The 55,346-nt window shown below is 66.5% G+C and carries 53 protein-coding genes (1 of these 53 only partly in view); 24 read left to right on the top strand and 29 right to left on the bottom strand.

Annotated elements, in window-relative coordinates:
• The first annotated feature begins 340 nt into the window (after positions 1-340).
• Both J7J50_RS19830 and J7J50_RS19825 read left to right on the top strand, forming a co-directional pair.
• Entirely contained in the window at positions 341-553 is a 213-nt protein-coding gene (locus J7J50_RS19830) for a hypothetical protein (RefSeq protein WP_215055591.1), read from the top strand.
• Positions 554-704: 151 nt separating this feature from the next.
• The gene (locus tag J7J50_RS19825; protein ID WP_215055590.1) at positions 705-1,964 is read left to right on the top strand and encodes a glycosyltransferase; all 1,260 of its coding nucleotides are present in this window, start codon (positions 705-707) and stop codon (positions 1,962-1,964) included.
• Between the two features lie 88 nt (positions 1,965-2,052).
• On the opposite strand, the gene J7J50_RS19820 is transcribed toward J7J50_RS19825, so the two are convergent.
• The gene (locus J7J50_RS19820) at positions 2,053-3,078 is read right to left on the bottom strand and encodes a VOC family protein (protein ID WP_215055589.1); all 1,026 of its coding nucleotides are present in this window, start codon (positions 3,076-3,078) and stop codon (positions 2,053-2,055) included.
• Between the two features lie 284 nt (positions 3,079-3,362).
• Here J7J50_RS19820 and J7J50_RS19815 point away from each other — a divergent pair, with 284 nt between their 5' ends.
• Positions 3,363-3,614 carry a hypothetical protein gene (locus J7J50_RS19815; RefSeq protein ID WP_215055588.1) on the top strand — a complete coding sequence of 84 codons (252 nt, stop codon included), beginning with the start codon at positions 3,363-3,365 and terminating at the stop codon, positions 3,612-3,614.
• A gap of 42 nt (positions 3,615-3,656) precedes the next feature.
• On the opposite strand, the gene J7J50_RS19810 is transcribed toward J7J50_RS19815, so the two are convergent.
• A complete protein-coding gene (locus J7J50_RS19810; protein WP_215055587.1) occupies positions 3,657-4,499 on the bottom strand; it encodes an MnmC family methyltransferase in 843 nt (280 codons plus the stop codon).
• Between the two features lie 449 nt (positions 4,500-4,948).
• Between J7J50_RS19810 and J7J50_RS19805 the strand changes: the two genes are divergently transcribed.
• From J7J50_RS19805 to J7J50_RS19795, 3 genes are all read left to right on the top strand, one after another.
• Positions 4,949-6,361: a serine protease gene (locus tag J7J50_RS19805; RefSeq protein ID WP_215055586.1), complete on the top strand. Its 1,413-nt coding sequence runs from the start codon at positions 4,949-4,951 to the stop codon at positions 6,359-6,361.
• Between the two features lie 250 nt (positions 6,362-6,611).
• Positions 6,612-8,672 carry a M13 family metallopeptidase gene (locus tag J7J50_RS19800; protein WP_215055585.1) on the top strand — a complete coding sequence of 687 codons (2,061 nt, stop codon included), beginning with the start codon at positions 6,612-6,614 and terminating at the stop codon, positions 8,670-8,672.
• A 534-nt stretch (positions 8,673-9,206) separates the two neighbouring features.
• Positions 9,207-10,127, top strand: a complete 921-nt coding sequence (locus J7J50_RS19795; RefSeq protein WP_215055584.1) for a M14 family metallocarboxypeptidase — start codon at positions 9,207-9,209, stop codon at positions 10,125-10,127.
• 63 nt (positions 10,128-10,190) lie between these two features.
• On the opposite strand, the gene J7J50_RS19790 is transcribed toward J7J50_RS19795, so the two are convergent.
• Positions 10,191-11,027 (bottom strand): amidohydrolase family protein, encoded by an 837-nt coding sequence (locus J7J50_RS19790; RefSeq protein WP_215055583.1) that lies wholly within the window; start codon positions 11,025-11,027, stop codon positions 10,191-10,193.
• A 467-nt stretch (positions 11,028-11,494) separates the two neighbouring features.
• Between J7J50_RS19790 and J7J50_RS19785 the strand changes: the two genes are divergently transcribed.
• Positions 11,495-12,079 (top strand): hypothetical protein, encoded by a 585-nt coding sequence (locus J7J50_RS19785; protein WP_215055582.1) that lies wholly within the window; start codon positions 11,495-11,497, stop codon positions 12,077-12,079.
• Between the two features lie 73 nt (positions 12,080-12,152).
• Here the strand turns inward: J7J50_RS19785 and J7J50_RS19780 are convergent, their stop codons facing one another.
• The 3 genes from J7J50_RS19780 to J7J50_RS19770 all read right to left on the bottom strand — a co-directional run bounded on the left by J7J50_RS19780 (position 12,153) and on the right by J7J50_RS19770 (position 15,022).
• Positions 12,153-12,509, bottom strand: coding sequence for a hypothetical protein (locus J7J50_RS19780; RefSeq protein ID WP_215055581.1), 357 nt, complete (start codon positions 12,507-12,509; stop codon positions 12,153-12,155).
• A 39-nt stretch (positions 12,510-12,548) separates the two neighbouring features.
• Entirely contained in the window at positions 12,549-14,207 is a 1,659-nt protein-coding gene (locus tag J7J50_RS19775) for a tyrosinase family protein (RefSeq protein WP_215055580.1), read from the bottom strand.
• 443 nt (positions 14,208-14,650) lie between these two features.
• On the bottom strand, positions 14,651-15,022 hold the full coding sequence (locus J7J50_RS19770) for a CVNH domain-containing protein (protein WP_215055579.1): 372 nt from the start codon (positions 15,020-15,022) through the stop codon (positions 14,651-14,653).
• A 439-nt stretch (positions 15,023-15,461) separates the two neighbouring features.
• Between J7J50_RS19770 and J7J50_RS19765 the strand changes: the two genes are divergently transcribed.
• Complete coding sequence (locus tag J7J50_RS19765; RefSeq protein WP_215055578.1) at positions 15,462-15,845, top strand: YciI family protein; 384 nt, start codon at positions 15,462-15,464, stop codon at positions 15,843-15,845.
• 19 nt (positions 15,846-15,864) lie between these two features.
• On the opposite strand, the gene J7J50_RS19760 is transcribed toward J7J50_RS19765, so the two are convergent.
• Complete coding sequence (locus tag J7J50_RS19760; protein WP_215062908.1) at positions 15,865-17,013, bottom strand: hypothetical protein; 1,149 nt, start codon at positions 17,011-17,013, stop codon at positions 15,865-15,867.
• Between the two features lie 859 nt (positions 17,014-17,872).
• Here J7J50_RS19760 and J7J50_RS19755 point away from each other — a divergent pair.
• Positions 17,873-18,151 (top strand): hypothetical protein, encoded by a 279-nt coding sequence (locus J7J50_RS19755; RefSeq protein ID WP_215055576.1) that lies wholly within the window; start codon positions 17,873-17,875, stop codon positions 18,149-18,151.
• A 370-nt stretch (positions 18,152-18,521) separates the two neighbouring features.
• On the opposite strand, the gene J7J50_RS19750 is transcribed toward J7J50_RS19755, so the two are convergent.
• From J7J50_RS19750 to J7J50_RS19730, 5 genes are all read right to left on the bottom strand, one after another.
• Complete coding sequence (locus J7J50_RS19750) at positions 18,522-19,001, bottom strand: hypothetical protein (protein WP_215055575.1); 480 nt, start codon at positions 18,999-19,001, stop codon at positions 18,522-18,524.
• Positions 19,002-19,106: 105 nt separating this feature from the next.
• Positions 19,107-19,742 carry a hypothetical protein gene (locus J7J50_RS19745; protein ID WP_215055574.1) on the bottom strand — a complete coding sequence of 212 codons (636 nt, stop codon included), beginning with the start codon at positions 19,740-19,742 and terminating at the stop codon, positions 19,107-19,109.
• Positions 19,743-19,783: 41 nt separating this feature from the next.
• Entirely contained in the window at positions 19,784-19,981 is a 198-nt protein-coding gene (locus J7J50_RS19740) for a LuxR C-terminal-related transcriptional regulator (RefSeq protein WP_251044494.1), read from the bottom strand.
• Positions 19,982-20,361: 380 nt separating this feature from the next.
• Entirely contained in the window at positions 20,362-21,474 is a 1,113-nt protein-coding gene (locus J7J50_RS19735; RefSeq protein ID WP_215055572.1) for an alpha/beta hydrolase, read from the bottom strand.
• 191 nt (positions 21,475-21,665) lie between these two features.
• The gene (locus J7J50_RS19730; RefSeq protein ID WP_215055571.1) at positions 21,666-22,187 is read right to left on the bottom strand and encodes a hypothetical protein; all 522 of its coding nucleotides are present in this window, start codon (positions 22,185-22,187) and stop codon (positions 21,666-21,668) included.
• 481 nt (positions 22,188-22,668) lie between these two features.
• On the opposite strand from J7J50_RS19730, the gene J7J50_RS19725 reads away from it, so the two are divergent.
• The 3 genes from J7J50_RS19725 to J7J50_RS19715 all read left to right on the top strand — a co-directional run bounded on the left by J7J50_RS19725 (position 22,669) and on the right by J7J50_RS19715 (position 26,542).
• Entirely contained in the window at positions 22,669-24,867 is a 2,199-nt protein-coding gene (locus tag J7J50_RS19725) for a right-handed parallel beta-helix repeat-containing protein (protein ID WP_215055570.1), read from the top strand.
• A gap of 291 nt (positions 24,868-25,158) precedes the next feature.
• Positions 25,159-26,133 (top strand): lipase family protein, encoded by a 975-nt coding sequence (locus J7J50_RS19720; protein WP_251044495.1) that lies wholly within the window; start codon positions 25,159-25,161, stop codon positions 26,131-26,133.
• A gap of 121 nt (positions 26,134-26,254) precedes the next feature.
• Positions 26,255-26,542: a DUF333 domain-containing protein gene (locus J7J50_RS19715; RefSeq protein WP_215055569.1), complete on the top strand. Its 288-nt coding sequence runs from the start codon at positions 26,255-26,257 to the stop codon at positions 26,540-26,542.
• A gap of 57 nt (positions 26,543-26,599) precedes the next feature.
• Here the strand turns inward: J7J50_RS19715 and J7J50_RS19710 are convergent, their stop codons facing one another.
• From J7J50_RS19710 to J7J50_RS19700, 3 genes are all read right to left on the bottom strand, one after another.
• Positions 26,600-27,454, bottom strand: a complete 855-nt coding sequence (locus tag J7J50_RS19710) for a plasmid replication/partition related protein (protein WP_215055568.1) — start codon at positions 27,452-27,454, stop codon at positions 26,600-26,602.
• A gap of 148 nt (positions 27,455-27,602) precedes the next feature.
• Positions 27,603-28,190: a DUF1579 family protein gene (locus J7J50_RS19705; RefSeq protein ID WP_215055567.1), complete on the bottom strand. Its 588-nt coding sequence runs from the start codon at positions 28,188-28,190 to the stop codon at positions 27,603-27,605.
• Positions 28,191-28,253: 63 nt separating this feature from the next.
• Complete coding sequence (locus J7J50_RS19700) at positions 28,254-28,844, bottom strand: hypothetical protein (protein WP_215055566.1); 591 nt, start codon at positions 28,842-28,844, stop codon at positions 28,254-28,256.
• Between the two features lie 203 nt (positions 28,845-29,047).
• Between J7J50_RS19700 and J7J50_RS19695 the strand changes: the two genes are divergently transcribed.
• Together J7J50_RS19695 and J7J50_RS19690 are read left to right on the top strand one after the other, a co-directional pair.
• Positions 29,048-29,980 (top strand): DUF1570 domain-containing protein, encoded by a 933-nt coding sequence (locus J7J50_RS19695; RefSeq protein ID WP_215055565.1) that lies wholly within the window; start codon positions 29,048-29,050, stop codon positions 29,978-29,980.
• A 100-nt stretch (positions 29,981-30,080) separates the two neighbouring features.
• Positions 30,081-30,950 carry a LysR family transcriptional regulator gene (locus J7J50_RS19690; RefSeq protein WP_215055564.1) on the top strand — a complete coding sequence of 290 codons (870 nt, stop codon included), beginning with the start codon at positions 30,081-30,083 and terminating at the stop codon, positions 30,948-30,950.
• Between the two features lie 90 nt (positions 30,951-31,040).
• On the opposite strand, the gene J7J50_RS19685 is transcribed toward J7J50_RS19690, so the two are convergent.
• The 4 genes from J7J50_RS19685 to J7J50_RS19670 form a co-directional block, all read right to left on the bottom strand.
• A complete protein-coding gene (locus J7J50_RS19685) occupies positions 31,041-31,385 on the bottom strand; it encodes a hypothetical protein (RefSeq protein WP_215055563.1) in 345 nt (114 codons plus the stop codon).
• 33 nt (positions 31,386-31,418) lie between these two features.
• Positions 31,419-34,940, bottom strand: coding sequence for a peptidoglycan-binding domain-containing protein (locus tag J7J50_RS25310; RefSeq protein WP_215062910.1), 3,522 nt, complete (start codon positions 34,938-34,940; stop codon positions 31,419-31,421).
• A 170-nt stretch (positions 34,941-35,110) separates the two neighbouring features.
• Positions 35,111-35,569: a hypothetical protein gene (locus J7J50_RS19675; RefSeq protein ID WP_215055561.1), complete on the bottom strand. Its 459-nt coding sequence runs from the start codon at positions 35,567-35,569 to the stop codon at positions 35,111-35,113.
• A 732-nt stretch (positions 35,570-36,301) separates the two neighbouring features.
• Positions 36,302-36,931 carry a TetR/AcrR family transcriptional regulator gene (locus tag J7J50_RS19670; protein ID WP_215055560.1) on the bottom strand — a complete coding sequence of 210 codons (630 nt, stop codon included), beginning with the start codon at positions 36,929-36,931 and terminating at the stop codon, positions 36,302-36,304.
• A 69-nt stretch (positions 36,932-37,000) separates the two neighbouring features.
• Between J7J50_RS19670 and J7J50_RS19665 the strand changes: the two genes are divergently transcribed.
• A complete protein-coding gene (locus J7J50_RS19665) occupies positions 37,001-37,426 on the top strand; it encodes a VOC family protein (RefSeq protein WP_215055559.1) in 426 nt (141 codons plus the stop codon).
• Between the two features lie 25 nt (positions 37,427-37,451).
• Here the strand turns inward: J7J50_RS19665 and J7J50_RS19660 are convergent, their stop codons facing one another.
• The 3 genes from J7J50_RS19660 to J7J50_RS19650 all read right to left on the bottom strand — a co-directional run bounded on the left by J7J50_RS19660 (position 37,452) and on the right by J7J50_RS19650 (position 39,166).
• Positions 37,452-37,691, bottom strand: coding sequence for a hypothetical protein (locus tag J7J50_RS19660; RefSeq protein ID WP_215055558.1), 240 nt, complete (start codon positions 37,689-37,691; stop codon positions 37,452-37,454).
• A 119-nt stretch (positions 37,692-37,810) separates the two neighbouring features.
• Positions 37,811-38,674, bottom strand: a complete 864-nt coding sequence (locus J7J50_RS19655) for a DUF1684 domain-containing protein (protein ID WP_215055557.1) — start codon at positions 38,672-38,674, stop codon at positions 37,811-37,813.
• A gap of 174 nt (positions 38,675-38,848) precedes the next feature.
• Positions 38,849-39,166 (bottom strand): cyclic-phosphate processing receiver domain-containing protein, encoded by a 318-nt coding sequence (locus J7J50_RS19650; RefSeq protein WP_215055556.1) that lies wholly within the window; start codon positions 39,164-39,166, stop codon positions 38,849-38,851.
• A 301-nt stretch (positions 39,167-39,467) separates the two neighbouring features.
• On the opposite strand from J7J50_RS19650, the gene J7J50_RS19645 reads away from it, so the two are divergent.
• From J7J50_RS19645 to J7J50_RS19635, 3 genes are all read left to right on the top strand, one after another.
• A complete protein-coding gene (locus J7J50_RS19645; protein ID WP_215055555.1) occupies positions 39,468-40,109 on the top strand; it encodes a hypothetical protein in 642 nt (213 codons plus the stop codon).
• Between the two features lie 141 nt (positions 40,110-40,250).
• A complete protein-coding gene (locus tag J7J50_RS19640; RefSeq protein ID WP_215055554.1) occupies positions 40,251-40,547 on the top strand; it encodes a PAAR domain-containing protein in 297 nt (98 codons plus the stop codon).
• 86 nt (positions 40,548-40,633) lie between these two features.
• Entirely contained in the window at positions 40,634-41,227 is a 594-nt protein-coding gene (locus tag J7J50_RS19635; protein ID WP_215055553.1) for an HAD family hydrolase, read from the top strand.
• A gap of 218 nt (positions 41,228-41,445) precedes the next feature.
• Here J7J50_RS19635 and J7J50_RS19630 read toward each other — a convergent pair whose 3' ends face one another.
• On the bottom strand, positions 41,446-42,798 hold the full coding sequence (locus tag J7J50_RS19630; RefSeq protein ID WP_215055552.1) for a S41 family peptidase: 1,353 nt from the start codon (positions 42,796-42,798) through the stop codon (positions 41,446-41,448).
• 105 nt (positions 42,799-42,903) lie between these two features.
• Positions 42,904-44,034, bottom strand: a complete 1,131-nt coding sequence (locus J7J50_RS19625) for a linear amide C-N hydrolase (protein WP_215055551.1) — start codon at positions 44,032-44,034, stop codon at positions 42,904-42,906.
• A 433-nt stretch (positions 44,035-44,467) separates the two neighbouring features.
• Between J7J50_RS19625 and J7J50_RS19620 the strand changes: the two genes are divergently transcribed.
• The 3 genes from J7J50_RS19620 to J7J50_RS19610 all read left to right on the top strand — a co-directional run bounded on the left by J7J50_RS19620 (position 44,468) and on the right by J7J50_RS19610 (position 47,135).
• Positions 44,468-44,878 carry a hypothetical protein gene (locus tag J7J50_RS19620; RefSeq protein ID WP_251044496.1) on the top strand — a complete coding sequence of 137 codons (411 nt, stop codon included), beginning with the start codon at positions 44,468-44,470 and terminating at the stop codon, positions 44,876-44,878.
• A 99-nt stretch (positions 44,879-44,977) separates the two neighbouring features.
• On the top strand, positions 44,978-46,471 hold the full coding sequence (locus J7J50_RS19615; protein ID WP_215055549.1) for a PhoPQ-activated protein PqaA family protein: 1,494 nt from the start codon (positions 44,978-44,980) through the stop codon (positions 46,469-46,471).
• An 82-nt stretch (positions 46,472-46,553) separates the two neighbouring features.
• Complete coding sequence (locus J7J50_RS19610; protein ID WP_215055548.1) at positions 46,554-47,135, top strand: hypothetical protein; 582 nt, start codon at positions 46,554-46,556, stop codon at positions 47,133-47,135.
• Positions 47,136-47,482: 347 nt separating this feature from the next.
• Here the strand turns inward: J7J50_RS19610 and J7J50_RS19605 are convergent, their stop codons facing one another.
• A complete protein-coding gene (locus tag J7J50_RS19605) occupies positions 47,483-48,433 on the bottom strand; it encodes a glycoside hydrolase family 19 protein (protein WP_215055547.1) in 951 nt (316 codons plus the stop codon).
• Positions 48,434-48,947: 514 nt separating this feature from the next.
• Between J7J50_RS19605 and J7J50_RS19600 the strand changes: the two genes are divergently transcribed.
• Both J7J50_RS19600 and J7J50_RS19595 read left to right on the top strand, forming a co-directional pair.
• The gene (locus tag J7J50_RS19600) at positions 48,948-49,604 is read left to right on the top strand and encodes a hypothetical protein (protein WP_215055546.1); all 657 of its coding nucleotides are present in this window, start codon (positions 48,948-48,950) and stop codon (positions 49,602-49,604) included.
• 149 nt (positions 49,605-49,753) lie between these two features.
• Positions 49,754-50,107 (top strand): RidA family protein, encoded by a 354-nt coding sequence (locus J7J50_RS19595; RefSeq protein ID WP_215055545.1) that lies wholly within the window; start codon positions 49,754-49,756, stop codon positions 50,105-50,107.
• Between the two features lie 44 nt (positions 50,108-50,151).
• On the opposite strand, the gene J7J50_RS19590 is transcribed toward J7J50_RS19595, so the two are convergent.
• Positions 50,152-50,352, bottom strand: a complete 201-nt coding sequence (locus J7J50_RS19590) for a hypothetical protein (RefSeq protein WP_215055544.1) — start codon at positions 50,350-50,352, stop codon at positions 50,152-50,154.
• A 210-nt stretch (positions 50,353-50,562) separates the two neighbouring features.
• On the opposite strand from J7J50_RS19590, the gene J7J50_RS19585 reads away from it, so the two are divergent.
• Complete coding sequence (locus tag J7J50_RS19585) at positions 50,563-52,641, top strand: S8 family serine peptidase (protein ID WP_215055543.1); 2,079 nt, start codon at positions 50,563-50,565, stop codon at positions 52,639-52,641.
• A gap of 305 nt (positions 52,642-52,946) precedes the next feature.
• Here J7J50_RS19585 and J7J50_RS19580 read toward each other — a convergent pair whose 3' ends face one another.
• The 3 genes from J7J50_RS19580 to J7J50_RS19570 form a co-directional block, all read right to left on the bottom strand.
• Positions 52,947-53,747: a type 1 glutamine amidotransferase gene (locus J7J50_RS19580; RefSeq protein ID WP_215055542.1), complete on the bottom strand. Its 801-nt coding sequence runs from the start codon at positions 53,745-53,747 to the stop codon at positions 52,947-52,949.
• A gap of 24 nt (positions 53,748-53,771) precedes the next feature.
• Positions 53,772-54,911 carry a carboxylate-amine ligase gene (locus J7J50_RS19575; protein WP_215055541.1) on the bottom strand — a complete coding sequence of 380 codons (1,140 nt, stop codon included), beginning with the start codon at positions 54,909-54,911 and terminating at the stop codon, positions 53,772-53,774.
• Between the two features lie 214 nt (positions 54,912-55,125).
• Positions 55,126-55,346, bottom strand: the final stretch of a protein-coding gene (locus J7J50_RS19570) for a hypothetical protein (RefSeq protein WP_215055540.1). It continues 586 nt past the right edge of the window; 221 of the gene's 807 nt are visible here — the last part of the coding sequence; its start codon lies beyond the right edge, outside the window; it ends in the stop codon at positions 55,126-55,128.

The raw sequence follows: 55,346 nt of genomic DNA, 5'->3' as shown, positions 1-55,346 counted from the left end.
AATGATTGGATGCGCGAATGTAGAAGCAGCCGTTGCCGATGCAGCAGATTGAAAGATCGCGCAGCGGTGCCCGCGCTCCGGCGAGTTGCGCACGATTTAGACAACATCCGCTTGTCTATTCGCGATCGCGCAAAAGCGAATAGAGCATCGTAGTAAGCAAGCCGGTTGGTTGAAAACCAATCCGCTGTTCGTATCGCCGCCTTCATGCACGACGCAATGTGTATGTTCGCTACCCGTGAAGAGCCGCCCACCCCGATTAGACCCGCTATTAACCGCCCAGCCCTCAGCGTGAATCATCGCCGGATCCAGCCGGAGCCGACGTCTTACGAGGACGACTCAGATGGGCAACGACACGAAGCAGACCGGGCCGAAGCGGGATCGACAAGGAAGCAGGGACGGGCCGCCGGGCGGTCAAGGGCATCAGCCGCTGCCGGGCGAGACTCCTTCGTCCGATGACGCGAAGGCCAAGCGCAAGCACGTTCAGAATGCGGACTTGCCGCCGGGGAAAGGGCATCAGCCGTTGCCGGGCGAGAACTCGCGGCCGGACGATTAAAGAGGCGATCGGGGGTGGGGCGATTGAATCGGCCGCGTTCGGCCCTGTTCCCACAATCAATTTATAGCGCGCCGGGGGGCTTGCGGCAAGGCCCTTGGCGTGCAACACAATCCGCGCCCTACGCCGAAACCGGCGGATAGGGAGCAGCGAAATGCGCATTTTGTTATCGACGTATGGGTCGCGCGGAGATGTCGAGCCGATGGCGGGTCTGGGCCTGCAGTTGCAGGCGCTCGGGGCGCAGGTGCGGGTGTGCGCGCCGCCGGATCAGGAGTTCGCGGACTTGCTGGAACGCGCCGGGGTGCCGCTGGCGCCGGCGTTCTCGTCGGTGCGCGAGTGGGTCGGCGAGGCGCTAAAGCGGCAGGCGGCGGAACCGCCCGGGCGCAAGGGCGAGACGATCGCCACGCACGCGGCCCGGATCGTCGCCGCGCAGTACGAAGCGATCTCCACCGCCGCGCAGGATTGCGATGCCATCGTCGCGGCCGGTCTGTTTCCGTCCACCGCCGCCGCGCGCTCGGTGGCCGAGCGCATGGGCATCGGCTATGTGTACGCCGCCTATTGCCCGCTGTTCCTGCCGTCCTCGCACCAGCGGCCTTACGAATACCCGGGCCATCCGCTGCCGGCGGACGTGAGCGACAACAAGCAGTTGTGGGAGTTCGACATCCAGGCCAAGAACGCTTTGTTCGGCGCCGGCGTCAACCATCTGCGCGCGTCGGTCGGCCTGCCGCCGGTGGACAACGTCCGCGATCACGTCCTGACCGATCGCCCGTGGCTGGCGTCGGACCCGACGCTATGTCCGTGGCCGCCGACGAGTTTGCGTGAGGTGGTGCAGACCGGCGCGTGGATATTGCCCGACGAACGTCCGCTGCCGGACGAACTGCTCGCGTTCCTCGATGCCGGCGCGCCGCCGGTGTATGTCGGCTTCGGCAGCATGCCGATGCAAGGATTGAAGGAGGCGGCGCGCGTGGTGATCGAAGCGATCCGCGCACAGGGCCACCGCGTATTGCTCTCGCAAGGCTGGGCCGAGTTGGCGTTGAACGACGATCGCGCGGATTGCTTCGTCGTCGGCGAGGTCAACCAGCAGGCTTTGTTCCGTCGCGTTGCCGTCGTCGTGCATCACGGCGGCGCCGGCACGACCACGACGGCCGCGCGCTCGGGTACGCCGCAGGTGGTGGTGCCGCAGATCGCCGATCAGCCGTACTGGGCCGGCCGCGTCGCCGACCTGAGCATCGGCGTCGCGCACGCCGGGCCGAATCCGGGCATGGAGTCGTTCTCGGCCGCACTCGATGCGGCGTTGAGCAGTGGAGTCCGCGCTCGGGCTAACGCAGTGGCGGGCATGATTCGCGGCGACGGCGCGGAAGTGGCGGCGAAGTTGTTGATCGATACGTTCGGGCAGGGGCAACGCCGCGGGTAACGGCAAGAGGCACCGCCCCAAATGCATTGAGGCGGTGCCGGCAATGTTCGGACTGAGTCGGCGGATGACGACGACTCAGTCCGCGCCGTCAATTGACGCCACCGCCGCAAGCCATCGCGGCCTTCGACGAAGCATGAAACTCGATCAGCAATCCCAGATCGCCCTGGGTCGGCGCCAGAAACGCTTCGCCGAGCGCGCCGCGGTAAGCGGTGAGCTGGGTTTCGTAGCCGCGTTCGATCTGTCGCTTCGCGATATCGAGATCGGCCACGCCGATGCTGAGCCCCAACAATTGTGGGCCGCCCTCGCGCAGGGCGTCGGCGGCGGTGCCCGGGCCGTCGGGTTGCAACGCCAGCAGGCGTTTGCCGTTCACCGGAACGCAATAGCCCTGGGCGGCGAGCTGCGGGATGCGGATGCGGGTCGCGCCGGCGAGACCGAGTCGCTCGAATTGTTTGCGATCGGCCTCGGCGTCGGCGGACAGCAGCCAGATCGAGGTCAGGGCTTGCGCGCCGTTGGGGTGCTGCGGCGCGATCTTGTGTTCGGACACGCGCGCGGGTGTGGTCTTGAGCGTGGCGTAGTCGATGAAGAACAGGTTGCTCGACAGCGGTGCGTGTTCGAAGGCGAACAGACGCCAGCGCGGCGGCGCCGTCGGGCCGTCGCCGTCCGGGTCGGTGAGCGCGGCGGTGAAGATCGGCGTGGGCGCGAAGGATTGTTGTTGCAGGAACGCATGCGCCTGTTCGAGCACGGTCGAACGCAGGCCGAAGGTGCGCGCGCCCGCTCCGCCGTGCAGCGAGGCTTGGTCGGCCTTCATGCCCGGGTCCATCGCGGCGTCGGCGCGGGTGATGCCGAACAACTCCATGTAGCTGCGATCGGCCATGCGCACATAGCGATTGGCGACGCCGTCGGTGTTGCGTCCGGGCCGGACCTGGAACCCGAGTTTGACCGCCATGACCGCGCTGATCTGGTCGATGTCGCGTCCCCACAGCAGGGCATGGTCGATGTCGTTGCTGTGTTCGGGCGGTGCGGCTGCGCTTGCGGCGGTTGGGGCGATGCCCAGGATCAGGGCGGACAGCAGGACGAACCCGCCGGCGATACGTTTGCTGCGCTGGAACCTCATTCCGACTCCTAGTGACCACGGTGCGATTGCCGCGCAGCATGCGAGGGCGGGCGGCGCGCAGGCGAGCACAAACGGCCGGCGGCGGACATGGATGGATGATTTTGCTTGGCGCGGCTGTGGCGGGCGGGGTATGGCTGGGCGAAATGGGACGCTTCAGTGAACGGGCCTGCGCGCTTCGTCGACGCCGATATCGCGAATCTCTTTACGGTCCGCTTACTCGTTTTTCACGGTCGCCTCCCTGGCGCATGCTCGAATGCCCCGGACTCACCGTCGGGAGCGCGAACATGAAGAGGCATTGCGTCGTCATCGCTTTAGCGTTGCTGTTGCCGGTATCAGGTTCGGCCTTGGCCGATGTCATCACCGTCAGCGGTCACGGCCAGAGTTACGACCCCGGCATCGCCCTGAGCGATGCCCGCGCCGACGCCGTCGGCAAATGCAGCGCGCAAGGCGGGACGCCGGTGGAAGAGATCTACAACCACATCACCCGCGCGAATCTGTGGCTGGCCGATTCGATCTGGAAATGCGAGGTGCCGTGATCCCGGGGATATGGGCCGACTCAGGCAGATCGCCTGGAACCTTCAGCGCCGGATCGCCAACACGCCGTCCAGCGCCAGCTGCGCCTTGAACCCGGCTTTTTCCAGGCGCTTGGCCACTTCGCGCGGCACATCGCGGCCGCTGGTGAGTTTGTTCGGGCTGCCGGTGTAGTGGAACATGCGTCCGCCGCGGCGCAGCACGCGCGCCAGCTGATCGTAGAACGCCTGCGAATACAGCTCGCCGGCGATGCCGAATCGCGGCGGGTCGTGGAGCAGGGCGTCCACCGAGTTGTCGGCGATCTGCGCGATCGCCTGCGACACGTCGGCGTGGGTCAGACGCAGGCGGCCGCCGCTGGCGTCGGCGTCGGGATCGGGCGACCACGGGTTGAGCGTGCGCAGCCACAGCACGTCTTCGTTCTTCTCGAACGAATGGATGCCGGTCGCGCCCGCTTCCAGACAGCACGCGGCGAAATACCCCAGCCCGCCGCAGGTATCGAGCACGAGCTTGCCGCGCGGCTCGATCAGCGCCACCTTGGCGCGCGCGTCCTCCAGCGGCGATGCCTTCATCGTCGGCAGCATCTTGATGCCGTCGATCTCGAAAGTGGGCGCGCCCCATTCGGTCGGCACCAGCTTGATCAGCGAACCTGAGAAGCGCGACACCGGCGCGAAGTCCTCGTCGTCCCAGTAATAGATCGTGCGGTCCTTGAGCGCGGGCGGATACGGATACTCGCGCTCGCGCCACAGCCAGGTATCGGCCTGCAGACGCGCTTCGCCGCTGGATCGGCCCAGATCCAGCGAGCCGGTCCACGCCGGCGCCCCGGTTTCGCGCGCGGCGCGCAAGGCTTCGGCCGAGGGCAGGGTGAGCAGGGGGCCTGAGTAATGCGGCATCGCGGATCGCGCCTGACGGAGGGAGGGAGAAGCTTAAGGGGCTGGAACGGATATCTCGACCGCAGGAGCGGTCGGTTCGGCGATGCGCAGTCACGCATCGCTGTGTCCCGTGAGCGAGACGCGTACTCGTATCTGCACATGCGACAGCCGGCATTTGTTGATTGCCGGTGAGATGAATGGATCATCGATGTGATTTTCGCCTACACGATATCGAATTCGCCTGCAATTGCGTTTGCAAGGCTTTGCTGTCCTTTGATTGACTTGTTTTGTGATTAATTTCACGATTGATGAAGCCGGAGTTTCACCAAGTCACCAGAACGGCACAAGTGAGGTAGGGCGATTCCGGAGACGATCCGTTTGCGTTCATGTCCCCGTGAAATCGCATGACTTGGTCGCGGCTTGGAGAAGGGGATATCCAACTCGCGATCGCACTCGAGGAATTGTTCGTTATGAAACATAAGAATCTGCTTTGCCTGGCGATGCTGGCCAGTGCGTCGGGGCTGGCGGGTACCGCCGCCGCCGGGGAAATGGGCTCCGCGCGGGTCACCGCCAAGCCGTTGGCGCGCGCGTTCGGCGCCGACGACTTCGCGACCACCAGCGATGCGGCCATCGCCCGCATTGTCGAGTTGGGCCGGCCGACCCATGAAATGCTGGACGCGCTGCGCGAGGGACGCGCGCTGCAAGGCAAACACGGGAAGCCGCTGAGCATCGGCATGGCCCGCACGGTCGAGCGCAGCCGCATCGATCTGAATTCGCTGGACTGGCAGACGCTTGCCAACGGCTCGCGCGGCGCCCGTTTCAGCCTTACCTCGACTCAGGCGGCGGCGCTGCGCGCCGGCCTGCGCCTGCGCGGCAACGGCCGTCCGGGCGCGGACCCCGCGGCGGTATCGTTGCGCTTCGCGGGCAACGACGGTCGCGTGTTCGGCGAGAGCGGCAAGGCCTTCGCCGGCGACCAGATCGCCTGGTCGCCGATCGTGGCCGGCGATACCATCGTCGTGGAAGTCGAACTGGCGCCGGGACAGCGGCCCGACGACTTCACTGTGGAGGTGCCGAAGCTTTCGCATCTGGACGTGGACCCGTCCCTGAGCTCGAGCGCCATGACCAAGGAGGTGGGCGTCATCGGGATCGGCGGCAGCCAGGACTGCCAGCGCGACGTGGTATGCCGGGTCAATCCTTCGCCCGGCTTCGTGGCGGCCAGCAAGGCTGTCGCGCGGATGGCGTTCACCAACCCGGATGGCAAGACCTACTACTGCACGGGCACCTTGCTCAATAACAGCAACACGCCCAAGCGCCACCTGCTGTGGTCCGCCGCGCACTGTTTCAGCACCCAGACCGTGGCCAACAGCCTGCAGACATACTGGTTCTTCGATTCCGCCGGGTGCGATACCGACACGCTCAGCCCGTCGGCGGTGACCGTTACCGGCGGCGCCTACCTGCGCCACGCCAACACCAGCCGCGATACCCTGCTGGTGGAACTCAAGAACGCTCCGCCGGCCGGCGCGTTCTACGCCGCCTGGAACAACGCCGCGTTGACCACCACTGGGACCGCGTTCGAAACGATCCATCATCCCTACGCGGACTTGAAGAAGTATTCGCTGGGCACGGTGACCGATCCGTCGACCGATTACTATTCGTACGAGCCGATGACCGAGGTTCGGTGGAATACCGGCGTCACCGAAGGCGGCTCGTCGGGTTCGGGCCTGTTTACGGTGGACGCCAGCGGCGAGTACCAGTTGCGCGGTGGCCTGACCGGCGGCAACTCGTCCTGCAAGGCCAATTTCCTGGTCGGGCCGAACAAGCCGGATTACTTCTCGCAATTCAGCGGGGTGTGGCCGAACATCTCGTCGTACTTCTCGCCGTAAGGCATAAACGCGCCGCCTCTTCCAGCTTGTGGAAGAGGCGGCGCTTCTGGCGCGGTTCACGCTCGCGCCATTGTCGTGCCGGCCTTGCCGACATGCGGGCAGGCCGGAATCGAGCGCGCAACGCGGCAGTTTTTCCAGGACTGGCGCTTGGCCAAGCCCAGCAGGCCGATTGCGTGCTCCCCCCGCAACGGCCCGCGACACTTCCCGTCCTGCTGCGCTAGGCTGCACCCTTTCCATCAGGGGATCGCCTATGAAGCCTTCACGTTTGAGTCTGAGCCTGGCGCTTGCCGCCGCGTTCGCCGTTTCCTCCGCCCACGGCGCCGACAGCGCGGTCAAGGGCAAGCCGCAGTTGGGCAGCTTCGGCGTGGACCTCAGTGCGCAGGACAAGAGCGTCAAGCCGGGCGACGATTTCAATCGCTATGTCAGCGGTCATTGGCTCGATACGTACCAGTTGAAGGACTACGAGACCACCTACGGCTCGTTCAACATCCTGCGCGACCAGTCCGAGGCGCAGGTGCACGCGATCATCGAGTCGCTGCAAAAGCGCAAGGATCTGGCGCGCGGCAGCGACGCGCAGAAGCTGCGCGACTACTACGCCAGCTACATGGACCGCGCCGCGCGCGATGCCGCCGGGATCGCGCCGTTGCAGCCGGTGCTGGATCGGATCGGCGCGATCAGCTCCAAGGCGGCGCTGATCGAGGTCTTCGGCAACAGCGATCTCGACAGCAGCGCGGCGCCGCTGCGTTTCAACGTCGAACTGGATCGCAAAGACCCGGACCAGTATCTGGTCGGTCTGCGCGTCGCCGGCCTGGGTCTGCCGGATCGCGATTACTACCTCAATCAGGATGCGCGCTTCGTCGGCATCCGCGCCGCGTATCTGGCCCATATCGAGCGCATGCTCGGCTTCGCCGGGGTCAAGGACGCGAAGGCGCGCGCGCAGGCGGTGCTGGCGCTGGAGACCGAGCTGGCCAAGCCGCAGTGGGAGCGCGCGCAGTTGCGCGATCGCGACAAGACCTACAACGTCGCCACCGTGGCCGAACTGGCGAAGCAGTACCCGGGTTACGACTGGGCCGCGCAGGCCAAGGCGCAGGGGCTGCCGGCGCTGAATCGCGTCAACGTGGTCACGCCGAGCGCGGTGCAGCCGGTGATCGACGTGGTCGCGCGCACGCCGCTGCCGGTGTGGCGCGATTACCTGACTTTCCACGCCGTGCGCGGCAACGCGCCGCTGCTCAGCCGCGAGATGGACGACGCCGCGTTCGCCTTCACCGGCACCGTGCTGGGCGGGCAGAAGGCGCAGCGCGACGACTGGAAGCGCGCGGTGGCCGCGGTCACCGGCACCGACGGTCTGGGCGATGCGATGGGCAAGCTCTACGTCGAGAAGAATTTCTCGCCGCAGGCCAAGGCGGCGATGCAGGCGCTGGTGGAGAACCTGCGCACCGCGCTGCGCAGCAATATCGAGAAGATCGACTGGATGGGCGATGCGACCAAGGCCGAGGCCTATCGCAAGCTGTCCACGTTCCGGCCCAAGGTCGGTTATCCGGACAAGTGGCGCGATTACTCCAGCGTGACCATCGTGCCGGGCGACCTGATGGCCAACGTGATGCAGATGCGCCGCTACGGCCGCGACGATCAGAACCGCCGCATCGGCACCCGCCCGGATCGCGACGAATGGTTCATGACGCCGCAGACGGTCAACGCGTACTACAACTCGACCTTCAACGAGATTGTGTTCCCGGCCGCGATCCTGCAGGCGCCGTTCTTCGATCTCAACGCCGACCCGGCGGTGAACTACGGCGGCATCGGCGCGGTGATCGGCCACGAGATGGGCCACGGCTTCGACGATCAGGGCAGCAAGTCCGACTACGCCGGCGTCCAGCGCAACTGGTGGACCGACGCCGACCGCGCCGGCTTCGAGCAGCGCACCAAGGCGCTCGGCGCGCAGTACAACGCGTTCTGCCCGCTGCCGGGGCAGTGCGTCAACGGCGCGCTGACGATGGGCGAGAACATCGGCGACCTGGGCGGCGTTTCGATGGCTTACACCGCGTATCAGCTGAGCCTGGGCGGCAAGCCCACGCCGGTGATCGACGGGGTGAGCGGCGATCAGCGTTTCTTCCTGTCGTGGGGGCAGGTGTGGAAGAGCAAGTATCGCGATGAGGCCTTGCTCAATCTGATCAAGACCAACCCGCATTCGCCGGGGCAGTACCGCGCTTATGGTCCGCTGCGCAATTTCGACCCGTGGTATCAGGCGTTCGATGTGAAGGCGGGCGACAAGTTGTATGTGGCGCCGGATCAGCGGGTGCGGATCTGGTGATGAAATGAAGATCTGCTGAGATCGGTTCGCGGGAGCGCCGACTCGGTCCCTCTCCCGCTTGCCATCCGGGGGAGGCGCGGCGGAGGGAGTCACTGCTCTGTTTAGCCCCTCTCCCGCAAGCGGGAGAGGGAGTCAATGTTCTGTTTTAGCCCCTCTCCCGCTTGCGGGAGAGGGGTTGGGGTGAGGGCGCGGTCAGCGGCAGAACTCGAAGCAACAGCATTCGCGCCTGCGGCGCTCATTCCCTCACCCCGGCCCTCTCCCGCAAGCGGGAGAGGGAGTCAATGTTCTGTTTTAGCCCCTCTCCCGCGTGCCACCCAAGGTGACTTCCTTCGGGGCGCGGGAGAGGGAGAGGGGCAATGCTCGGTTCAGCCTTCTCCCGCTTGCGATGGTTTCACCGTCGCGTGGATTCCGCCCGGGCGGATTCCGGTCTCAGCCAATGGTCTGCGCGTGGCATCGGACGAAAACGGCCTGGACATGGCGGCGGCGGTGATAAAATCCCGGATTCTCCCGTAACGCAGCCAAGCGAGCGACGCGATGACCAGCCAAGCCTTCTACCCGATCGGTACGCCCGGCCAGCCCTGGGGGCCGGCGGAGGTCGCCGAGTGGCGCTCGCGGCAGGTCCGCCATCGCAGCTACGAAGCCGAGGTGGCGAGCAAGATCGATTCGCTGCGCTCGCGTTTCGATGTGGTGGAGTACGGCGCACTGGATTACGCGCCCGATCGCTATCGGCTGTTCGCGATCAAGAGCCGCGACTGGCGCGACGACCTGCCCACGGCGTTGATCACAGGCGGCGTGCACGGCTACGAAACCAGCGGCGTGCACGGCGCGCTGCAATTCGTCGAGCGCCACGCCGCGGACTATGCCGGCAAGGCCAACCTGCTGGTCGCGCCCTGCGTCAGCCCGTGGGCTTACGAACGCATTCATCGCTGGAATATCGATGCGATCGATCCCAACCGCTCGTTCCGCGACAACAGCCCGGCGCAGGAATCGGCCGCGCTTATGGCGTTGGTGGCGCCGTGGCGCGATCGCGTGCTCATGCACATCGACCTGCACGAGACCACCGACACGGACGAATCCGAGTTCCGCCCGGCCTTGGCCGCGCGCGATGGCAAGCCGGACGAACCGGGCGAAATCCCGGACGGTTTCTATCTGGTCGGCGACAGCGAAGACCCGCAGCCCGAGTTCCAGCAGGCGGTGATCGCGGCGGTGGCGATGATCACCCACATCGCCCCGGCCGACGCCAAGGGCGAGATCATCGGCGCCACGGTCGTCGCCCCGGGCGTGATCAATTATCCGGTGCGTTCGCTGGGCCTGTGCGCCGGCATCACTGACGCGCGCTACCGCACCACCACCGAGGTCTATCCCGACAGCCCGCGCGCCACGCCCGAGCAATGCAATACCGCGCAGGCCGCGGCGGTGTGCGCGGCGGTCGATTTCGCCCTGGCGCAGGCCTGATCCGGGGCGCGTCGATCGGCCGGTGTCGATCGACGCGCGAACCGCCCGCCCGCGGCGGCGGTGTCAGCGCTTGTCGCCGAACAACTTGTTGGCGTTGCCCCAGCGGATCTTGCGTTTCTCTTCCGCGCTCAGGTCCAGCTTTTCCAACGCATCGCTGGCCTGCTTGAGCGAGAGCTGCGGATAGTCCGATCCGAGCATCACGTTGTCGATGCCGACATTGCGGATCGTCCACACAAACTCCGGCTCGACCGGCGAATCGGCCACCAGCACCACGGTGGCCGAGATGTCGAAGTGGATGTTGTCGAAGAAGAAATCCTTCGCCGTGCGCGCCAGGAACAGGCTGTTCCAGAAGCGGAAATCCAGGCCGCCCATGTGGGCGAAGACGAATTGCGTCTTGGGCAGTCCCACGGCCAGGTTGAACAGGTTCTGGCTGTCGCCCGGGACGATGTTGAAGTTGTCGAACAACACCGCCACGCCCAGTTCGCCGGCCAGTTTGCACAGCGCGCGCACCTGCGGGTCGGCGATGTCGAAGTGCTGCGTGTGCGGATGCAGCTTGATCGCTTTCACGCCCAGCCCGGCCAGCCGTTTCAACTCGTCGATGGCGACCTGTCCGTCGAGCGGATGCACCGAGGCGATCGGCATCAGTTTGGGATAGCGCTTCGACAAAGCGATCAACTCGTCGTTCTTGCGCCGGTTCTCTTCCGTTTCGCCCTTGATCGCCATGTAGATGCCGCTGTGGCGGGTGACCGGCTGGTGCTCGGCCTCCAGTTGCGCGTAGTACTCCTTGAGCGATTTCTCGCCGTGCCAGACATGGACGTGGACGTCGAATACTTCGTCCTGGGCCAGGGCGAGCGGGGACAGGCAGGACAGCATCAAACCCAGGAGGGCGTGCTTGATCATGGGGCGGGCCTCGTCGGAAATGCCGGAGCAGGGGACCGATGCCGCTGGCGACCGGCGAACCTTGCGGAGCGCGCGCGGGAGCGAGTCGGGCTGCGAGCCATATCGCATGTCTTTTCGCCCAAGGCAAATCCGATGGTGCGATGCGGCGCGGACCGGGTTGCATCGGCGAACCGCACGCACGCCCGCCGACCGGCTTATCTGCGCTCGCAGACCGCACCCAGCTGTCTTCACATCATCGATGCGTTCGCGTTTGAACCAGTGCGTGCGGCGTGGCATTCGATGCGCCGGAGCGGGCGGGCCGCTCGACACGGCGCGAACCGCTTCGTCGGCGAACCCTCGCCGCACGCACTCATCTTTGAACGCCACCCCGCAGGCCTCGCTGCATCCGCGCATTCCCCCGGCGAGGCCGCATCCCTCCGAACCCGATCGCATCGGCTCCCGCCAGGGAGCGCAGAAGGAGTTTCGACATGCCTATCAATTTGTACCGCGGCGACAGCCGGCCCCCCGCCGACATCAAGGCCGCGGGCGGCTTCAACGCCTGGGTTCCGCTGACTCAGCCGCTGGTCGTGGCGCTGGTCAATCGCTGCATGGGCCAGCCGCCGCCGTACGCGCCGGTGGCGTTGCCGCCGCCGGCCGACACCACGCCGCTGCAGGCCGCGCTCAACAGCAACAACCCGATCAACCTGCTGACCTTGATGGCCGAGATCAAGAAAGGCAAAAGCCACGACACCGTGCACATCTCCACCGACGTCAGTCCGGCGGCGGGCGGCTACGGCAGCAGTTACGTCTATCGAATGACCATGACCTTGAACTACCAGCGCAACGGACGTGGCGCGGTGATCCCGGTCGGCAACAACTCCGCGGTGCTGGCCTCGGCGGTGAGCACCAATCTGGTCTTCGACGCCGCCACCATGCCGGCTTCGCAGCTCATCGCCCTGACCGGCGTCGGTGCGGTCGGGCTGACCGAGGTGGCGTTCCTGACCTCGATTCCCTACGCGTACATCACCGACTATCAGGCGCCGGGCGGGAACGTGTGGCTGCCCATGCCGTAACGATGCGGTTAGCGGTGGCGCCGGGCCGTTCCCATGGGCGATGGGAGCGGCCCGATGTCGTCGGGCGGGTTCGCTAGTTCTTCCCGTCGTCGCCCGTTACCCGCAGCTCCAGTACCTCATCCGCGTTGGCATCGCGTGCGGTGCCGCCGGCGGGCGTGGTGACGAGGCGGATGCGCACGCGCGTGCCGCGGATCGCTTCGGCGGGCAGGGGAACGGTGTAGGTGCCCGCGTCGCGACCGGCGCGGATCGCGTGCGGCGAGATCACGCCCAGGCTGCGGCCGTCTTCGCCGAGCACTTCGATTTCCTGTCCGCCCGCCAACGCGCCCAGGCGCACTTCGAGATAGACGGCTTCGCCCGCGCGCGGCGGATGCGCGAGCGTCAGCGTGCGGTAGCCGCCGGCGGCCGCGCACCCGCTCTGCGCGATCAGCATCGCGAGAGCGAGAGCGACGGCGCGCCGGGGCATGTCCGCTCAACCGCCGGAGGTGATCGACACCGCGTGCACCGGCACCGGATCGGCCGGTTGCGTACCCGACGGCACCAGCCGGATATTCAGCCGCGTGCCGGCGCTTTCCGCGTTCGAGTTTGAGAACGCCTGCAAGGTCTTGCGCAGCGGGACCGCGAAGGTGGCCGAGTGCGACATCGCCATGTTGGGCATGGTCGGGCCGAAGAAGGCGAGGGTGCCGGCGTAGTACGGGCTGTCGGCATCGACGCGGCTGACGTTAGCGGGCGCGTTGACCAGCACGTCGAACTCGCGCGTCACCGCCAGGCCTTCGGGACGGTCCATGGTGACCTCGGCGATCAGCGGCGCCGGCAGCGCGTCGCTGAGGTGGCGCTTGACCAGGGCCGAGGGCAGCACGACGGAAGCGGCATCGGCCTGGATGTTGCCCTTGATCGCGCCGTAGCGGTTCGCGGACGAGGTCGGCTTGATCCGCGGAATGATCGGCATCTCGCTGCCGAAGCCCGGGCCGTAGTCGTAGTCGAACACGGTGGTGCTGACGTAGTCGCCGGCCTTGCTCGGGCCGACGAAACCGCCTTCGCCATCGACGTAGAACAGGAACGGCTCGTCCATGAAGGTCGCCAGGTCGTCGCCGGTCGGCAGGATCGGCTGCCCGGCGGCGAGCTGTTTCTTCGTCCACACGTCCCACAGCCGGTCCATGTTGGAGTGGTGAAGATAGAAGATCGGGTCCACCGGCGAGAGGAAGTTGGTCATATTGCCGTAGGGGCCCGGATCGATCGCGCCGACGCCGCCGATGTAGTTGTGCACCTTGTTGTGCGGAAAGCCTTCCAGGATCGAGAAGTTCGTCGAACCGTCGGGCTGCACCAGATGGGTCGCGGTCTTGGAACTGGCGAAGCTGTTGCTGATGCTGGGATCGTAGAACAAGGTCGGCATCAACCCGGAGCTGACGATGTGCGGCGAGACGTCGTAGGCGGTCTTCGGGTCGAGCTTGGGATTGGAGCGCGACAGATAGCGCGCGCCGCAGGTGATGGCGAAGCTCTGGTTGCCCGACAGGCCGGCTTTGTGCGCGACGCTGTAGCCGGTGACATCGTTCCAGACATCGTCGAAGGTGGGATAGCCGCGCGTTTGCAACTGCGCGCGCTGCGCGCTGCTGAGCGAGTTCCAGTACTTCAGCATTGCCGGTTTGACGAACTCGGTGAACTTGAACAGGTTGCCGGTGTAGGGCGCGTAGGCGCCGTCGGTCGGCGTGAGCACGCCGTCGAACATGCCGGAGGGAATCTCCGGATGCCGGGTCCAGTCCCAGAACGGCATGGCGAAGCTGGCGTCGCCGCTGAGCTTGCGGATGGTGCGTTCGAAGTAGCCCACGTAACCGCGGTGCCAGACGTAGAACCACCAGTTGCCGTGCGGGCAATCCAGGAAGTGGGTGAAGGCGTTGCGGAACCAGTTGTGCGGGTGTTCGGCCGGAAGCGCGAGCATGGCCTGGACGCCGCGCGCGTAGCTGGCGAGCATGCGCTGGCCTTCGACGGTGGCGACATCGTGGCGGCGATAGCGCGCGGTCGGGTCCGAGCCCTTGGCGCCGGGACCGGCGGCCAGCAGCGAGCCGAACGGCAGCAGCGAGCCGCCCACGGCGGTGGTGGCGGTGCTCAGAAATTCGCGGCGTGTGTAGCGCATCGGGCTCTCCTTTGGGTTCGTGGCGATCCTCAATCCCTTGCACGGACGACGGGGCGCGTGGTCCGCGTCGCCGTCGTGAGTGCGCGGCGGCGGCTGGATTCACTGCGATCGAGCCCAGGCGAGCGCGCTCGTGGTGGTGAGCGCGCGTGAGCCAGATCTCTTGTCCCCCGGTCGATCCGGATCGAGCATTGTCTGTGTGAACGGGGCGGAAGCCCGGTTTCGGACAGGCGCGGCGAGATAGATCCGGATTTGCAGTTGAGGTCACACAATGCAGCGATGCGCGCGGGCGCGAACACGGCGAGCGCTTCATCGATGCGGGCGGTGTCGCCGGGCGCTTCGACGCGGCGGCCGCGACGCGGCGCGTTCAATCCTTCCGCGTCGCGCCGCCCATTCGTGCCGGACAGGCCTCAACCTGCCCGGCACGTCGTCCTGCCCGGCGCGGCTCAGGTGCCGCAGATCTGCGGCGTGCCCGCATAGCCGCAGCACAGCTTGCCGTTGCTGTTGACCAGATTGCGGCCGCCGAAGGGATCGGAATAGCACTGGCCGAACTTGCTCATGTCGAAGGTGGCTTTGCGCCAGTTGCCGTTGGCCATGCGGCAGTTCGCCTGCAGGGTGCAGCCGTTCATGGTCACGTCGTTGCACGACTGCCAGAACGAGTACTGGGTGGTTTTCGGCGGCAGCGCGCACGTGGTCGCGGTGGATTGCGGAAACGCGTCGGTCAATTTCGCCGGCGCCTTGGCCGGCGGTTCGGCGGCGGCGGCGATGCCGGCAACGATCAACAGCAACGATGCGAGGATCAGGGACAACCGGTTCATGGCGATTTCCTTGTAGGCGTGGAAACGAGCGCAGGCGACCATCGCCTGGGCTTGCTCGCGCGGCGTCCGCGCCGCGCGACTTGCGTGGCCCGCTCGCGATCGCCGGCGCCGGTCGCTTGCGGCGAGCGGCTCTTGTGGCAACGGTCTATGGCGATCGCGAAGGACAAAAAATCCGCGTCATCGCAAGGATTGTGAGCCGCGTCACGCGCTGAAGACCGGCCCGCGCCTGGGTTGCGCCGTGCGCTTCGCCTGGCGTTCGGCTCCGGGGCGGGGCGGTTCGGCCGGGCCGGCGCGCGGCCGCGACGACCCGGCCGCGAATATTTTTCGACATCGTGTCGATCCGGCCGCCGCCCGTTCGTCGTCAAGGCAGGAGCGGGGTTTACGCGCCGGAACCGTCCGGCGGCCCGCGCTCCCCTTTCATGCCACCAGGAGACGACCGATGCGCTTTCTTTCGCTGATCCGGATCAACGAGACCACCAGCCAGGCGCCCAGCGAGCGCTTGCTCGCCGACATGGGCAAGTTGATGGAGCAGATGACCCGCGAGGGCGTGCTGATCGAGACCGCCGGGCTCAAGCCCAGCGCCGAAGGCGTGCGCCTGCGCCTGCGCGGCGGCAAGGTGGCCGCCACCGACGGGCCCTTCACCGAGGCCAAGGAAGTGATCGGCGGCTACGCCATGCTGGAAGCGAAGACGAAAGAGGAAGCGATCGCGCACACGCGGCGGTTCCTCGAAGTCCACGGCGACGAGTGGGACATCGAATGCGAACTGCGGCCGTTGCATGACGACGGCCGCTGCGGCCGCCAAGGCGCGGCGGTGGCCGACTGATTCGCCGCCGCGGTACGGGTCAGCGATTCGTCGCCGGCCCGTTCACCCCGGCGTATCCGTTCGCGCAGCCGGTGGTGCAGGTCGTCGCCAGCATGTTGTAGACGATGCGGCCGGCGTTGGTCTTGGAGCGGAAGTGGCCGACGCCGTTGCTGGTGTCGCCGCCGCCGGCGTTGTACGGGCTGCCGTCGCTCCAGTCCCAGTCGTAGGCATAGGCGCTGCTGCCGGCGCCGATGTCCACCTGCGCCTTGACGTTGCCCGCGGCGTTGAACAGCGCGCCGTTGGCGCATCCGGCCGAGTAGCTGGTGGTGAAGCACTGCACCTGGTCGTAGGCGCCGGCGGTGATGCTGTAGAAGGCGATGGTGCTGTACGTCGCCGGCATCGCCCGCAGGCTGTTGCTGCCGCTGCCGGTCCAGCGGTTGTAGCCGTAGTAGGCGACGCCGCTGCTGGGATACAGGCCGAAGGTGTAGTAGTCGTAGGGGAAGACATACGCCTCGGCGTTGCAGGTCGGCGCGTACACCGACTGATAGCCCGTGCTCAGGCAGGTCTGCAATCCGCGCAGGCCGCCGCCGATGTTGACGAAGCGGCGCACGCTGGCCTGGTAGCCGTAGTACTTCACCATCGCCAGACTCATCGACGAACCCAGCGAGTGCGAGACGATGTCCACCTGGCTGCGGCCGGTATAGGTTTTGACCTTGTCGATGAAGGTCCTGAGGATCTGGTACTTGGCCGGCTCGTGATAGTTGTATTGCGGCGAGCCGCGCTCGTCCGCGTCCAGGTAGCTGACGCCGAACAGCTCGCAATCGTTGTAGCCGCGCGACTTGAGTTCGTCGTAGATCGAATAGGCCGGCGTGGTGTAGCCGCTGACCGCGCCCGGCGGCATGTCGAAACTGATCGCGCTGTCGCCGTTGCCGGCGACGAACACCACCGGTGTGCGCGTGGCGATGCAATCGCCGCCGCCGAATCCGCCGCTGCCGACGCCGGGATTGAAGCCGCCCGCGTACTGGCTGGCGGCGCCCTGGCAGGTGTAGCCGTTGTTGGCGCCGCAGTCCAAGGCCCGCGCGGTGGAGGGGATCAGCGCGGTGCCGCCGCCCGAGGCGAGCAACAGCGCCATCAGTACCGGGCCGCCGGTTGAGACGCGGCGCAGATACGAACTAGTGGATTTCAGCATGCAGCGAAACATGATCGCCTCCTAGCGGCGGTTCGACAGCGGCAGGAACTGATCGGCCGATGGTGGGCGCCGCGAAGCGGCTTCGCTATTGCACCTATGGGCGATGGCCGGCCCGGGCGCGGGACGGCGTTTGCGATCGGCGGATCGACGGAGCAGTCATCGTCGAGGCCTTGCGTTCAACGCAGGTGGCGCGTCGGGGGATTCGCGCAAATACCGCGAGTCATCACTTTCGATGGCGATTCGCTTTCGCGCCTGCGTCACAAATATCGATCGTCGTCATTCAAATTTACGATCGATCGAATTCGATTCGTCAATCGGTTGGGGCGCGGGAACATTGATTCTGCGTGCGTGTTTGATGGGTTCTTGAGATGTTTAATCACCCTGAGTAGATGATTGTGGGTTGCCAGGGGCACGCGGCTGTTGAAGCAAGAAAAAGACGAAAGCATCCCGCATGCAGCGATTGTTCCGGCACCGTCGAGCCGCGTTCGCTGCGATGATCGTGATCGAATTGCGCCGCTTTCCAGCTGCGCGCGCTGCACTCGCACGGTTCAAGCCGTCGGTGGCGGCGATCCGGCCGTTTCCGCGAGGTGCGGTCTTATAGTGTTTTTCACTATCAAAAAGCGCGGTTAGTTGAACCTGTAAGGCACATCACGATCGATCCGTGGACATCGCGGCAAGACGGCGGCCGCTATCGCGAAAAAGCAAGCGGACATGCAATCGATGCCATCGGGCGGGCGATTGAATTTTGCCGGCGCGTGTTTAAGTTTTGCCCAGTGTCCGATCCGGACGGGCGCGCAACGAGCGACACAATCGCGCCGGGACTTCCCCGGTTACTCAAATGTCTCGATGGAGTTTACTCATGACTGTATCTCGTCGTTTTTTCTCGCCCCTGTTGATCGTCGCCGGCCTGCTGACGACGGGCTCCGCATTGGCGGGTGAAAGTTTCACCCTCTCTCTTTCCGATGGTTCGGTAAACACTTCGAAGGAAGAAATGATCGAAGTCGTCCGCGCCCAGTTGGTCAGCGCTTGCGAGGCCAAAGGCGGCACCGCGGGCGAATTCGTGGTCAACGGCACCTACTTCGATCCTTCCAGCGAGGTCCAGTTCGTCGAGGGAACCATCACCTGCCACAGGAACTGACGGCAGCGTTTGTCCGCCGCCGACGATCCCGATCGCCGGCGGCTCCGGCGCCGTTGCGGTGCGATGGACGGTGCGATCTGCGACGGATTTTCTCCGTCGTCGCGCTCAGGGAGTGTGCGCGGCCTGTTCGTCGGTGAACGGCCGCGCGTATTGCGCCACGCTGGGCCGCACTTTGCCGGGCTCTTCCCACTGGATCATGAGCGAGGAATGCCCGAACCACACGCCCCGCTTGCACGGCGCCTTGACTGGTTGAGCCAGGCTCCGGTGGGTTGCGACGGCGTGGTGCGGTCGTGGCGGCCCATGAGTATCGTCACCAGGACCGGCCGCGCATCCGGGTGCACGATCGGCTGCTTTAGACCCGGTCGCCTGCTCAGGAATCGATCGCGCTGGCGCCGAACAGCACGCCGTTGGCGCCGCCCGGCAGGGTGCACAACACCGAGGTATAGCCCCAGTAGCTGACCGTCGGCAGCGAGGTGTAGTTGCTGTAGGTCGCATCGCTGCGGGTGAAGCTGGTCGAGCTGAGGAAGGTGCCACTGTAGTTGTAGGCCGAGACCGTGCAGGTGGTGGACGCGCCGGCGTAGTTGCTGCCGTCCACGTAGTAAGCCTGGGCCGGCCCGGTGACCGGATGACGCACGATCGGGCAGATGACCGGTCGCGGGCTGGCGTTGAGGTTGCGCACGCCGCTGGTGAGGTAGTCGATGTCCAGCGCTTGCGATGCGTTGTAGTTGTTGCAGGCGGTGCCGCTGATGTTGATGTTCTGCGCGGTGGCCGCCTCGGCGCTTGCCGGAACGGCGCTGCCCAGCGCGCCCACAGTGAGGCTGAGGGCGAGGATCGTTGCATTGGCTTTCATGTATGACTCCGTGAGTTGAGTAGACGTTTCCCTGTCCTTCATCGCCGGCGTCGGTTCAGGGGGGCCGGCGCCGGGCTGAAGCTCGATGCTGCGCGGCGACCGCGCTCAGCCACGCGGGCCGCGCGTGGCGGCCGCGTCGGGCGCCATCAGATACAGCACGGTTTCGGTCTGGCCGTTGGCGCCGACCACGCTCTGTCCGACCATGCGCGGCAGCAGATCGCTCAGCTGCTGCGACCACAGCGGAAGATTCTTGTTGACGCTGCCGCGGCCGTCGTCGCTGACCTGGACCCGGCAGGTGGTCGCGCGGCATTCCACGTTGCGCATCGCGCCGCGCATGGTGGCGTCATGATTGATCGCATCCCGTAAACGTGTCGTAGCCGTGGGCGCCCAGCGCGGATCGACCCGTTCCCGGCCGAACGCGGCCTGCAGGCCGGCGACGAAGGCGGCGTGGCGCCGGCTGTCTTCTTCGATCGCGCGTTTTTGATCGGCCGGTGCTGCGTCGCCGTGCAAGCGCTGCGCGGCGGTCTGCGTGCGCAGCTTGTCGATCTGCGCCTGCAAGGCGGCGATCTGATCGGCCGAACCCGACGATTGCGTGGGATCGGCCGTCTGAGTTTGCGCGGAAACCGCGGGGCCCGATTGCGATACGGCCTGACGGGTATCGGAGTCGAGGTACAGGAAAATCGCGAGGCCGCCCAATCCGAGCAGCGCGCCACCGATCCATGTGGGCGAGATGGTTTTCATGATCGATGATGTACCAGATCCTTGCCGCGAAGGCATGTCGCTTAAACAACGACACCGCCCACGCTGCGCAGCGCTTCGCTCCAGATCTTCGCGATCAGCTTGCGCCGCGAATTCAGTCCGGTCTTGTGATAGATGCGTTGCCATAGCGTGCGCACGGTGGAGATCGAGCATTCCAGCGATGCGGCGATCTGCTTGTCTTCGGCGCCGCGCGCGGCGGCGATGAGCACCGATTGTTCCATCGGACTCAGCAGACAGTAAGTAGTTCGGGCGACCTCGCGTAGCAGGACGTCCCGGACCGTTTCGGGGCAGTGCGCAGAAGCCGATGACATCCGATGTCGGAAAATGCGGCGGGGGAGATGAAGCGAACGCAAGTTTCCGCGCAAGCAGGCCAATTCAAGGGGTTTCGCGTTTAGACACGGTTAAAAAGCATGAAGGAGACGGCGCGCCGTCTCCTTCATGTTTTGCCGAGAGCCTTGCGGTTCAACGCATGCGGCGGCGCTTGAATGGCTTCGGGGCGATGAATCCGCCGGCGTGGCCGCCGTTCGGTTCCACGACGTTGCGCCTGAACTTTGCCGCGCTTGGCGTTGGAATCGCGCGAATTCAGCGGCCGCGCCGCGGTTCAGGGTTTCGGCGCCGGTTGATCCAAGGCCAGCGGCCGCACGTACTGCACCAGGCTGAGGAGCACTTTGCCCGGCTCTTCCCACTGGATCATGTGCGAGGAATGCTCGAACCACACGCCGTGCTTGTACGGCGCCTTGACCTGCTTGAGCCAGGCCTGGGTCGGTTGCGACGGCGTGGTGTAGTCGTGGCGGCCCATGAACATCACCACCGGGATCGGAAATTCGCGCACCCGGCTCATGTCCACGTCGAGGAACTCCGGCAGGATGCGGCCCAGCGAGAACACATTGCCTTCGTCCACCGCGGCGCGATCGCAGTCCTCGTATTCCGGCGACAGCGACGGCGCGCGGTAGAAGTAGCTGGACTCGTCGCGATACGCGCTCAGGCCGCCGTAGTACTGCGCCCACTTGCGCGCGATGATGATGCGCTCGCGGGTGATCGGCTGGTTGCCGGGGTAGGGCGCGATGGTCTGCATTTCCTTGACCGCCTCGGTGTTGCCGTGCGCCTTGGCCTGCTCCATGCCGTAGTCGAAACTGATGCGCTCGTTCTCGCGCACGTTGATGGCCTGGCCGATGCCGACATAGGCGTAGAACAGGTCCGGACGCTTCAGCGCGGCTTTCATGCCGACGATGGTGCCCCAGCTGTGGCCGGCCAGCACGACCTTGCGCTTGCCGTAGCGCTTGCGCACGTACTCGGCGATTTCGATGGCGTCGTCGACGTAACGGTCGATATGGATGGTGTCGGCGTAGCTGTTCGGGTCCTGCAGGGTGTAGGTCTTGCCGGCGCCGCGCTGGTCCCAGTTGACGACGGTGAAGTATTCCTCGATCGGGCGCTGGAACTGCCACGCGGTGGGGATCAGCGGCGAAGCCGGGCCGCCGTGCGCCATCAACAGGATCGGATTGGCCTTGTCCTGGCCGCGCACGTTGATCCACTGCTCGATGCCGCCGATGCGCGCGGCGTAGGCTTCCTGCACGCCGCCGGGCGCGAGGATGCGGCCCAGGTCCTTGACGATGGCGCGCGCGTCGGCGTACTTCGAGGTGTCCTTGCATTCGGCGGCGATGGCGGTGGAACTGGCGGACAGCAGCAGGGCGAGCAGGACGTAAGCAGTCTTCATGGATTGGGTCCGGAGCGAAAGGCCAGTTGCCGGTGGCGGTCGATGATACGGTCCGCCGGGCGCGCCCGGCATCGCCGATCATGCGGCAACTGATGCGGCGCAGGCGACGGCGGTTGCATCGGCTGCGAGGCCGCAAACGAGAAAGGCGGCCGATGGCCGCCTTTCCGTGCACCTGCCCGGGTGGCGGATGCTTACGGCAACTTGGTGCCCTGGTCGGCGATGCTCAGCCACTTGAATCCGTCGTGGGTGTAAGTGACGCCGGTCAGGGCTTTCTGCCGATAGCCGATGCGCGGAATCTCGTAGACGGTTTCGTACAGGATGTAGGCCGAGCGGCAGCCGTCGACGACACGATAACGCTCGGTCCAGCTCCACTTGGCTTCGCGGTTGGCGAAGTGGCTGGCCAGCGCGGCCATGATCGCGTCGATGCCGATGCGCGTGCCGCCGCTGTCGAACACGGTGATGGCGCGTTCGTCGTGGATGGCGCGGAAGGTCGCGGCGTCGTAGTCGCGGAAGGATTCCATGTCGGTCTTCTGCGCGATTTCGAACTGGCGCGCGCAGATGCGATGCAGAATGTTCTGGCCCTGGTTCAGAGCTTGCGCCGACGCATCGGCGGCCGCTTCGCCGGCGAAGGCGCCGCCGCTGGCGCATAGGGCGATGATCGAGCACACCAGCGGAAGCCGCGCACGCGCGCTGCGGGATTGATTGGAGGTCATGTCCGTTCCTTGTTCACTGCGGAGGGTGTGCGCACGGTAGCCAAGGGCCGTGCGCGGTGTTGTCCCCGAATCGCGGGGCCGGATGCTCGCCGGCGACAATTGGACTTATGCGCTGCGCAGGGCGCGCGTAAGCGCAAGCGCAGGCAAACGCGGGCGCGCGTTCGGCGATCCGGTGCGGGCCGGATGCGACGAATGCGCGCCGGACCCGCGTCGCGGCCGCGCGTATCGCGCGCGGCCGACCCGCCGCCGCCCGATTACGCACAATCCGGCGCTCACCGGTCTGCCAAGCGCCCGCCGAACCCGGCTTTTATCGCGACACGCATCACAACTCAGTCGCGTGATGACAGCCTCCACTATTGAGCCATGACGGCCCATGGCATTTACCTGCGCAGCCCAGGCACGCGCCGGGACCGGAGCGGGGAGCGCTTCGGAACGCGCCCGTCGGCGGCCGTCATGGCCGCCGCGGCGAGGATCGCTGCGCGTGCGCGGCTACACCTTTCATATCGCCACCATCCACGGGGATTTCGCAGTGGCCATCGATCGACGCAAACCGTTGTCCGTATTCCATCGCAGGCTGCGCGGGCTGTGCCTGCCGGCCCTTTTGTTGAGTTGCGGTCTGATCCCACTGGCCGTGTCGGCGCAGGCGCGGATCGGCGGCGAAGGCCAGGCCCACACCGGCCTGCTGTGGCCGGCGCAGGCGCCGGCCAACTACTGCAGCGCCGGCGTCATGCCGACGGGCCCTGCGACCTTGCCCGAGGGCGCGATCCTCGTGCCGGCCGGCGACAACAGCCGTTTCGATTTCAATCGCAGCGGCGTGACGTTCTGGTTCGAAACCGGCGAGCACACCTTCGGCGAAGATATCTACGGCCAGATCATCGCCCGCCCGGGCAACACCTATCTGGGCGCGCCGGGCGCGATCCTGGACGGCAAGAACAAGAATCTGTACGCCTTCACCAACGCGGTCGATAACGTCGTCATCCGCTATCTGACCATCCGCAATTTCGGCCGCGACCGCGACAACTTCGACCAGGGCGTGGTCAACCACGATGCCGGCGACCACTGGACCATCGAATACAACACCATCGTCGACAACGACGGCGCCGGCGTGTTTCTCGGCAGCGACAACCGTGTGCGCTACAACTGCCTGAAGGACAACGGCCAGTACGGCTTCAGCATGTACAAGAAGCCGCTGCCCAGCGTCGAGCCGACTCCGGAGAATCCCATTCCGGGCCGCTCGGCCATCGTCGGCATCGAACTGAGCTACAACGAGATCGCCGGCAACAACACCGACGACTGGGAAACCTCGACCAAGTGCGGCTGCACCGGCGGCGGCAAGTTCTGGGACGTGCGCGGGGCGAAGGTGGTCGGCAATTACGTCCACAACAACCGCGGCACCGGCTTGTGGGCCGACACGAACAACATCGACTTCCTGTTCGAGAACAATTTCATCAAGGACAACGACGGCGTCGGCATCTGGTACGAGATCAGCTACAACGCCACGATCCGCAGCAACACCTTCATCAACAACGCCTGGGCGTCGGGCAACTCCGACCGCGGCTCGCCGGCGCCGGCGATCTACCTGTCCGAATCCGGCGGCGATTCGCGCCTGCAGTCGCAGATCAGCGGCTCCACCGCGCTGCGCATCTACGACAATTACTTCGAGAATAATTTCTCCGGCGTGTCGATCTACGAGAACGCCAACCGCTTCTGCAACTCCAACGGCAATACCAGTTCGGTGTACTGCACTCCGTTCGTGCATCCGGCGCTGATCGCCCGGCCCGATCCGGACCATCCGACCAAGTACCCCGATCCGGTCAGCAACCTGCATCCGTGCTACACCCAGATCGGCGCCGACCCGGTCCTGCAGCGCGATTGCCGCTGGCATGCGAAGAACATCGAAGTGACCAACAACGAGTTCTACTTCGATCCGGCCGTGGTGCCGTGCAACAGCTCCAGCTATTGCGGCGCGCAGGCGCTGTACGCGACCGGCGATAACAACCTGACCTGGTCGCCGTACACCGTGCAGCAGGTGCAGAGCGATGTGATGTTCAACAACAACAATCGCTTCGCGAACAATCACTACTACGGCCCGTGGCGCTTCGCCAAGCGCTACGGCGAGGCGATCAGCTTCAGCGCCTGGCAGGCCGCGCCGTACCATCAGGACGCCGGCAGCACCACCGACGGCTCGCCGTTCAATCTGCTCGATCCACCGACCGCCACGCTGGAGCCGTCGGCCGGTCTGTGGAATGCGTGGTATGGCAGCGCCATCGCCCGCGCCGATCAGGGCCACACCGGTACGCACAGCCTGCAGGTGGTCAGCAGTGGCTATTGGGGCGTGCAGGTCGCCAATCATCCCGGTTATCTGGCCGACAACGGCGCCAAGCGGGTGAGCCTTTGGGTCAAGCACGCGGCCGGCACGGCATCGTTGCCGGGTAATTCGCGCCTGCGTCTGCGCTGGCTCAAGGAAGACGGCACGCCGGCCACCGGCGATGAGGACACGTCCTTCAGCGACGTGATGTTCGGCGCGATCGGCGACGATTGGTCGCAGGTGACCGGCACCGTGCAGCCGCCGCCGCTGACCGCGAGCGTGTGGATCATGTTGCTGGGTTCGTCCGACTCGGGCCATGAGGATGCGACCTTCTACGTGGACGACGTCGTGGTCGAAGACGCGCCGCAGTAAGCGCCGCGAAGGCGCCGCCCGCGCAGTCAGCCGGCGCGGGCGAGGGTCGGCGGGATCGACCTCGAAGACGGAGCAGCGGTTCGCGCGCTGCTCCGTTTTTTTGTCCTCAAGCCGGTGCGTTTGACGTACTAACGAATGCCGCGTGCGAACCGGACCGGCCGCAGCCGACCGAGTCCCGCCGCAATCAGGCAAGGCGCGTCCCATTGCCTATCGCGCGTTCTGCGCCGTCTCGCGGCGCCGGACGCGCTCGCCCGCGCGACGTCATTCCGCTAACCAACGACGAGGCGAACCATGAGCCCGAGCAACGCGATGGCCCAACGAGCGACTTCCGATGTGCAATCGGTGTCCAATCCGACTCTCGACGCGACCTTGACCCTGGCCCTGGCGGCCGCGTCCAAGGCCGCTTACGACTATTACCAGGGCACGCCGTACCAGGCGCCCGCCGGTTACACCCAGGTCGGCGCCTGGACTGGTTGGGATGCGATCTTGTTCACCGGTTCGGAAGAAAAATACGGGCTGGTGTTCCAGTCCGACAGCGACCCGGGCACCTGCATCTTCGCCTTCCGCGGCACCGACTCGGACCTGGACGCGTACGAGGACGTGCATTTCATCCCGACCGATTTCGTTCCCACCAGCGGCAGCATCAGCCCGACGCCGCGGGTATCGTCGGGTTTCTACGGCATCTACGACGGCACCGGCGGCGGCATGAGCCAGTCGATGCGGCAGCAACTGTTCGCCTTGCTGCAACAGTTCCCGACCACGCAGTTGTATGTGACCGGCCACAGCCTGGGCGCGGCCTTGAGCCAGTTGTTCTCGCTGGATGTCGCCATCAGCCAACCGACCACGGCGTTGAACATCAACTTCTCCAGCCCGATGGTCGGCACCGACGACTGGGCGATCGCCTACGCCAGCAAGATCGCCGACAGCGACAGCGTGCGCGTCTACAACTATTGGGACTATGTGCCCTCGCTGCCGCCGTCGGCGTTCGACTACAGCGCGGTCGGCAGCGGATTCCGCACCGCGTTCTACGTCGATCACGAGTGGTTCCCGCATCTGCTGTCGCGCCACTCGCTGATCAATCTGTGCACGGTGCTGACCAACGCCCTGCCGGTAACGCCGCAGCAGTGGGCCGGCACGTTCCCGGACTACGTCGACGCTTCGCTGACCATGATCAGCACCGATCCGCCGGCCGGCGCGGACGTGCGCTGGGCCGATCAGGCCCAGGCGCAGATGGCGTTCGAGAACAACGTGGCCGTGCGCGGCTGACCGCCGCGACCGCTGCATGGCAAGGCGGGCGCTGCGCGCGGCCATCGCGCGCGGCGCCCTTCACTCCGGCGTGAACCGGGAAAACCCTATAGTGGCGGCCGTTTCCCGCGAGGTCCCGATCATGAATCAACGCGCTGTGTCGCCGCTGCTGTCGCTCGCCGTGCTGGCCCTGGCCGCCTGCAGCACCCCTTCGGCCCCGACCGCGGACAACACCGCTGCCGCCGCCAAGCCGACCGCGGTCGGCCTGGCCAACCCGGCCTCGGTGCATTGCGGGAAAGTCGGCGGCAAACTCGAAATCCGCACCGGCAAGGACGGCGGCCAGTACGGCCTGTGCACGCTGCCCGACGGGCGCGTGTGCGAAGAGTGGGCGCTGTTCCGCGACGGCAAGTGCGAGAAGCCGGCGGAATAACTCGGCCGGCGCGCGCTCAGGCGTGATGTCTCAGCCGGCGCGCGTGCCCGGCGAAACTTACGCCAGCGCCGCCTGCAATTCGGCGATCTCGCGCCGCAGCGCTTCGTTCTCCGCGGTCAATTCTTCGACCCGTTGACGCAAGGCCTGCAGCTCGGCGTCGTCGCCGGCCGAAGCCGCATCGTTCGCCTTGGGCTCGCGCGGCTTGCGCTTGGATTCGCGCGCGCGCTTGGCCGCCTGCTTGAGCTCGTCGCCACCGGCCATGGCCGCGGCGCGCTGCTCTTCGGCGGGCAGGGTGGCGACGGCGGCCGCGGCGTTGATCGAGATCGCGCCGGATTTCACCGCGGCCACGACTTCCGGCGTGGCCTGCTTCTGGATCTTCTCGATCAGCCCGACCTGATTGCTGCTCAGGCGCGCGGCCTTGGCCAGTGCTTCGCGGCTGTCGAACACGGTGGTGCCGGCGGGCGCGTCGCTGGACCACGGCGGCGCGCCGTCGGCGTCCTGATCGGACGCATCCGCCACTGCCGGCGCGGGTTCCGGCTCCGGCGCCGCCGCTTCGGCCTGGGCGCGCTGTTCCTCGGCCAGCGCGCGCCGCGCGGCGAGGATTTCGCGCTTGCGCAGCGCCAGCACGCCGCGCTGGAAATCGGAGACGCTGCGCCGGCCCAGGTGCTGGTCGATCATCCACAGGTGCACATCGTCCATCGACTGGAAGCGAGTGTTCTGCACGGTCTGGAACGGCAGATCGTGCTTGCGGCAGATGCCGTAGCGGTTGTGGCCGTCGATCAGCACGCTGCCCCACAGCACCAGCGCGTCGCGGCAGCCCTCGGCCAGGATGCTGGTTTCCAGCGCCTCGTATTCGTCCGGCGTGAGCGGATCGATATAGGCCTTGAGCGACTCGTTGATCAGGATTTCCATGAAACAGGGCCAGCCGACAACAGTGGGGGCGGCATTGTAGGCAGTTGCGGGCGCGGCGTCAGGCGTTGACAGACCGGATTTGTCGCGGGCGGGCGATCCGGGCGGCGGCGAACGCCCCAACGCCATGTGTTTGGGCCGATCCGATGGATCACGCCACGCGCTTGTACCGGGACACCCAATTGGTCTCCCAGGTCTTGCCGTCGTCCGGCGAAAACGCTTGCTCCCATTGCAGCGAGGTCGCGGTGATCCGCGACCACACGCCGCGGACCTTGACCGGCTGGTTGCGCACGGTGTTCTTGCCGAAGAAGGTGCCGATGCCGCCGGCGAAGCCGCCGAGCATGGGCGGGTCGAGCTTGTGCGGGTTGCGCGTGTCCAGCCACCAGTCGGCCCAGGTCTTGCTCGCGGGGTCGTAGCTGCGCAGGCCCAGGCCCTGATACGGCAAGCCCGGGCGGCGCACGCTGCTTTCGTCCATTTGGGCCAGGCCGCCGAACATCGGCTGCACTTTGCACACGCCTTCGAATTCTTCCCAATCGTGGTTGTCGAGCAGGCGTTCCTTGAGGCGGAGATAGCGGACTTGCCAGCTGCCGAGGAAGAAGTCGAACGCGCGCGCGGGATCGTCGGCGGTCGCGGTGCCGGTGTTGGTTTCGGCGCCGGCGACGCCGGCCGGAATCGCGCCGGCCACGGCGGCGAGCAGCGACAGTTGCACGATGCGGCGGCGGTCGGGGTCTGGCGTCATGAACGGTCTCGTTGAGTGAGGATGAAGCGCGATAGGGGTGGACGGCGCCGCACTAGGCGCGCTTTAACCGCCGTCGCGCACCCGCGTGTCCGTGCTGATCCAGTTCATTTCCCAGGTCTTGCCCGCATCGGCGGAGAAGGCTTGTTCGAACAGGCAGCGGTCGCGGGTTTCGCAACGGATCACGAAGCGCACGCGGATCGGCCGGTCGCCCAGGCGGTCGTCGCCGTAGAACTCGCCGCGCCCGTGTTCGAAGCGGCCGGCGATGGGGGCGGTCAGGGCGCCGTCGCGCAGGCTGGCGTAGTGGATCGTCCACTGCCGGTTTTGCGGCTCGTACAAGCGCAGCGACACGCCCTCGATGCGGCCGGCGGGGCCGGCGATATCGAGTTCGGCGATATTGGCGCGGCCGTCGAGGAGTTTGCGCACCACCGTCGTGCCCTGGTACTCGACCCACTCGTCGGAACCGCTCAAGGGCTGCTTCAGGCGTTTGACGTGGCTGTTCCAGCGGCCGAATTCGAAGTCGAAACTGTTTTGTCCGTCGGCGGGGGCGCCGTCCGCGTCGGGGTGGGCGCGTTGCGCGGCGGTGGGCGCGATCGCCAGCAAGGCCGCCAGGCCGCCGGCGATCACGGCGAAGGTCACGCTGTTTCGTGCGCTCATCGGGCGGTAGTCCTTTCCGGCCGCGCGGGGAGCGGCCGCCGCTGCACTGTGTGGCGTAGGCCGGGCCCACTCCAGGGCCAGTTAGGCGGCGCGCTCCAGGCCACTTTGCGCGGGCGGCGATTGCGCGCGATCGCGGCTTCGCCCGAGAATGATCGCGACCGGGGCGATGCGCTCGGCTGACTCTCACGCAGGATGCGACGCCGATGCCCACCGCACGCAAGACTCTGTCGATCCTCGCGCTGGCGGCGAGCCTGTGCACGGCCTGCGGCGAACGCCAGCCGCCGCCGCCCGCGCCGATCCCGACCCGCGCAGCCCCGGCGCCGGTGCGGATACCGCCGGGCGCGCAGGAGTTCCAGACCGATCACTACGCGATCTTCAGCACCGCCACGGCGAAACGCACGGTGCAGGTCGCGGCCGCCGTGGAGGCGCTGAACCGCGCCTACGGGCGCTTCTTCGATCTGCCGGCGGCCGCGGCGGATGCGCCGCGGCTCAAGCTGATTTTGTATCGCGACAAGCACGAATTCTCGCAATACAACACCAGCATGCCCTGGGCCGAGGCCTATTACCGCAAGCCGTACTGCCACGCCTACTACGCCGATGGCGGCGGCAACCCGTATCACTGGATGCTGCACGAAGCCACCCATCAGTTGAACGCCGAGCGCGCCGGCATGGCGACGGCGAAATGGATCAACGAAGGTCTGGCGACGTATTTCGGCGCCAGCCGGCTGGAGAACAATCGCCTGTCTCCGGGGCGGATCGATCCGGACACCTATCCGATCTGGTGGGTCGCCGACTTGCAGCTGAGCGGTTCGTTGCAGCGCGATCTCGACGAAGGCCGCTTGATCGAATTGCGCAAACTCATCGACGGCACCGGCCCGGACATCGGCGGGCGTTATCTCAATACCTATTACATCGAGTACTGGAGCCTGTCGCATTTCCTGTTCCACTACCAGGACGGCAAGTACGCGAGCGCCTATCGCGGACTGATTCGCGGCGGCGGATCGCTGAAGGAGTTCGAAGCCGCGCTGGGTCCGGTCGGGCGCCTGCAACAACAGTGGTACGACTATCTGCTGGAGCGGCAGGCCGAGCTGGCATTGCAAGAACAAGCGGTGCCGGCGACCGCGATCCGGCGTTGATCGCGTCCGACGTTGACACCGGCGGCGCGGGCGCTTTGAATCTGCGCACCCGGCCGATGCGGCATTCGCCCGCACGGGCCCATTCACTACTGGAAACGCCATGGCGCACGCCCGCATCAATCTCGGCGCACTGAAGGTCTTCGAAGCCGCGGCGCGCGCGCTCAGCCTGACCCGCGCGGCCGATGAGCTCAACGTCACCCAGGCGGCGGTCAGCCATCAGGTACGGCTGCTGGAGAATCAGCTCGGCGTGGAGTTGTTCCGCCGTCTGCCGCGCGGTCTGGCCCTGACCGACGAAGGGTTGAGCCTGCTGCCGGCGATCCAGGAGGCCTTCGGCCGCATCGACGATGCCCTGGACCGCGTCGGCGACGGTCTGGCGCGCGAAGTGGTGCATGTCGGCGCGGTCGGCACCTTCGCCAGCGGTTGGCTGCTGCCGCGGCTGGCCGAGTTCGCGCGCCTGCATCCGTCGGTGGACGTGCGCGTGAGCACGCACAACAACCGCGTCGATCCGGCCGCGGAAGGCCTGGACTACGCGATCCGCTACGGCCGCGGCGCATGGCCGGGGATGGAAAGCCGGTTCCTGATGAACGCGCCGGTCACGCCGCTGTGCACGCCGGTGATCGCCGCGCAACTGCGCCGCGCCGAAGAACTGCCGCGCTTCGCCTTGCTGCGCTCGTACTTCGTCGATGATTGGCGGCTGTGGTTCGAAGCGGCGCAGGCGGTGCCGAACGGCCCGATCAACGGGCCGATCTTCGATTCCTCGCTGACGATGGTGCAATGCGCGTTGCAGGGACTCGGCGTCGCGCTCGCGCCGGCCTCGATGTTCGCGCGCGAACTCGCCGAAGGCCGGTTGGTGCAGCCGTTTCCTACGATGTTGGACGCGGGCGGCTATTGGCTGACGCGGCTGGCGCTGAAACCGGCGGGCGACGGCGCCACGGCGTTTTCGCAGTGGATCGAAAAGACCGCGGCGTAAGCTTTCGCGGGGATACGCGCTTATCGCGGCGCGGGCGCGAACACCCCAGGAAAAACCGGACTTATCTAGAAGAAGCCGAAACCGTTTCGTCTATCGTTTCGGGAGCGGAACCTTTTCGGGAATGGCCTGCCAGAATGCGCGGGAAAATCCCGATTCCATCTGAGACCGCTCCCACCAGTCAGGATTTACCGACTCGACCAAGCGACGTTGCCAGCGATGCGGCCAGTTCCGGATTTCCGCCGCGCGCATGCGCGCAGCGTCATGGGTTTCCATCTGTTCGTACCACACCAAGCAGAAGGCAGCCAAGCCGTGATCATCTGCCGCGCAAGCGCGCTTGAAATGGGTCTCCTTGACCTCCCTCATCACGTCCGCGAGTAGGCCACCGACGCCGACCACATACGGGCCGGCGCGTTGATCGGCGAGCAAACAGGCCATGTATGGCGCGCTGGTCACCTTGATCTCTCTCGCCTATCTTCGCGGCCCCTGACTAGGGTCGTCCGGCCCACGCTGTGGGGCCTCCTGCGCCAGTTGCTGATTGAACGACTGCGTCTCGCGCAAAGTGTCCTGCATCGATGGGGCCGGGCCGGTGGTAGAGACACCGGTATGGAATCCAGGCGTGTGTGCGCCTACCCACAGCTTCCCATTGGCAACACCGACTGGCCCGATGCTCTCCGCGTCCGCTATACCGTTGCGTTTGGCCGCAAGCATTGCCGCCGCCACGGTTTCGTCGGGCACATCGGCCGATACGTTTCCGCGGATCTTCGCGAACATCTTCTGATCCGCTGGAGACAGGCGCGACAGGTCCGCAGTCTCTGCGGCCCGTTCGGGCGCGGTCTTATCCGCGGCTTCCTCGCTCGGTGCGTACTGCGGTCCACGCGTATTGGAAGGCGTTTCGTCAGGTGCTGTTGAAGGCTCCACGCGATTAGCTACAGCTTCGTTAGCGCGGGCGTCGGGCAACGGCGTATTCAGCGATGCTGTGGCTGGCTCGACTTTGCGCTCGTCGCGCGCCGCGAGCGCCGGCTCGGCTGATGCCGGGTTCTTCTCGGCGGCAGGAGCCTCAATTTCGTTTTTTGCGGTCTTCTGAGATTCGATCTTCGCTTGCTGCGCAACCGCGAGCGCTTGAATCGTATCCGGATCAACAATCCCCGTGTTGGGTAACCCGTGATCGCGTTGCAGTTGGCGAACGGCATGCTCGGTCGCGCCGTCGAAGTGTCCGCGCTCCGGAATCGGCGCTTCCTCGGGACCGCGATAGCCGACGCGTTGCAGACGGAACTGCAACATTTCGACGTCCTGTCCCCGGTCGCCGCGCCGCAACGTGCCATCGTCGGGTGCGGGTGAGGTGTCAACCGCCGCGACAGGCGCGACCTGCGCCGCGGTCGGGGAAGGCGCCTGGGTTGGCGCGCCGGGTGCGGACAGCGGCTGCGGCGCGGGTGCTTCTTGCTCCGGTGGCTTCGAGACCAAGACCTTCGGCTTTTCGGTCACGACCAACGGCACCGCGACCGGCGCAGGCTCGACCGGCTTCGGTGTTGACGGCGATGCTGGCTCGGCCACAGTGCGACTGTTTCCCGCAATGCTGGCGGGCGGCGCAGTCAGAGGACCGACGGGCGGGACGGCTGCGGTCCGCTGCGTGGCACTCGGGTCCGCTAATGTCGGCGGACCTTGGCCCCGTTCCTGGCCGCGCTGCACATCCTGCAGTGGTTCCACTGCAAGCTGTGCATTCACCGGCTTGATCGGCGCGGGCGATGGCGCATCGGACTCGCGTGCAGCCTCGGGCTTGGGTTGCGGTTGCACGCGATTTGGGTCAATTGCGCCCACGACGATTTCGGGTTCGCGATCAGCGGCACTCGCCACCGCTTGGCGGGCTGTCTCCTGAACATCATCCCGTTTCAGTCCCAAGCGATTGGCTTCGCGAACGACTTGCTCCAACGCCGCTTGCTGCTGCGCAGACAGATTCGCGATTCGCAACTCCGGCGCCTCGGGCGTTGTGGAAGGCGGAGAACGCAAATCCAGCATCGCCATCTGCACTTCAAGGGGACGGGTGACGGCGTAGACACGGTTCGCGCCGTCTGGGCCTCGGCCGATATGTTCGATCGGGCTATCGATATCGAACTCATTCTTCGCGTTGCGACCCAGGTGCAATAACGTCGCGAGCGGTGCAACGCCTTGTTCCTGCTGCGTGCGCCTCACGGCTTCCAGCGCCGCCTCAAGCTGTTCTGGATTGGGATTGGCCTTATGAACCCGATAGGTCGCCAACAAATCCGTCCGTTCAATGTCCTCAAGTGTCGGCGGTTGCCATTGCCGGATATCGGCAACCTGCTGCTTATGCTGCGCCAACTGCGGCTGCAGTTCCGCGCGTGTGCTCTCCAATTCCTGACGCAAGTTGCCGGAGGCCACGACGGATTCGCCGTTGCGCTGCCACTGCCCTTCCGGCGTGCGCTGGTACAGCTTCCCATCCGACGCGGTCAACGAATCATCACGAAGCGTCGATTCAATGGAGGGAGGTACGACGCCGAAGCGCTCCCAGCCTTCGCTACGATGCACCACTTCATAGCGAGCGGCCATCGGTGCGGGGCCGTTGGCGATGTTCTTGCGGATTACCTGCTGCGCAGCACGATCCAGCTCGGCCGCGCGCTCGGCGCTGGCAGGCTCGATTCGAACCATCGGCACGCCGGGCTGCTCAAAGCCGACGACCACCTTGCGATCCCATATGCCCGTTTGCGGATTACGCTCCCAATCGGCGCGGCGCAGGCTCGCCGGATCGTTCTCTGCCGCTAGCTGCGAGTACGGATTACGCGGCGGCTGCAGCTTGCCTATCGCCAGCTCCGTTGCGGAATTGCTGGCCCGATAACTGAGTTCGTTCGCCTTTTCCGGATCGGCGGAAAAGCGCTGCTCAACGGGTTTGTCCTGACCATCATCGAGCATATCGCCCAAGTCCTGCCGGACCCATTGCAGCCCATTGGACTTCCACTCAACGCCCTGCAGGTCCTTCTGCGTGAAGGTCTTGTAGCTGTCCAGCACCGTCGCGACGTGCTCACCTACATGCGCGCCGGCTACGGCGGCACCGCCGACGACGATGAAGCCAAGTACGCCAGGGCCGGTCGCTGCAGCGGTGGCAACAAGGCCGGCAGAAGCACCACCAATCCAGCCGCCCGTGCCGCGGGCGGCGTAGTGCGTCAGTTCGGATTGCGCGGCTAGTCGATTGTCTTGCGCGAGCAGGGTGTCCACGCGAGAACCAGTTTGTACCGCGTCGTAGGCGCTGGCGGCAACGCCCAGACCTACAGCAGCACCTATTCGTCTGATGGAAGCCGATTGCGCGGCCTCCCTCGCACCTGCGCTCTGTGCTAGCTGCGCTTGCCAGTCACTAATGTGCCGCTGCCCTGCAAGCGCGTACTCAGTCGGAGGGTTCATGGTTTCCGCGAGTGGCCGGGTGACTTCCGTAAACCCAGGCGCTTTACCTTCAATCTGGGTGCCGGCGAAGTAGGCCCGGCTATCCATTAGGATAGAACGCGACTCTCCCCGCAGTGGAGTTCCGGCATCGTCAACGGCCACTCGCAACCGAGCTACATTGTCGCGTGCACGCGCGACGATCATTTCGAACGCGGCTTGATCTCCATGAGTGGATTGACGTGCCACCAGTACTTCGCGTGGGATGCCCTCGATTGTAGTGACGTTCTGATTGGCGAGTACATGCGGTACCTCAATCGCGCCGAAGACGCGAGTAGGCTGCGCATCGCTAACGATGGCGCGGACCTCGCCGACCGTCTTATCCGCGAAGCGACCCGACGCATCCGCCCAAGGGCCTTCGGTGGGGTGGTAGAGCCAGTCTGTAGCGGGACCGCGGTAGTTTCCGGTGATCAACGGCTCCGGATCAGCCAAGCCATAAGATCTAGCAATTGCATACTTGAAATCGCGGGACTCTAAAAAGTCCGCTGCTTGACTGCCGTTAATAACGCGAACATCTTCGCCAGCGGCCCGCATCGCATTGATCACGTCGGTTGACCAAATATCTTTCGCAGTGGCCCCGCTGTACAGCACAGTCAGACGTCCAGAACTGTCTGCATCTACCTGCGCAGCTAGTTCTCGCAACTGCTGCGGTGTTGCGTAATGACTTGGACTCCCACGCAGAAGCGCGATCGCTTCGTCAGCGCTAAGTGCACTTGTCATGCAACGCATCCCTGGTCGATCTCCAGGATGACTCGATATCCCGACCAATCACGCGAGTAAACCCCGAAGCTTCTATACGCAACCAGTGCTTCTTTGAGGTCAGCGAGGATTTGTGACTTATGATCTTTCAAGTGCGGCGGGAGGCCGCTGCTCCCGTTGAGCCACATCAGCTTCCATTGCGACCAGCCGACGCGGTCTGATTCTTCTCCGCTAGATATGAGATCAAGCCGCAGGTAGATTAATTCACCGCCCCAAAAGAAATTCCATTCGGTGCGATTGCGGATTTCAGGATCGGCGCCGCCGCCAGAGGCAATATTCCTGAAGTAGATATTTCGCTCGCGGTCGACCGTCCAGTCCCGCGCTCTGGTTCGTCCTACATAGACTTTTTCATCAATTGTTTTGAGATCGAAGCGCTCGACATCCTCGGCAGGAATGAATTCGTTTACAAACGGCATTTCAGGCTCCGGGTCAGCTAGATAGTCCGTGCTTGAAGGTACGAGAATGTCCTTCCGCATCCAGGAATGGATGCAGCGCATCGGCAATAGGTCGGTAGCAGCGTGGGCACATAACTGTCCATGTTGGACCCGTGTAAATGTCCTTACCGCGAGTCCTAAGCGGTAAGGTCCTGGGGTGCCCGCGAAAGGGCCCGTCCAAGGAATTCGGGTCAAGCCGGAACGCCTACGTTGGGCACTTCCGCAGTAGTAGGGTAAAGCTGAGCTCAGCTTGTACCGTCGGCTCAGTGGGAGTCAAGACCGCCCACGGGTTTCTGTGGAAACGTTCCGGCAACGGTGCGAGCGTGATGCATAGCATGTGCTACGACAGCGCTTGGAGACCACCACGAATGCTCGTCTGAAGCAGGAGTTCCTCAAGCACGATCGATTCGCTCGGGGTAAGGCCGCCACCAATTTCCCTATGCGAAACGCCAGAGTGCAGCAACGATCGCGCCGAGAACGCTAAGGATGATGACGGCGCCCACGACTAGGAAGAACAACTGGGTTAGGAACCTGGCGGCTGTACTCGTCGTAGGCTTGACGAATGTCTTGGGTGGATGAACGTCGGCAGCGCTCCAAAAGTTCATGTGGGACGCTCCAGGGAAAGGGCGATGGAGCGGGCGTGTGCCGGCTCGGTTCCCATGCTGGGCAGCGGCGCTTTCAGGATTTGTCGGCAGTGATGCGGCGCCGCGGCGTTCAACGCTTGCGCGGTTTGGCGGCGGGCCGCTCCAGTACGCGTTGCAGCAACCACGCCATCGTCGCGCCCACGCGCTCGGCATCGGCGCCGGCGTCGATCTCCAGCGCGGCGCGGTCGAACGCGGCCGGCAGCAGTTTCGCCAGGGCCGGGACATCGACTTCGTGCTCGCCGAGCGCGGCGGCGAGGCCTTCGTGCAAGGTGTCGGCGGCGTTGGCGTCGTCGATCGCGGCGATGTCGGCCAGACCGAGTACCGCGGGGCCGTCGATCAGCAGCAGGCGAGTGCGGCCGGGCACGGTCATCGCGCGCAGATAGGCTTGAGCGCCGACGCTCAGCGCCGATTGCGGGTCCGGGTCGTTCGCGGTCGCCGCGACGATGTCCTCGCGCACGCTCCGCGCCTCGCGCTGCAAGACGTGGCGGAACAGATCGCGCTTGTCGATGAAGTGGTGATAGAGCGCGCCGCGGGTGATGCCGGCGGCGACCGCGACCTCGGGCGTGGACGTATCGCTGTAGCCCTTGCTCACGAACAGCGCGCGCGCGGCTTCAAGCAGGGCGTGGCGGGTGGCCTCGGTACGCTCGCGGTTGCTGCGCGGGCCGGGGGAAGGCGAACGGCGTGGACGGGGCTCTTGCATACATGCAGCCTGTACGTTAATGTCGGTTTACATACAGACTGTATGTCACCCGGACGAGGCCCACAACCGATGAAAGTCACCAGCTACTACCCCGTGATCATGACCGGCGATGTCGCCGGCACCGCCGCGTTCTACCAGCGCCATTTCGGCTTCGTCGCCTTGTTCACCGCCGACTGGTACATGCACCTGCAATCGGCCGAAGACCCGTCGGTGAATCTGGCGGTGCTGGACGGTGGTCACCCCACCATTCCCGAATCCGGGCGCGGGCGGGTCGGCGGCTTGCTGTTGAACTTCGAAGTCGAGGACGTGGACGTGGTCCACGAGCGGCTGCGCGAGGCAGGCCTGCCGCTGCTGCTGAGCCTGCGCGACGAAGCCTTCGGCCAGCGTCATTTCATCACCGCCGATCCCAACGGCGTGCTGATCGACATCATCCAGCCGATCGCGCCCAGCGCCGAATTCGCGGCGCAGTACCAGGCGGGCGCGTTGCCGACTTGATCGGGGAGCGACTGGAAGGCGGCCGTCAGCCGGCGCGGCGCAGGCGCGCCCAGATCAACAGGCTCGCGCCGAGCACGATCACGGCCGCGTCGATCGCCACAGCGAGGCTGCTGCGCTGCACGTGGAAATAGCTGCCCTTGGCGATGTGAACGACGCCGTCGTGAAAGTGCAGGTACACATCCACGGCCAGCAGCGACAAACCGCACAGCGACACGATCGCGCCGATCCACAGGGCCGCCGAGCGAAGATGAGTGGCTTGCGGCATCGGATCGTGGGCGCATCACAGCGAGGTGTCGGCCGATGCTAACGCGCGCCGCGACGCCGGCTCAATCCGCGCGGCCGCACATTCGACTCAAGCCGGCGCCGACGCGCGCCGGCCCGGCCTCAATGCCCGCCCGGCGGATACTTCTCGCCGTATTTCAGCTCCACCGGCACGAACGTGGTCAGGTTGATCGGGCAGTTGTAGTAGTCCGAATGCGCGCACAGGAAGCTGTACATCGTGTTCAAGTTGACGGTCATGGTCTTCGGCGCGGCGCCGGGCTCGAACGTGACTCCGAGCACGCGGCCGCCGCCGTAGCTGGTTTTCTTCGAGGTCTTGTCGGTCACGAACATCAGCACGTGGTTGATCTTCGACCAGTCGCGCTCCTTGTTGAACGCGCGCAAGGTGTAGGTCTTGCCCTGGACCGGCAGCTGCACGTCGCCGATCCAGTACATCAGCCCGGTGTGATTGCGCGAATCCAGATGGCTCACGCCGACCGGCGTGTCCTTGCGGGTGAAGCTCGCGGTGACCACGCCCTTGGGATCGTAGGGAAAGAACGACATTCCCTTGTAGTGCTTGGCGACCCGCGCCGGGTTGTACAGCCAGGTCTTGAGCGAATCTTCGTAGACGGTGCCGCGCACGGTCAGGCCGTTGGGCAGGACCTGCTGCTGATCCTTGGCCTTGAGCAGATCGGTGGCCGCCACGCCCGGGCCTTCGATGATCGCCTTGCCGTCGCGATAGCCGACGCGAACCTCGTCCTTGCCGCCGGCGTCCTTGGCCCAGCGCGCGTCGGCCGGTTTCTGTCCGGCGGGCAGATGCGCGCTGGCGCCGGCGGCGATGACGATCACGTCCTGGATCGCGTACATCCCGGTCGGCCCGCTGGCCTGCTGGATCATCGCGGCGCGGAAGGCGTCCCAGTCCTGGCGCGGGTCGGCGTGCGCCGCGCAGGACAGTGCGAGCAACAAGGCCGAATACAGTAGCGGGCGCATGGGCGGGTCTCATTGAAAGATGGGCCGACTGTGCCAGCGGCGGGCGCGGCGCGCCTGCGCCGAAAGTAGGGTGTCGTGAGGCGGCGAGCAACCGCCGTTGGGCCGCATTGCGTGTGCCGCGGTGTCATAAGCCGACGAACGGATGCGGCGCGCGCGCCGACGATCCTCGCGGCCTCATTCGCCGTCGCGCGCGGGTCTCGACGCCGCCGCGGCGCGCTCCACCGCCTCGATCCCCGCCAGCATCCGCGTCCGCGCCGCCGGATTGGCCGAATGCACGGCGATCCGCGGCGGCACGAAGCCGCGTTCGATCACCGCGCGCTCGATCCAGACGATCACCTCGTAACCGGTGCCGCGCGCGTCGTCGCCGAGATCGTGATCCAGACTCAGTTCGGCGACCTCGCCGGTTTCCAGCAGCGCGATCGCTTCGTCCGGCCAATAGACGCGCCGCCAACCCGGCGGCGTCACGCGTTCGTCATCGAGAAATACGCGCATCGTCCGCGGTCCCTGAGCAGAGTCGCCGCATCCTGACACCGCATCGATCGCATCGGCAAGATCGCGGCCGCGCGCGGCGCATGGCGAAAACTGCGGGCGCGGTCGGATTCCAGTGAGCGCTGTCGCACGATTCGGAATATCCGCGCTCACGGCGTGTCCTCCGCTGCCTGCCCGCGGGCGTTATCAGACGACACGGATGTCGTCCGCGGCGGCATCCTCTATTCCCGGTTGCGGTTTCGAATGCGCGCCGCATTGGCGCGGCGGTTTCGATACGGCGCCGGTCCTGATCACGGAGCCCTGCATGTCCTCGTTGTTGTCGCCCGCCGAACTGGCCTGGTACGTCACCGGGCGTTTTTACCGTACCGGCGAAGGTTGGCTGGCCGACTACGGCTATTTCCTGCATCTGTCGGGCATCGTCGGGGATATGTTCGACGGCGAACCCGGCGAGGGCGCGGCGTATTTCACCTTCGCGGCGAAGCCGTTCAAGGCGCGCGCGGCCACCAACGGCGCCTTGAGCCTGGGGCTGGACCCGGTCGGAGAGTTCTCGGTGTATCTGCAGCGCGTCCCGGGCGGCGATTTCGACCGGCCCGAGTCGTTCGCGCAGGGCGAGCGCATCGCCACGTTCCGGCGCACCGGGCTGGTGGTCGGCAGCACGGTGAGCGCGCAGGTCGGCGGCGCCCCGGTGCCGATCCTGGGCGACAACGTGTTCAGCGCCCGCCTGATCGACAGCCGCGGCTTCGAGTTCCAGGGCGCGCGTTACGACCTCGCCCGGATCCTGGGCCGCGGAGTGACCCAATTCGGTACCTCGGCCATGGTCCCCGTCGCATTTCCTGCACACGGAACGCATCCGCCTGCGTACGAACTCGTATTGCCGTTTACAGGGTCGGCGATCGCCTTGGCCGGGAATCCCGGCGGCGTCGTCGAAAGCGTGATTGGCAACTGATAATTGCTATTGATTGCAACCGAAAATACCGTTCCAGATGACCCTGGTCGAAGAATGCGCAGCGATCGATCACGCAGGCGATGCGGCGCCGTTACAGCGTCGTGCAGGCAGGGCTGGAGCATTCGGGAATGGAGGTGGGCGATGACCCGTTACTGGATCAAGGTCGGCGATACAACCAGCGGTGGCGGCACCGTGCTCAGCGGCGCGGCCAGCGACCCGGCCGGCGGCCTGGCCTGGGCGCGCATCGGCGATTCGGTGCAATGCGGCGTGCACGGCATGACCACCATCGTGACCGGCGACAGCGAGCATCCGATCGACGGCCGCGCGGCCGCGCGCCACGGCGATTTCTGCGCCTGCGGCTGCATCCTGATCTCGCGCAGCCAGATTCAATGCATCGCCGAGATGGGCGGCGGTTTCGCCGCGGCGCGGGGCAGGTAGCCGGGTCGAACGCGCGGGCGCGGCGAAGCGGCGGCGGCTAGACTGCGCGCGGGCGGCGTCGCCCGGGCTTCAGGATCAACCGCCGCATGGATCTGGCGTTATTCGATTTCGACGGCACCATCACTTACCGCGAAACCTTTCCGGGTTTCGTCCGCGCCAGCGTCGGCCGCCGGCGTCTGTGGCTGGGCAATGTCCTGCTCGCGCCGCATGTGATCGGCTACAAGCTGGGCTGGGTGTCGGGGCAGGCGGTGCGCCGGCGCATCGTCGCGTTCGGCTATCGCGGCCGGCGCGAGCACGAGGTGCGCGCCGCCGCCGCGCGTTATCTGTATGAAGTGGTCGCGGCGCAACTGCGGCCCGAAGCGATGCAGCGCATCGCCTGGCATCGCGAGCGCGGCGATCGCATCGTCGTGGTCACGGCTAATCTCGAACTGTTCGTTTCGGCCTGGTGCGATGCGCAGGGGCTGGAATACATCTGTTCGCATCTGGAAACCCGCGACGGCGTGCTGACCGGCCGCTATCTGGGCCGCGACTGCTGCGGCGCGGAGAAGCCGCGGCGTGTGTGCGAGCGCATCGAGCTGAGCGATTACGGCAGCGTGTACGCCTACGGCGACACGGTCGAGGATCTGGACTTGCTGGCATTGGCCGATCGCAAGTATTACCGCGGGCGGGAAGTGGCCTGAGCGCGGCGTCTGTGTGACCGGGTTCAAGCGCGGGCGAGGCGCGCGATCCATGCGCGCAGACAAAGGCAGAGCGTCGTCAGCCCGTCCGGGCGCGGGATGATAGGGGGCGCCGGAGCAGGCTGCGACGCCCTGCATGATGGAAAACGCGCGCGTATCGCCGTTGTGAATCGCCGTCGGTTCGCCGCCGCGCGGCCGCGGCGGCGAATCCCGCGATCGGCTCAGCGCCGATAGCGATTGGAACTGCCGTCCGCGCGCAAGGTTTCCAGCGCCGTCACCCGGCCGTCGTCGCCGCGCTCGAAGCGCACGCGCACGCCCGGGTTGCCATCGACGAAAAACAGATCGCGCTGCAGCGCGATCAGCGCTTGCGGCGGGCGCTGGCCGTTGCGCAGTACCAGTTGCCCGCCGTCGGCGCCGATCTGGATGCGATCGTATTGGCCCAGGTAATCGGCGGCGGCCGGCGTGTCGCGGTTCGGCGCGGACTGCGCGCGCAGCGCCTCCAGGGTCCAGCGCGCGTCCAGCGTGTCGGCGCCGGCCGGCGCCGCGGCGATCACCCGTTCCAATGCCAGTTGCTGCGCGGTCTGCAGCGCCTCGCGCTGCGCCACCGCGACATCCGGGGCGACGCCGCTGCCTTCCCAGTTTTTATGCGTGATCGGATTGGTCGGCGAGCCGCTGGAAACGAACACGCTGAAGCCGTCCTTCAAGGCGATCTCTTCGCCGGGATTGGCCGCGCCGGCGCTGGCCTCGCCGATCACCTTCGCCCGGCCCGCGCTTTGCAGGGTGTAGGCCAGCGCTTCGGCCGCCGAAGCGGTGCGCGGGCTGGTCAGCAGGTACAGCGGCACTTGCAGGCGCGGGTCGCGATACCAGTCGCGCGGCGCTTCGCTGTCGCTGCGCATGCGCTCGCCTTCGCGCCATCGGAAGGTGTTGTAGATGTCGGCGTTTTTGGCGGTGAAGGCGCTGGTCAAATAACCGACCGCGGCCGGCGAGCCGCCGCCGTTGTCGCGCAGGTCGATGATCACCGCGTCGGTGGCAAGGATGAGCTGCAAGGCCGCGTCGAGCGCGCGCCGCGCCGGCGCGGAGTCGTCGCCGAAGTCGAAGTCGGGAAGCTCGCGCAGATCGATATAGCCCAGATTGCCCGGCAGCACTTCGACCTTGCGCAGGCCGTAGTTGCGGCGGCGGCTGAAATCCACCGGCGCAGGTCCGGTCGCGGTGGCGGGCGCGGCGCCCGGCGGCGGCAAGCGGCGACGGCCTTGCGGCGCCGGGCCGGGCTGCGCCGGGTCGCGCCAGTTGACGCGGAAATGCGCGTCCAGCGGATGCAGGCGATCGCTCAAGGCCGTGGCCAGATCGCGCGGGTCGGGATAGCGGTCGTAACGGCCCTGGGCGGCCTCGCCGCGCAGTTCGTCGGCGATGGCATGCGCGCGCTGCGCGTCAAAGAAATTGCGTTCGATCGCCGAGGCGACCTCGGCGACGGCGTCGCGCGGCGATGCGGCGCCGGCGTGGGCGCCGCCGGCCAGCAGCAACAGCGCCAGCAGCGACGACAGACGGGACAGCGACGGGTGCGGCGGCTTGCGCATTGGATTCTCCCTGAGTGGACCCGTCGCGCGAGGGCGCGACGGGCGGCTTTCGATCGGCCTTTCCCACACAGATGCATGCAGGCGCCGGAGCGTCGCAAGGCGGGCTCAGGCAAAGCTGCTGGAGGCGTCGTTGTACCAGGCGCCGGGCGAGGGCAGCACCGCGATCGTCTTCAGCGCCGACATCTTGACGCTGCCGCCGCTGAAATCGACCTCGCTCAGATCGACCTTCTGCACCGTGGGATTGAACGCGGAGCTGAAGTAATAGACCGCATTGGTGTGATCGCGCGCGACCTGCCACATGGTCCAGTCGCCGACCGTGGGTGGAGCGGAGTCGGTGGCCGGGCTGATCAAGGCGCTGGCGTAGGGCGTGGCCTGGATGATCTGCACCAGCGACAGCGCGGCGCTGACGATGGTCTGGGTGCTGTCGGTCGCGCCGGCGTCGGGCACGGTGGGCAACCAGCCGGTGCCGTCGCTGGGCAGCTTGCCGTAGCCTTTGCGCAAGGTCGCGGCCTTGACGAAGCGCGAGGCCGACATGATGTCGCCGGGCAGGCCGAGCAGGCCGGCGCCGACCGGCGGGCCGGAGGTGTTGGTGCTCGACGTGCCGCTGCCCTCGACATTGAGGTTGACGTAGTCGGCCAGATTGGTGCGCTGCCAGTCGTAGGTCGGCGAGTTGGTCAGCACGCCGTCCTGGGTCGCGCCGCTGTCGTAGCTCGGCGGATAGACGTTCATCGCGCCGTTGATGAATTCGATCACCACGCTGGCCCCGGTCGGATCGGTGGCGATGAAATGCAGGGGCTTGTACAGATCCGAGCCCGGCGCCGGGCCGATGACGTTGATGCCGGCCAAGGCCGGCACTAACTCATCGACGGTGGCGAACTGGCTCATGATCCAGGCGCCCAGGTCGTAGTACTCCAGCGCGTCGCTGCTGGCGCTCGCGGCGTAGGCGGTGCCGGGCAGCCACAGCGAAGCGCAGGACAAGCCGGCGCTGTTGATGCCATCGACGAAGCACGGGAACACCGGCATGCCGGACGGATCGGCGAGGGCGACGAAGCCGTAAGTGCCGGTCCACGACACCGACCCGTTCTTGATCAGCGGAAAAACTTGCTGCGCGGGCACCAGGTACATCGAGGTCTTCATCACCCCGGTCAGTTCCATGCAGCGCGAGGAGATGTATTGGGTGGCGCTGCCGCCGGTGGCGGGGATGTTCGGAACGGCCAACAAGAAATTAGTGCACATGCGTAGCTCCTGTCCTGGGCGATCGAAGAAGGGACGAGTCGGTGCGGCGGAATGTCGCGGCCGCTGCGTTGCGTCGTGCGCAGGCTTGCGGTGCGATCGAGCGGGTGAAAACGGGCCGCCGCGACGGAGCGCGGCCATCAGGTGAGACCGTGCCGGAGGCGACGGCGGAATAAACAACGCGGCGACGGCGCGCGTGCGGCCAGGGGCGCCTGACTTTCATGACTCGGGCCGGCCGGCCGCGGCGGCGGGACTCGCTTCGACCTGTGCCGCCCAGGCCACTTCCGCGATTCGCGGATCGGGTTTAGTGTTGCTTTTGGCACGCGCAGTACGTGCCCGCGGCGGCCATGCTGCCCGCACGTCGGCCCGTGGCGGCCGGCTTGACTCACATCCAGGGACCGGTCGGCGCATGTTTCAATGTTTTTCGCACCCTTGCTTGTTGCTGGCCGGCATGGCCAGCGCCTGCGCGGCGGTGCTGCATCTGGGCGTGATCGTCGGCGGGCCGTCGTGGTACCGGTTCTTCGGCGCCGGCGAACGCATGGCGCGCATGGCCGAGGCCGGGCGCGCGTATCCGGCGGTGGTGACGGTCGGCATTTCCGCGGTGTTGATGCTGTGGGCGGGCTACGCCTTGTCCGGCGCTGGCGCGATCGGCCGCTTGCCCTTGCTCAAGCCCGCGCTGTGCCTGATCACCGCGGTGTATCTGCTGCACGGACTGGCGGTGGTGCCGATGGCGGTGGCCTCGGTGCCGCAGCCGGCGACGCCGTTCTGGTACTGGAGTTCGGGCATCTGCCTGGCGATCGGCATCGCCCATCTGACCGGTCTGATCGGCGCCTGGTCGGCCCTGTAGAGGCCGCGCGCGGGGCGGCGGAATCCGGCAGTCAGGCACAGGCGTGCTGACACTTTCCGTTTAGGCTGGGCGCCCTGAAAACGCATCGAGGACGCGGCCGTGATCAAGCAGCGTATCCAACAGGCCGTGTTCGCGGCCGGTTTGACCTTGGCGACCGCGCTCGCCGGAATCGGTCCGGTCGCGGTCGCGGCGCCCGCGGCGCAGGCGGCGTCGCCCGGTCATCCGCATCCGGACTACAGCCAGGCCTGGCCCGATTACCGCAAGCGCCAAGCGCGCGTGCCGCTGCGCTACGAAAGCCTCGGCCGCACCGTGCTCGACGGTGCGCAGAAGCGCAGCTACCGGCTGTACTCGCAGCGCTGGCCGGAAAGCGGCGGCGCGGTCCCGGACGAATGGACCCATCAGGTCGATATCTACATTCCCGACGTAGCGCGGCCCAAGTCGGCGCTGCTGGTGATCAACAACGGCAGCAACCGCGCCAACGGCAGCGACCCGGTGCGGCCGCCGGGCGATTTCGACGAATCCCTGGCGCTGGAAGTGGCCAAGACCACGCACACCATCGTGGTCAGCCTGTCGGATGTTCCCAACCAATACCTGACCCTGCCCGGCGAAGCGCCGAAGAAAGAGGACGTGCTGGTCGCCGCCACCTGGCGCCGCTTCATGGACGAACCGTCCGCGAGCAACGCCACGCTGCCCCTGCATGTGCCGATGGCCGAAAGCGCGGTCAAGGCGATGGATCTGGCCGAGCGCGAGCTGAGCGCGTGGCGGGTGCGTTCGTTCGTCGTCACCGGCGCGTCCAAGCGCGCCTGGACCGCGTGGCTGACCGCGATCGGCGATCCGCGCGTGCAGGGCCTGGTGTCGTACGTGATCGACATGCGCATCCAGAAACTGATCGAACACATCCACAAGACCTACGGCGGCGGTTGGCCGATCGCCTTGCTGCCTTATCACGCCGAGGGCGTGACCACGCGCTACGGGCAAACCGAATTCGCCGAGTTGATGCAGATCGAAGACCCCTACGCCTATCTGAGCACGCGCCATCGCCATCGCCTGCGGATTCCGAAGTACCTGGTCAACGCCAGCGGCGACGATTTCTTCCCCGCCGACGCGCAGCGTCTGTACCTGGACGATCTGCCCGGCGCGACCAGCCTGCGCGCGGCGCCCAATTCCGATCACGGCGGCATTCGCCGGCATATCCGCGAAACGCTGATCCCGGCGCTGCAACGCTGGAACCGCCATCAGGCGCTGGCTTCGGTGGAGTCGCGGCTGAGCGAGCGCGACGGCCGCCTGAGCCTGCGTGCGCGCGCTTCCGAGCGGCCGGTCGCGGCCAAGCTGTGGGTCGCCGACAACGCGTCGGGGCGCGATTTCCGTTTCGCCTGCGGCGTGCGTTATCGCGAACAGGCGGTGGCGTTGAATCGCAATGCGGTGGAGATCGCGCTGGAGAAGCCGGCCAGCGGTTGGTCGGCGGCGTTCGTGGAGTTCTCCTTCGCCGACGGCTTCATCGCGACCTCGCCGGTGTACGTGTACCCCGAGCACGATTACCCGCAACAGCCGCCGCCGAACGGCACTGGTGCGTGTTTGATGGTTCCGCAGTAACTCGCGACGATTCGCGCGCGGCGGCGGCGCTGCGCGCGTCGTCGCGAAGGAGTAGGCTGGCCGCCTCGACGGAGAAAGCGGCATGAACAAGATGATCGCGTGGCCGGCGATATGCGCGCTGGCGCTGTCCATCGGCGCTTGCGGCGGTAGCGACGACAACGCCGCGCCGGCCGCGGGTGCCGCGGGCGATTCCACGAGCGCCAAGCCGGCAGCCGCGTCCTTGTTCGATTTCGCCGCCTGGGTCGCCGCCAACGCCGATTGCAAGGGCGAATATTTTTCCGACGTGCAGGAACCGGACTTCGCCCATACCTTGCGCGACGCCGGCGTTTTGGTGAGCGCGGAAAGCTCGATCGGCGAAGTCGGCCCCGGCGGCGGCACGCTGACGCCGGGCCGGCCGATCCGCTTGCACGGCTTGCCGGTGCGGCGCGTGGACTACGACTTCGGCAGCGGTTCGACCTTCGCCGTGGTGGTCGACGCCAACCCCGAGCAGGCGCGCGCGGCGATCGACGCCAAGCCGCTGGCTGACATTTATCGCGAGTACTACAGCCTGGGCGTGGCGACCGCGCCGCCTAGCGAAGACGTGCCGATGCCGGATATCCAGTTCGTGCGCGCAGGTGAGCAGAAGGGTACGCAGGAAATTGGTTGCGCGGCGTTCGATATGTGATTGGTGGGGCGCGGGGGAGTTGTCGCGCGCTGATGCCGATGAACGCAGACGGGTTGACTAGACTGTGTTCAACCTTCCCGGGCTCGTCATTCCCGCGAACGCGGGAATCCAGTGACTTCAAACGTTCTCGCGCGAAAGTCCCTGGATTCCCGCGTTCGCGGGAATGACGTTCTGGGGGATGGCGCTGAAGTTTCTGGATGTTCGGCTTGGCTGAAGTAAGGCGGGGCTGCGTTGACTTCACTGTGTTCGAAGTCTCCAGGCTCGTCATCCCCGCATTCGCGGGAATGACGTTCTTGGAGATTCTCGACACGCCCGGCCGCGACTTCGCGGCCGGGCGCGCAAGCGCATCAACAGGTCTGGTTATTGCCCGGCGCGACGTTGAGGATCGCGGCGAAGTTGCGGTAGTAGGCACCGCGGTTGAGCATCTGCTGGTGGCCGATGCCGGTGGCGTTGCATTCGATGCCGCCGTTGATCGCGCGGATGGTTTCGCCGAACGCGCGCAGGTTCACCATCGCCTGGTGCGGAGTGTTGCTGGCGCCGCCGCGCTGGGTCATCCAGTACCACAGCGCGGTCTGCCAGGAGATCGCCGAATTGGTCGCGACCAGATCCGGATCGTTGAGCAGGTTCAACCCGAGCGCGCTGCCGGCGGAGGCGTAGTTGTAGTTCCAGCTCAACTGGATCGGGCCGCGGCCGTAGTACTGCTTGCCGCCGCAGGTGCCGGCCGGCTGGCAGTAGTGATCCCAGTTGGCCTGGTTCAATTCGCGGATGTACTGCAGCGCGCCGGTTTCCTGGTTGACGTTGGCCAGGAACGCCGCGGCTTCCTGGCGCGCGATGGTGTCGCCGCCTTCTTTCGCGAAGTTGGGATACGAGCGGATTGCCGCGACCAGCCCTGCGTAGGTGTAGAAGGGATTGCGGTTCGGGAACATCTGGTTGAACTGCGCTTCGGTCACCACGAAACCGCCGGCCGGCGGCGTGCCGTCGCAGGTGGTCGGCTGCCAGTACCAGGTGCTGATGGTCGGATCGGTGCCGTCGCTGCCGTTGGTGCCGACGTTGACCAGCTTGTAGTACTGGCCGTTGGGCGGATAACGCACGATCGTGCCGAGCGTGTAGTTCACCCCGCGCGTCCAGTCCACGAAGTTGCAGGCCGCGGCGGGTGCGACGACGGCGGTCGCGCGCGAGGTGTCGGATGCGTTCGCCGCCGCGGCTTGCGGAGCGGCGAAGGCGGCGGGGGCGCAGAGCAGGCCGAACAGGCCGGCGGCCCAGGCGCCAATGCGGCGCGAGTGGTGGGGTGCGTTCATTTCGTATCCTCAGGCAATGGGCTCTCGGTCCCCCCGGGGTACGCATGCCGCACAACCGCGACGAATGCGTGGACTTGCGATTGGCGGCGATCTGATCGTTATGGAATACGCTGCAGCGCGCCCGCGATGGAGCGCGGCCGCCGCATGCGTCGCGTTGCCGCGGCCGGTGCGATATCCGGACGCTGCCGCGTGTAGCGGCGTGGCGACGCTGGTGGGCGACCCGCGGGCGACTGTAACGATGCGGTAAAGATGAATCCGGGCAGCGGTCGCGAAAAAGGCCTCGGCCGCGCGATGCCTGCGCAATCCGGTGCGCGCGTACCGTACCGGGGCGACCGCGGTCGCATTTGCGTTGCGATGCGGCAACCGTTTTCACTCGCGGCGCGGTATAAACCGCAAGACGCAACACGGCGGACGCGGCCCACGCGGCCGCCGTCAACCGGCCCAGGGCGCCGCGCCCGGGGCCGCGCAGCAGCGAGGTGCAGCGATGAAGCGCAATGCGAACACGGCAATCGCGATGGCCACGGGACTGACGCTGAGCCTGCTCCTGGGCGCCTGCGGCGGCCAGGCCGAACGTCAGGCCGCGGCCAAGCCGCAGCCGCCCGCCGGCCAGCCGCTGGACCCGGCCAAGACCGCCGAACGCCTGGTCAAGATGCGCAGCCAGGCGCTCGGCGGCGATCAGCAGGGCCTGCAGCAGAACCTGAAGGCGCTCAACGAGGACGTCAATCGTTCGATCCGCCTGGCCGATCCGGGGCGCCGAATCGATCGCGAGAACGCGCGCATCGCCGCCAAGGGTGTCAAGGGCGTGCGTTCGGTGGTGTGGCTCGACAGCGAGAATCTGTTCGTGATCGTCAATCGCAACGCCGAGCGCAGCTACGGCACTATCGATTCGATCTGCGGTGAGCTCGAACCGCTGGGCGATACGCTCGGCGTGGTGGTCAATGTGCAAAGCGGCGCCGCGCGCAACGGCGACGAACTCGAAATCCTCAGCCGCAACTGCCAGCTCAAGCCCGGCGAGCGCGCGATGATGCAGGCCAATCGCCAGGTCGATGCCTTGCCGCCGCAAGTGCGCGCCCAGCACCGCGCCAACGCCGACGCGGCCCTGCGCGCCGAACGCGCGGAAGATCGCCAGGAAAGCGATCGCATCATCCAGACCGGGACGCCGGAGATGTAGGCGGCCGCGGCGGATGCGGGTCGAGGCGTGGTCCGCATCCGCGCTCGCATGGCTTCGAATCCGGGGCGCGCGCGGCCATCGCGCGCCGACAGGTGTGCGCGGGCGCGCGATGACCGACAATGCTCGCCCCACATCCATGAGGTGAACCCATGATCCAGCGATTCGACGTCGGCGCGCGCCTGTCCGAAATGGCAGTCTATAACGGCGTGGCTTATCTGGCCGGGCAAGTGCCCGACAGCGAGGACCTCGACATCGCCGGCCAGACCCGCGAAACCCTGGCCTCGATCGACGCGCTGCTCGCGCGCGCCGGCACCGACAAGAGCCGCATTTTGATGGCGCAGATTTTCCTGACCGACATGGCCGATTTCGCCGGCATGAACGCGGTATGGGACAGTTGGGTCGCCGCCGGCCACACGCCGCCGCGCGCGACCGTGCAGGCGCCGCTGGCGAATCCGAAGTTCAAGGTGGAAATCGTGGTGACGGCGGCGGTGGTCAGCGAGTAAGCGCCGCGCCACCGATGCGGCGCGAAGGTTTCGCGCCGCATCTTTCATGAATATTTTTCGCATCTTCGACCGCGCCATCCGATCCACGTCCGGATCGCATCGCCGCCGGTTTCGCCGGCAACCGCGGCGACATTCGCGATCGGCATCCGCCGCGAAAGCGCATTCGCGCCGATCCGCGGGAACGCATCGAGCCCCGCATCGATCGACGCAATCGTCCGATCTTTCGCCCGCGCCGATTCATGCACCTCTTCGAAGTTCTGTGATCGCCCTCAACGATCATTTGGAAGCGCCGTTCGTATTCGCGTGGACGCGGTCGCCCGCGCGGGCGCAGTGTCGGCGGGCGTCTTCGCGACGCGAGCAGCACGGACGTTGCCGTCCGGTGTTTTCCAAGATCGCACCCACCGAGCCGCCGCCCGTGCGGGCGGCGTTTGTCGAACCTTTCTGGAGAGAACCGCATGAACCGTCGCCGCATCCCGCTCACGGCCCTGGCCGTGGCGCTCGCCGTTACGCCGTTGCTGTCGCTCGCGCAGGCCGCGCCCACCGCGCCCGCGAGCGGTTTCGAACTCGATCTGGGCGGATTGCGTTTCGATCCGCTCAAAAGCAAACCCGTGCAGGCCACCAGCGCCTGGGGCCGCGCCCGCGCCGACGGCGAGGATTGGCGCCTGGTGCAATTCAAGGGCCCGGTGCAACAGGCGTGGCTGGACGAATTGCGCCGCGCCGGCCTGGAGCCGGTGCAATACCTGCATCCGTACACCTACATCGCCTGGGGCAAGCGCGATGCGCTCAACCGTCTGGCCGGACAGTCCGAAGTACGTTGGAGCGGCGACTTCCTGCCGGCGTATCGCGTGCAGCCGGAACTGCGCAAGGCCGCGACCGGACCGGTGCAGGTCAGCGTGATCAGTCATCGCGGCAGCGCTGAAGTCGGCGCCAGCCTGAGCAAGATCGGCGTGGCCGACGTCGGCGCCGGAAACAAGATCCTCGATCGCAGCCTGCAGACGCAGACCGTGCGGATTCCCGCCGACCAGATCGCCGCGCTGGCGCAGACGCCGGGCGTGTACAGCGTGCAGACCGTGCCCACCGACGGCGGCCTGCGCGGCGAGATGAGCAGCCAGATCAACGCCGGCAATGTCAACGCGAGCAATCTGGCCGTGCCCGGTTATCTGAGCTATCTCAGCGGCCTGGGCGTGAACGGCACCGGCGCGATCATCGCCAACGTCGATGGCGGCATCTATCACACCCATCCCGATCTCGTCGCGCGCATGACCACCTGCACCGGCACCACCTGCGGCGGTTCAGCCAGCAGCGCGCACGGCACCCACACCGCCGCGATCATGGCTGGCGACGGCGCGTCCAACGCGCGCGCCACCGCGTCCACCGGCAGCTTCCTGCGCGGACTGGGCGTCGCGCCGGGCGCCAAGCTGGTCGAGCAAGTGTATTCGCCGACTTACACTCAGGCCGGCGGCATGTTGGCGCTGATGACGCAGTCGGTGCGCAATCGCGCGACCATTTCCGGCAACAGTTGGGGCCCGTCGGGTACGCCGCGCGGTTACGACGGCGACACTCGCCAGGTCGATGTCGGCGTGCGCGACGCGGACCCGAACGCGCCCGGCGATCAGCCGCTGAACTACGTGCTGTCGTTCATGAACGGCAACGGCGGCACGCAGAGCCAGGGCTCGCCGGACGAAGCCAAGAACACCTTCACCATCGGTTCGACCAAGGGCCAGACCTCGGCGACCGTGCAGATCGCCGCGATCAACGATCTGTCCAGCAACACCGCGCACGGCCCGGCGCGCGATGGCCGCCGCATTCCGGGCATGGTCGCGCCGGGCTGCTCGATCGATTCGGCCAACAGCGCGAGCGGCCACGGCCTGATGTGCGGCACCAGCATGGCCTCGCCGCAAGTGGCCGGCGCCAGCGCCTTGTTCACGCAGTACTACCGCGCCCGCGCCGGCGTCGATCCGAGCCCGGCGTTGACCCGCGCCGCGTTCACGGCGGTCGCGCAGAACCTGGTCGGAAAACTCGATGCGGACGGTGTGGTCTTGACCACCGCGCCCGACGCCAAGCAGGGCTGGGGACGGATGCTGATCGAGCCGGTGCTGCGTCCGGCGCAGACGGTGCAGTACATCGACCAGAGCCACGTGTTCAACAGTTCCGGCGAAAGCTGGACGCGCACGTTCACCGCCGCCGATCCGGGCAAGCCGGTGCGGATCATGCTGGTGTGGACCGACGCCCCGGGCCATGGCCTGGGCGGCACCACGCCGGCCTGGAACAACAACCTGGATCTGCGCGTGACCGCGGGCGGCAGCACCTACCTGGGCAACGTGTTCGCCGCCAGCGGCTGGTCGGCGACCGGCGGCGCGGCGGATGCGCGCAACAACAACGAAGGCGTGTTCCTGCAGTCGGCGCAGCATGGCGGCAGCGTCAGCATCGTGGTGCGCGCGACCGATATCAACTCGAATGGGTTGCCGAACTCCGGCGACGATACCGATCAGGATTTTGCGTTGGTTTGCTACAACTGTGCGGCGAGTTTGTAAACGGCATTGACGATAGCAACACGGTCTAAGCCCCTCTCCCGCTTGTGGGAGAGGGGTTGGGGGTGAGGGCACGAGTAGCGGTGAGGCTCAATGCAAGATCATTCGCGCCTCCGGCGCTCAGCCCTCACCCCAGCCCTCTCCCGCAAGCGGGAGAGGGAGCACCAGCAACACGGTCTAAGCCCCTCTCCCGCTTGCCACCCAAGGTGACTTCCTTCGGGGCGCGGGAGAGGGAGTTCAACAGCTTCGCCGGGAAAAGAAGTCATCACTTCGTTGCGTCAGGTCTTGATGTCGCTGCCGTCCACCCCTCACGCCGCCAGCGCCTGCTCCCGCCGCCGAGCCGCCTCCATGAACGCCATCAGCACCGGCCGCCCCGGCAACAGTTCCGGAAAACGATGATCGTGAAATTCCGGATGCCACTGCACGCCGACCACGAAGCTGTCGCCGTGGCCGCGGATGCATTCGGGAATGCCGTCCTCCGACCAGGCCTCGACTTCCAACCCCGCGCCCAGATCCTTGACGCCCTGGTGATGGATCGAGTTGACCCGCGGATCGGCCACCTGCGGATACAGCGACGACAGCCAGCCGTTCTCGCGCATGCGCAGCGAATGCGCGTGTTCGTCGTATTGCGCCGGAATATAGTGCTGCGCGCGCGTCGCGCCGCCGCCGACCAGATCCTGATACAGGCTGCCGCCATGGGCGACATTGATCAGCTGCATGCCGCGGCAGATGCCGAGCACGGGCTTGCCCGCATCGACGAAGGCGCGCAGCAGATTGAGTTCGAAACGGTCGCGCTCCGGATCGGTGGTCATCAGCAGTTCGCTGGGACGCTCGCCATAGGCGACCGGGTCGATGTCGGCGCCGCCTTGCAGGATCAACCCGTCCAGCGAACGCGCGTAATCGCGCACGGACAGATCGGTGGCCTGGACCGCGCCCTGAGCATCGACGGTGGGAATCATCACCACGATCGCGCCGCTGGCCATCACCCAATGCGCCATCGACTGCTCCAGATATTGCAGGGTCTTGTTGCGGAAGCCGTATTCGGGCGGCAGGTTGCGCATCAGGCGCGGCGACAGGCCGATCAGCAGTTTGCGGGCGGGCGAGGGCATGACGGATATCCGGAAGGGCGGGTGTCAGACGGTGGGGTCGATGGCGATGGTGGTTTCCAGCAGCCAGTCCACCACGGCCTTGAGCGCGTTGGCGCGGCTGGCGCCGCTTTCGCGATGCTGGCGATACAGCGCCAGCTGAGTGTGCGCGCTGGTGCCGCGCGCGACGATGTCGTCCAGGCTCGCCAGCGCCTGCGTGCAATCCAGTTGCCGCGCATCTTCCGCGCACAGCTCGCGCAGGCGCCGCAACTGCGCCAGCGCCGGCTCGGTGTTGCCGTGTTCGTCGATGAAATCCGCCTGCAGGCCGAAGCGTTTCGCGCGCCAGCGGTTCTCGTCGATGATGCGGCGGGTGGCGGCGTTGCACGGCGGCGCCTGCGCCGGGCGCTGCGACAGATGCCGCATCAGGCAGCGGTACAGGGCCGCGATCGCCAGACTGTCGTCCAGGCGCGTGCAGGCGTCGGCGATGCGCAGCTCGACGGTGGGAAAATTCGGCGACGGACGGATCGCCCACCACAGCGAGCCGGCGTCGGCGATCGCGCCGGCGCGCTGCAGCACCGCGGCGAAGGCGTCGTAATCGGCTTCGTCCTCAAAGAAATCCGGAATGCCGGTGCGCGGCCATTCGTCGTACATGGCCTGGCGGTAGCTCATCAGGCCGGTATTGCCGCGGTCCCAGAACGGCGAAGACGTGGACAGCGCCAGCAGTAGCGGCAGCCACGGCATCGCCCGGTTCATCACCTGCACCCGATCGACGCCATCGGGCAATTGCACATGCACGTGCAGGCCGCAGACCTGGCTGCGGCGGGCGACGATCTGGAAGTCCTCGACCAGACGCCGGTAACGCGGCTTGTCGGTCTGTGCTTGCTCGCGCCATTGCCCGAGCGGATGCGTGCCGGCGGCCAGCAAGGCCAGCCCGTGCTCGTGCGCCAGTTCCGACAGGCCGCGGCGCAGCTCGCCGAGTTGGCGCCGGGCCTGAGCGATGTCGCATTGCACCGGCGAGGCGATTTCGATCTGCGCCTGCTGCAGCTCGCTTTCGATCGCATCGCCGAGTTGGGCGCGGGCGCGCTTGAGCAGGCGGGCCGGGACTTGCGCGGCGAGCAGGCGGCTGTGCGGGCGGACGAGGAAGAATTCCTCCTCGATGCCGAAGCTGTAATCGCACAGCGCGCTCATGGCCGCCGGCCTGGGAACTGCGAACGGTGTGGGTTCGTCATGCGCCCAAGGTAGCGTTCCGGATGTAAGCGCGAGTTGAAGGGCGCGTGGGCCGGGCGTGCGGGGCGATGAATCTTGCCGCAACGGCAAAAAAAACGCACCGCATCGTCGCGACGATGCGGTGCGCCGGGTTGCGCGGATCGTCACGACCCGCGCGTTGCCGCAGTGGCGCGGATCAGTCGATGGTGACCGCCGAAACCGGACGGGTCGAGTTGACGGTGATGGTCGAGGGGCTGGCGCTGGCTTCCACGCGCACCGCGATCAAGCCCAGGCCGCCGACCGAGACGCTGCCGCCGAGGCCCAACTGCGCGGCCTGATGGGTCACCGTCACGTGGTTGGTGCCGGCGCCGCTCGCCGCGGCCTGGTTGAGCACCAGCGCGCCGCCGACCGGCACTT

The sequence above is a fragment of the Lysobacter sp. ISL-50 genome, from assembly GCF_018612875.1.
In the GTDB taxonomy this organism is placed as follows: Bacteria; Pseudomonadota; Gammaproteobacteria; order Xanthomonadales; family Xanthomonadaceae; genus Lysobacter.
The sequence above is the reverse complement of the archived record's forward strand: the minus strand, read 5'-3'. Positions and strand labels throughout refer to the sequence as shown.

Bases quoted from the DNA above. Each gene is read 5' to 3' on its own strand.
- J7J50_RS19635 (WP_215055553.1), top strand. From the start codon at position 40,634: ATGGATCTGGCGTTATTCGATTTCGACGGCACCATCACTTACCGCGAA.
- J7J50_RS19740 (WP_251044494.1), bottom strand. From the start codon at position 19,981: ATGGAACAATCGGTGCTCATCGCCGCCGCGCGCGGCGCCGAAGACAAG.
- J7J50_RS19820 (WP_215055589.1), bottom strand. From the start codon at position 3,078: ATGAGGTTCCAGCGCAGCAAACGTATCGCCGGCGGGTTCGTCCTGCTG.
- J7J50_RS19690 (WP_215055564.1), top strand. From the start codon at position 30,081: ATGGCGCACGCCCGCATCAATCTCGGCGCACTGAAGGTCTTCGAAGCC.
- J7J50_RS19695 (WP_215055565.1), top strand. From the start codon at position 29,048: ATGCCCACCGCACGCAAGACTCTGTCGATCCTCGCGCTGGCGGCGAGC.
- J7J50_RS19750 (WP_215055575.1), bottom strand. From the start codon at position 19,001: ATGAAAGCCAATGCAACGATCCTCGCCCTCAGCCTCACTGTGGGCGCG.
- J7J50_RS19655 (WP_215055557.1), bottom strand. From the start codon at position 38,674: ATGCGCCCGCTACTGTATTCGGCCTTGTTGCTCGCACTGTCCTGCGCG.
- J7J50_RS19805 (WP_215055586.1), top strand. From the start codon at position 4,949: ATGAAACATAAGAATCTGCTTTGCCTGGCGATGCTGGCCAGTGCGTCG.
- J7J50_RS19675 (WP_215055561.1), bottom strand. From the start codon at position 35,569: ATGCCGTTTGTAAACGAATTCATTCCTGCCGAGGATGTCGAGCGCTTC.
- J7J50_RS19825 (WP_215055590.1), top strand. From the start codon at position 705: ATGCGCATTTTGTTATCGACGTATGGGTCGCGCGGAGATGTCGAGCCG.
- J7J50_RS19770 (WP_215055579.1), bottom strand. From the start codon at position 15,022: ATGAACCGGTTGTCCCTGATCCTCGCATCGTTGCTGTTGATCGTTGCC.
- J7J50_RS19625 (WP_215055551.1), bottom strand. From the start codon at position 44,034: ATGTGCACTAATTTCTTGTTGGCCGTTCCGAACATCCCCGCCACCGGC.
- J7J50_RS19610 (WP_215055548.1), top strand. From the start codon at position 46,554: ATGAACAAGATGATCGCGTGGCCGGCGATATGCGCGCTGGCGCTGTCC.
- J7J50_RS19790 (WP_215055583.1), bottom strand. From the start codon at position 11,027: ATGATCAAGCACGCCCTCCTGGGTTTGATGCTGTCCTGCCTGTCCCCG.
- J7J50_RS19810 (WP_215055587.1), bottom strand. From the start codon at position 4,499: ATGCCGCATTACTCAGGCCCCCTGCTCACCCTGCCCTCGGCCGAAGCC.
- J7J50_RS19575 (WP_215055541.1), bottom strand. From the start codon at position 54,911: ATGAGCGCGCTGTGCGATTACAGCTTCGGCATCGAGGAGGAATTCTTC.
- J7J50_RS19605 (WP_215055547.1), bottom strand. From the start codon at position 48,433: ATGAACGCACCCCACCACTCGCGCCGCATTGGCGCCTGGGCCGCCGGC.
- J7J50_RS19830 (WP_215055591.1), top strand. From the start codon at position 341: ATGGGCAACGACACGAAGCAGACCGGGCCGAAGCGGGATCGACAAGGA.
- J7J50_RS19800 (WP_215055585.1), top strand. From the start codon at position 6,612: ATGAAGCCTTCACGTTTGAGTCTGAGCCTGGCGCTTGCCGCCGCGTTC.
- J7J50_RS19700 (WP_215055566.1), bottom strand. From the start codon at position 28,844: ATGAGCGCACGAAACAGCGTGACCTTCGCCGTGATCGCCGGCGGCCTG.
- J7J50_RS19715 (WP_215055569.1), top strand. From the start codon at position 26,255: ATGAATCAACGCGCTGTGTCGCCGCTGCTGTCGCTCGCCGTGCTGGCC.
- J7J50_RS19650 (WP_215055556.1), bottom strand. From the start codon at position 39,166: ATGCGCGTATTTCTCGATGACGAACGCGTGACGCCGCCGGGTTGGCGG.
- J7J50_RS19755 (WP_215055576.1), top strand. From the start codon at position 17,873: ATGACTGTATCTCGTCGTTTTTTCTCGCCCCTGTTGATCGTCGCCGGC.
- J7J50_RS19630 (WP_215055552.1), bottom strand. From the start codon at position 42,798: ATGCGCAAGCCGCCGCACCCGTCGCTGTCCCGTCTGTCGTCGCTGCTG.
- J7J50_RS19670 (WP_215055560.1), bottom strand. From the start codon at position 36,931: ATGCAAGAGCCCCGTCCACGCCGTTCGCCTTCCCCCGGCCCGCGCAGC.
- J7J50_RS19685 (WP_215055563.1), bottom strand. From the start codon at position 31,385: ATGGCCTGTTTGCTCGCCGATCAACGCGCCGGCCCGTATGTGGTCGGC.
- J7J50_RS19745 (WP_215055574.1), bottom strand. From the start codon at position 19,742: ATGAAAACCATCTCGCCCACATGGATCGGTGGCGCGCTGCTCGGATTG.
- J7J50_RS19710 (WP_215055568.1), bottom strand. From the start codon at position 27,454: ATGGAAATCCTGATCAACGAGTCGCTCAAGGCCTATATCGATCCGCTC.
- J7J50_RS19815 (WP_215055588.1), top strand. From the start codon at position 3,363: ATGAAGAGGCATTGCGTCGTCATCGCTTTAGCGTTGCTGTTGCCGGTA.
- J7J50_RS19795 (WP_215055584.1), top strand. From the start codon at position 9,207: ATGACCAGCCAAGCCTTCTACCCGATCGGTACGCCCGGCCAGCCCTGG.
- J7J50_RS19585 (WP_215055543.1), top strand. From the start codon at position 50,563: ATGAACCGTCGCCGCATCCCGCTCACGGCCCTGGCCGTGGCGCTCGCC.
- J7J50_RS19735 (WP_215055572.1), bottom strand. From the start codon at position 21,474: ATGAAGACTGCTTACGTCCTGCTCGCCCTGCTGCTGTCCGCCAGTTCC.
- J7J50_RS19785 (WP_215055582.1), top strand. From the start codon at position 11,495: ATGCCTATCAATTTGTACCGCGGCGACAGCCGGCCCCCCGCCGACATC.
- J7J50_RS19780 (WP_215055581.1), bottom strand. From the start codon at position 12,509: ATGCTGATCGCGCAGAGCGGGTGCGCGGCCGCCGGCGGCTACCGCACG.
- J7J50_RS19640 (WP_215055554.1), top strand. From the start codon at position 40,251: ATGACCCGTTACTGGATCAAGGTCGGCGATACAACCAGCGGTGGCGGC.
- J7J50_RS19645 (WP_215055555.1), top strand. From the start codon at position 39,468: ATGTCCTCGTTGTTGTCGCCCGCCGAACTGGCCTGGTACGTCACCGGG.
- J7J50_RS19760 (WP_215062908.1), bottom strand. From the start codon at position 17,013: ATGCTGAAATCCACTAGTTCGTATCTGCGCCGCGTCTCAACCGGCGGC.
- J7J50_RS19775 (WP_215055580.1), bottom strand. From the start codon at position 14,207: ATGCGCTACACACGCCGCGAATTTCTGAGCACCGCCACCACCGCCGTG.
- J7J50_RS19595 (WP_215055545.1), top strand. From the start codon at position 49,754: ATGATCCAGCGATTCGACGTCGGCGCGCGCCTGTCCGAAATGGCAGTC.
- J7J50_RS19730 (WP_215055571.1), bottom strand. From the start codon at position 22,187: ATGACCTCCAATCAATCCCGCAGCGCGCGTGCGCGGCTTCCGCTGGTG.
- J7J50_RS19665 (WP_215055559.1), top strand. From the start codon at position 37,001: ATGAAAGTCACCAGCTACTACCCCGTGATCATGACCGGCGATGTCGCC.
- J7J50_RS19720 (WP_251044495.1), top strand. From the start codon at position 25,159: ATGAGCCCGAGCAACGCGATGGCCCAACGAGCGACTTCCGATGTGCAA.
- J7J50_RS19660 (WP_215055558.1), bottom strand. From the start codon at position 37,691: ATGCCGCAAGCCACTCATCTTCGCTCGGCGGCCCTGTGGATCGGCGCG.
- J7J50_RS19580 (WP_215055542.1), bottom strand. From the start codon at position 53,747: ATGCCCTCGCCCGCCCGCAAACTGCTGATCGGCCTGTCGCCGCGCCTG.
- J7J50_RS19600 (WP_215055546.1), top strand. From the start codon at position 48,948: ATGGCCACGGGACTGACGCTGAGCCTGCTCCTGGGCGCCTGCGGCGGC.
- J7J50_RS19705 (WP_215055567.1), bottom strand. From the start codon at position 28,190: ATGACGCCAGACCCCGACCGCCGCCGCATCGTGCAACTGTCGCTGCTC.
- J7J50_RS19765 (WP_215055578.1), top strand. From the start codon at position 15,462: ATGCGCTTTCTTTCGCTGATCCGGATCAACGAGACCACCAGCCAGGCG.